47 protein-coding genes and 3 pseudogenes (1 of these 50 running past the window's edge) are annotated in these 57671 nt (G+C 72.0%); 36 read left to right on the top strand and 14 right to left on the bottom strand.

What is annotated here, in order from left to right; genetic code table 11:
• Positions 1 to 1122, top strand: the 3' portion of a protein-coding gene (locus tag IG78_RS0108375; protein WP_030560758.1) for a 3-hydroxyacyl-CoA dehydrogenase NAD-binding domain-containing protein. Its footprint begins 1074 nt before the window's first position; the window shows 1122 of its 2196 coding nt (coding positions 1075-2196); its start codon lies off the left edge, out of view; the stop codon is at positions 1120 to 1122.
• Positions 1123 to 1203: 81 nt separating this feature from the next.
• Here IG78_RS0108375 and IG78_RS0108370 read toward each other — a convergent pair whose 3' ends face one another.
• Positions 1204 to 2112, bottom strand: a complete 909-nt coding sequence (locus IG78_RS0108370; RefSeq protein WP_225881917.1) for a MerR family transcriptional regulator — start codon at positions 2110 to 2112, stop codon at positions 1204 to 1206.
• 133 nt (positions 2113 to 2245) lie between these two features.
• On the opposite strand from IG78_RS0108370, the gene IG78_RS0108365 reads away from it, so the two are divergent.
• On the top strand, positions 2246 to 4006 hold the full coding sequence (locus tag IG78_RS0108365) for an AMP-dependent synthetase/ligase (protein ID WP_030560756.1): 1761 nt from the start codon (positions 2246 to 2248) through the stop codon (positions 4004 to 4006).
• Positions 4007 to 4188: 182 nt separating this feature from the next.
• Positions 4189 to 5640 carry an amino acid permease gene (locus IG78_RS0108360; RefSeq protein WP_030560755.1) on the top strand — a complete coding sequence of 484 codons (1452 nt, stop codon included), beginning with the start codon at positions 4189 to 4191 and terminating at the stop codon, positions 5638 to 5640.
• A gap of 70 nt (positions 5641 to 5710) precedes the next feature.
• On the opposite strand, the gene IG78_RS0108355 is transcribed toward IG78_RS0108360, so the two are convergent.
• The gene (locus IG78_RS0108355; protein WP_030560754.1) at positions 5711 to 7249 is read right to left on the bottom strand and encodes a M1 family metallopeptidase; all 1539 of its coding nucleotides are present in this window, start codon (positions 7247 to 7249) and stop codon (positions 5711 to 5713) included.
• Positions 7250 to 7516: 267 nt separating this feature from the next.
• Here IG78_RS0108355 and IG78_RS0108350 point away from each other — a divergent pair, with 267 nt between their 5' ends.
• The 3 genes from IG78_RS0108350 to IG78_RS0108340 all read left to right on the top strand — a co-directional run bounded on the left by IG78_RS0108350 (position 7517) and on the right by IG78_RS0108340 (position 12688).
• Complete coding sequence (locus IG78_RS0108350) at positions 7517 to 9592, top strand: Xaa-Pro dipeptidyl-peptidase (RefSeq protein ID WP_078964719.1); 2076 nt, start codon at positions 7517 to 7519, stop codon at positions 9590 to 9592.
• Entirely contained in the window at positions 9589 to 10869 is a 1281-nt protein-coding gene (locus IG78_RS0108345) for a M14 family metallopeptidase (protein ID WP_030560752.1), read from the top strand. The genes IG78_RS0108350 and IG78_RS0108345 overlap by 4 nt, the downstream gene beginning before the upstream one ends.
• Positions 10870 to 10951: 82 nt before the next feature.
• A complete protein-coding gene (locus IG78_RS0108340; RefSeq protein ID WP_430738991.1) occupies positions 10952 to 12688 on the top strand; it encodes a BCCT family transporter in 1737 nt (578 codons plus the stop codon).
• Positions 12689 to 12894: 206 nt separating this feature from the next.
• Here the strand turns inward: IG78_RS0108340 and IG78_RS0108335 are convergent, their stop codons facing one another.
• Complete coding sequence (locus IG78_RS0108335; protein ID WP_030560750.1) at positions 12895 to 13863, bottom strand: FAD-dependent oxidoreductase; 969 nt, start codon at positions 13861 to 13863, stop codon at positions 12895 to 12897.
• A gap of 66 nt (positions 13864 to 13929) precedes the next feature.
• Here IG78_RS0108335 and IG78_RS41800 point away from each other — a divergent pair.
• Together IG78_RS41800 and IG78_RS0108325 are read left to right on the top strand one after the other, a co-directional pair.
• Positions 13930 to 14951 (top strand): annotated as a pseudogene (locus IG78_RS41800) (oxidoreductase).
• 97 nt (positions 14952 to 15048) lie between these two features.
• Positions 15049 to 16692, top strand: coding sequence for an ABC-F family ATP-binding cassette domain-containing protein (locus tag IG78_RS0108325; protein WP_030560749.1), 1644 nt, complete (start codon positions 15049 to 15051; stop codon positions 16690 to 16692).
• A 166-nt stretch (positions 16693 to 16858) separates the two neighbouring features.
• On the opposite strand, the gene IG78_RS0108320 is transcribed toward IG78_RS0108325, so the two are convergent.
• The 3 genes from IG78_RS0108320 to IG78_RS0108310 form a co-directional block, all read right to left on the bottom strand.
• Positions 16859 to 19321, bottom strand: a complete 2463-nt coding sequence (locus IG78_RS0108320) for a Tex family protein (protein WP_030560748.1) — start codon at positions 19319 to 19321, stop codon at positions 16859 to 16861.
• A 67-nt stretch (positions 19322 to 19388) separates the two neighbouring features.
• The gene (locus IG78_RS50065) at positions 19389 to 19532 is read right to left on the bottom strand and encodes an LPFR motif small protein (protein ID WP_169749679.1); all 144 of its coding nucleotides are present in this window, start codon (positions 19530 to 19532) and stop codon (positions 19389 to 19391) included.
• A gap of 104 nt (positions 19533 to 19636) precedes the next feature.
• The gene (locus IG78_RS0108310) at positions 19637 to 20530 is read right to left on the bottom strand and encodes an SCO6745 family protein (RefSeq protein WP_030560747.1); all 894 of its coding nucleotides are present in this window, start codon (positions 20528 to 20530) and stop codon (positions 19637 to 19639) included.
• A 245-nt stretch (positions 20531 to 20775) separates the two neighbouring features.
• Between IG78_RS0108310 and IG78_RS0108305 the strand changes: the two genes are divergently transcribed.
• Positions 20776 to 21753, top strand: a complete 978-nt coding sequence (locus IG78_RS0108305; protein ID WP_030560746.1) for a GlxA family transcriptional regulator — start codon at positions 20776 to 20778, stop codon at positions 21751 to 21753.
• A 60-nt stretch (positions 21754 to 21813) separates the two neighbouring features.
• Positions 21814 to 22446, top strand: coding sequence for a DJ-1/PfpI family protein (locus IG78_RS0108300; RefSeq protein ID WP_030560745.1), 633 nt, complete (start codon positions 21814 to 21816; stop codon positions 22444 to 22446).
• A gap of 26 nt (positions 22447 to 22472) precedes the next feature.
• On the opposite strand, the gene IG78_RS0108295 is transcribed toward IG78_RS0108300, so the two are convergent.
• Positions 22473 to 23261, bottom strand: a complete 789-nt coding sequence (locus tag IG78_RS0108295) for an enoyl-CoA hydratase/isomerase family protein (protein ID WP_030560744.1) — start codon at positions 23259 to 23261, stop codon at positions 22473 to 22475.
• A 78-nt stretch (positions 23262 to 23339) separates the two neighbouring features.
• Here IG78_RS0108295 and IG78_RS0108290 point away from each other — a divergent pair, with 78 nt between their 5' ends.
• A complete protein-coding gene (locus tag IG78_RS0108290) occupies positions 23340 to 23996 on the top strand; it encodes an HdeD family acid-resistance protein (RefSeq protein WP_051852461.1) in 657 nt (218 codons plus the stop codon).
• A gap of 129 nt (positions 23997 to 24125) precedes the next feature.
• Entirely contained in the window at positions 24126 to 24611 is a 486-nt protein-coding gene (locus tag IG78_RS0108285; RefSeq protein WP_051852439.1) for an ATP-binding protein, read from the top strand.
• A gap of 23 nt (positions 24612 to 24634) precedes the next feature.
• Here the strand turns inward: IG78_RS0108285 and idi are convergent, their stop codons facing one another.
• From idi to galE, 4 genes are all read right to left on the bottom strand, one after another.
• Entirely contained in the window at positions 24635 to 25228 is a 594-nt protein-coding gene (gene idi, locus IG78_RS0108280; RefSeq protein ID WP_030560741.1) for an isopentenyl-diphosphate Delta-isomerase, read from the bottom strand.
• A 125-nt stretch (positions 25229 to 25353) separates the two neighbouring features.
• Positions 25354 to 26661, bottom strand: coding sequence for a bifunctional class I SAM-dependent methyltransferase/N-acetyltransferase (locus tag IG78_RS0108275; RefSeq protein WP_030560740.1), 1308 nt, complete (start codon positions 26659 to 26661; stop codon positions 25354 to 25356).
• A gap of 239 nt (positions 26662 to 26900) precedes the next feature.
• Positions 26901 to 27839, bottom strand: coding sequence for a cation diffusion facilitator family transporter (locus IG78_RS0108270; RefSeq protein WP_030560739.1), 939 nt, complete (start codon positions 27837 to 27839; stop codon positions 26901 to 26903).
• Between the two features lie 168 nt (positions 27840 to 28007).
• Positions 28008 to 28988, bottom strand: coding sequence for a UDP-glucose 4-epimerase GalE (gene galE, locus IG78_RS0108265; protein ID WP_030560738.1), 981 nt, complete (start codon positions 28986 to 28988; stop codon positions 28008 to 28010).
• A 254-nt stretch (positions 28989 to 29242) separates the two neighbouring features.
• Here galE and IG78_RS0108260 point away from each other — a divergent pair, with 254 nt between their 5' ends.
• The 18 genes from IG78_RS0108260 (at position 29243) to IG78_RS41795 (ending at position 49685) form a co-directional block, all read left to right on the top strand.
• Positions 29243 to 31072: a DUF5941 domain-containing protein gene (locus tag IG78_RS0108260; RefSeq protein WP_030560737.1), complete on the top strand. Its 1830-nt coding sequence runs from the start codon at positions 29243 to 29245 to the stop codon at positions 31070 to 31072.
• On the top strand, positions 31069 to 31806 hold the full coding sequence (locus IG78_RS0108255) for a phosphocholine cytidylyltransferase family protein (protein ID WP_030560736.1): 738 nt from the start codon (positions 31069 to 31071) through the stop codon (positions 31804 to 31806). Before IG78_RS0108260 ends, IG78_RS0108255 begins: the two co-directional genes overlap by 4 nt.
• A complete protein-coding gene (locus IG78_RS0108250; protein ID WP_030560735.1) occupies positions 31794 to 32858 on the top strand; it encodes an iron-containing alcohol dehydrogenase family protein in 1065 nt (354 codons plus the stop codon). Before IG78_RS0108255 ends, IG78_RS0108250 begins: the two co-directional genes overlap by 13 nt.
• A complete protein-coding gene (locus IG78_RS0108245) occupies positions 32836 to 33624 on the top strand; it encodes a CDP-alcohol phosphatidyltransferase family protein (protein WP_078964717.1) in 789 nt (262 codons plus the stop codon). Before IG78_RS0108250 ends, IG78_RS0108245 begins: the two co-directional genes overlap by 23 nt.
• A gap of 71 nt (positions 33625 to 33695) precedes the next feature.
• Positions 33696 to 34550 (top strand): glycosyltransferase family 2 protein, encoded by an 855-nt coding sequence (locus tag IG78_RS0108240; RefSeq protein ID WP_051852460.1) that lies wholly within the window; start codon positions 33696 to 33698, stop codon positions 34548 to 34550.
• 95 nt (positions 34551 to 34645) lie between these two features.
• A complete protein-coding gene (locus tag IG78_RS0108235; protein ID WP_030560732.1) occupies positions 34646 to 35575 on the top strand; it encodes an ABC transporter permease in 930 nt (309 codons plus the stop codon).
• A complete protein-coding gene (locus IG78_RS0108230; RefSeq protein WP_030560731.1) occupies positions 35568 to 36362 on the top strand; it encodes an ABC transporter ATP-binding protein in 795 nt (264 codons plus the stop codon). The genes IG78_RS0108235 and IG78_RS0108230 overlap by 8 nt, the downstream gene beginning before the upstream one ends.
• A gap of 389 nt (positions 36363 to 36751) precedes the next feature.
• The gene (hpnC, locus tag IG78_RS0108225) at positions 36752 to 37654 is read left to right on the top strand and encodes a squalene synthase HpnC (RefSeq protein WP_030560730.1); all 903 of its coding nucleotides are present in this window, start codon (positions 36752 to 36754) and stop codon (positions 37652 to 37654) included.
• Positions 37651 to 38601, top strand: a complete 951-nt coding sequence (hpnD, locus tag IG78_RS0108220) for a presqualene diphosphate synthase HpnD (RefSeq protein ID WP_030560729.1) — start codon at positions 37651 to 37653, stop codon at positions 38599 to 38601. Before hpnC ends, hpnD begins: the two co-directional genes overlap by 4 nt.
• A gap of 34 nt (positions 38602 to 38635) precedes the next feature.
• Entirely contained in the window at positions 38636 to 40117 is a 1482-nt protein-coding gene (gene hpnE / locus IG78_RS0108215) for a hydroxysqualene dehydroxylase HpnE (protein ID WP_078964716.1), read from the top strand.
• A complete protein-coding gene (locus IG78_RS0108210; RefSeq protein WP_030560727.1) occupies positions 40114 to 41238 on the top strand; it encodes a polyprenyl synthetase family protein in 1125 nt (374 codons plus the stop codon). The genes hpnE and IG78_RS0108210 overlap by 4 nt, the downstream gene beginning before the upstream one ends.
• Before the next feature lie 106 nt (positions 41239 to 41344).
• Positions 41345 to 43357: a squalene--hopene cyclase gene (gene shc / locus IG78_RS0108205; RefSeq protein WP_030560726.1), complete on the top strand. Its 2013-nt coding sequence runs from the start codon at positions 41345 to 41347 to the stop codon at positions 43355 to 43357.
• Positions 43357 to 44007 (top strand): phosphorylase family protein, encoded by a 651-nt coding sequence (locus IG78_RS0108200; protein WP_030560725.1) that lies wholly within the window; start codon positions 43357 to 43359, stop codon positions 44005 to 44007. The genes shc and IG78_RS0108200 overlap by 1 nt, the downstream gene beginning before the upstream one ends.
• 5 nt (positions 44008 to 44012) lie before the next feature.
• A complete protein-coding gene (gene hpnH / locus IG78_RS0108195; protein ID WP_030560724.1) occupies positions 44013 to 45035 on the top strand; it encodes an adenosyl-hopene transferase HpnH in 1023 nt (340 codons plus the stop codon).
• Between the two features lie 84 nt (positions 45036 to 45119).
• The gene (dxs, locus tag IG78_RS0108190) at positions 45120 to 47192 is read left to right on the top strand and encodes a 1-deoxy-D-xylulose-5-phosphate synthase (RefSeq protein WP_030560723.1); all 2073 of its coding nucleotides are present in this window, start codon (positions 45120 to 45122) and stop codon (positions 47190 to 47192) included.
• Positions 47193 to 47364: 172 nt separating this feature from the next.
• Positions 47365 to 48759, top strand: coding sequence for an aspartate aminotransferase family protein (locus tag IG78_RS0108185; protein WP_030560722.1), 1395 nt, complete (start codon positions 47365 to 47367; stop codon positions 48757 to 48759).
• A 115-nt stretch (positions 48760 to 48874) separates the two neighbouring features.
• Positions 48875 to 49540 (top strand): helix-turn-helix domain-containing protein, encoded by a 666-nt coding sequence (locus IG78_RS0108180; protein ID WP_051852438.1) that lies wholly within the window; start codon positions 48875 to 48877, stop codon positions 49538 to 49540.
• Positions 49541 to 49562: 22 nt separating this feature from the next.
• Positions 49563 to 49685 (top strand): DUF6126 family protein, encoded by a 123-nt coding sequence (locus IG78_RS41795; RefSeq protein WP_037684831.1) that lies wholly within the window; start codon positions 49563 to 49565, stop codon positions 49683 to 49685.
• 24 nt (positions 49686 to 49709) lie between these two features.
• On the opposite strand, the gene IG78_RS0108170 is transcribed toward IG78_RS41795, so the two are convergent.
• A complete protein-coding gene (locus IG78_RS0108170) occupies positions 49710 to 50507 on the bottom strand; it encodes a tyrosine-protein phosphatase (RefSeq protein ID WP_030560720.1) in 798 nt (265 codons plus the stop codon).
• A 447-nt stretch (positions 50508 to 50954) separates the two neighbouring features.
• Between IG78_RS0108170 and IG78_RS52615 the strand changes: the two are divergent.
• Positions 50955 to 51488 (top strand): annotated as a pseudogene (locus IG78_RS52615) (alpha-galactosidase); the annotation flags it as partial.
• Here IG78_RS52615 and IG78_RS52610 read toward each other — a convergent pair.
• Positions 51488 to 51580 (bottom strand): annotated as a pseudogene (locus tag IG78_RS52610) (alpha-galactosidase); the annotation flags it as partial. The pseudogenes IG78_RS52615 and IG78_RS52610 overlap by 1 nt on opposite strands.
• 28 nt (positions 51581 to 51608) lie before the next feature.
• On the opposite strand from IG78_RS52610, the gene IG78_RS52605 reads away from it, so the two are divergent.
• From IG78_RS52605 to IG78_RS0108155, 3 genes are all read left to right on the top strand, one after another.
• Entirely contained in the window at positions 51609 to 51854 is a 246-nt protein-coding gene (locus IG78_RS52605) for a GH36 C-terminal domain-containing protein (protein WP_225881933.1), read from the top strand.
• Between the two features lie 110 nt (positions 51855 to 51964).
• Complete coding sequence (locus IG78_RS0108160) at positions 51965 to 52771, top strand: SGNH/GDSL hydrolase family protein (RefSeq protein WP_030560718.1); 807 nt, start codon at positions 51965 to 51967, stop codon at positions 52769 to 52771.
• Positions 52772 to 52979: 208 nt separating this feature from the next.
• Positions 52980 to 53849 carry an SIMPL domain-containing protein gene (locus IG78_RS0108155; RefSeq protein ID WP_225881916.1) on the top strand — a complete coding sequence of 290 codons (870 nt, stop codon included), beginning with the start codon at positions 52980 to 52982 and terminating at the stop codon, positions 53847 to 53849.
• A gap of 90 nt (positions 53850 to 53939) precedes the next feature.
• Here IG78_RS0108155 and IG78_RS0108150 read toward each other — a convergent pair whose 3' ends face one another.
• The gene (locus tag IG78_RS0108150; RefSeq protein WP_030560716.1) at positions 53940 to 54551 is read right to left on the bottom strand and encodes a TetR/AcrR family transcriptional regulator; all 612 of its coding nucleotides are present in this window, start codon (positions 54549 to 54551) and stop codon (positions 53940 to 53942) included.
• A gap of 152 nt (positions 54552 to 54703) precedes the next feature.
• Between IG78_RS0108150 and IG78_RS0108145 the strand changes: the two genes are divergently transcribed.
• Entirely contained in the window at positions 54704 to 55990 is a 1287-nt protein-coding gene (locus tag IG78_RS0108145; RefSeq protein ID WP_078964715.1) for an MBL fold metallo-hydrolase, read from the top strand.
• A 314-nt stretch (positions 55991 to 56304) separates the two neighbouring features.
• A partial coding sequence (locus IG78_RS0108140; RefSeq protein WP_030560714.1) for an ATP-binding protein occupies positions 56305 to 57671 on the top strand: 1367 nt, incomplete at its 3' end.

The raw sequence follows: 57671 nt of genomic DNA, 5'->3' as shown, positions 1-57671 counted from the left end.
GCCGCGGCCAAGGGCAAGGGCTACTCGGAGAAGCTGTGCGCCAAGGCCGTCTCCCGGGGCCGCACCACCCAGGAGAAGGCCGACGCGCTGCTCGCCCGCATCACGCCGACCGCCGACCCGCAGCAGCTCGCGGGCTGTGACGCGGTGATCGAGGCGGTCTTCGAGGACACGGCGCTCAAGCACAAGGTGTTCCAGGAGATCCAGGACGTCGTCGCGCCGGACGCGCTGCTGTGCTCCAACACCTCGACGCTGCCCATCTCCCTGCTCGCCGACGGCGTCGCCCGTCCCGTCGACTTCATCGGCCTGCACTTCTTCTCGCCCGTCGACAAGATGCCGCTCGTGGAGATCATCAAGGGCGAGCGCACCGGCGACGAGGCACTCGCCCGCGCCTTCGACCTCGTACGCCGGATCAACAAGACGCCCATCGTCGTCAACGACTCGCGTGGCTTCTTCACCTCGCGCGTCATCGGGCACTTCATCAACGAGGGCGTCGCCATGATCGGCGAGGGCATCGAGCCCGCTTCGATCGAGCAGGCCGCCGCCCAGGCGGGCTACCCGGCGAAGGTCCTGTCCCTGATGGACGAGCTGACGCTCACCCTCCCCCGCAAGATCCGCAACGAGTCCAAGCGGGCGATCGAGGAAGCGGGCGGCACCTGGGACACGCACCCCGCCGAGGCCGTCATCGACCGCCTGGTCGACGAGTTCGGCCGCACCGGGCGCAGCGGCGGCAAGGGCTTCTACGACTACGGCGACGACGGCAGGCGCGCGGGCCTCTGGCCGGGCCTGCGCGAGCACTTCACCCGGCCCGGGCACAGCATCCCGTTCGACGACATGAAGGAGCGGATGCTCTTCTCGGAGGCCCTCGACACCGTGCGCCTCCTCGAAGAGGGCGTCCTGACGTCGGTGGCCGACGCCAACATCGGCTCCATCTTCGGCATCGGCTTCCCCGGCTGGACGGGCGGCGTCCTGCAGTACATCAACGGCTACGGGGACGGCGCCGGGCTGCCCGCGTTCGTGGCCCGCGCGCGGGAGCTCGCCGAGCGCTACGGCGAGCGGTTCACGCCGCCCGCGCTGCTCGTCGAGAAGGCGGAGCGGGGCGAGCGGTTCAGCGACGCCGCCTGACCGGCGCCGCACGCGGGGGGAGTGGCTGCCGGGTTCGGGGGAGTGGCTCGGGTCTCGTCGAGCCACTCCCTCAGGGTGCCCTCAGCTCTCCTTGAGCCACTCCCTCAGCTCCTCCTTCAGCGACCGCTGGAACGCCGTGACCAGTGCCTGCACCACCATCGGCTGCATGTGTGCCGAGAGGGACCGCATCGCCGCGACGTGCTCGGGGTCGGACTCGCGCTCCCGGCAGTCCGACACCTCGTCGCGGAACAGCCGCGACAGCTCGTGCGCCGCCGAGCGCGCGTGCTCCATGAGCACGGTCCGCGAGGCCAGGATCGTCTCGTGGGCGATGGGCACGCCGAGCAACTGCACGCCCAGGCGGAGGAGGCCGGTGTCCACCCGCAGTTGGTCGGCGTCCCCGTCGCGGGCGGCGGCCACCCCCATCGCCGCGAGCCGCTCCAGGTCCTCGTCCGAGAGCGCCCGGCCCGCCCGGCGCTCCAGTTGCGCACGGGACATGTCCTCCGGCGCGTCCGGCGCCCACGACGCCACCACCGCACGGTGGATGGCGAGGTCGTGCGCGCTCAGGCCGGGCGGCAACTGCTCCAGATAGCGCTCGATCGCGGCGAGCGTCATCCCCTGGTGCTGCAACTCCTCGATGAGGGCGAGACGCGAGAGGTGCCCGGGGCCGTAGTGGCCCACGCGGCGCGGGCCGATCACCGGCGGGGGCAGCAGCCCCTTCGTGCTGTAGAAGCGGATCGTGCGGACCGTGACGCCCGCCCGCGCGGCCAGCTCGTCGACCGTGTACGTCGACTCCTCCACGCCCGCCACTTCCTCCGCGCCCGCCACTTCCTCCGCGCCCGCCACTTCCTCCGCGCCCGCCACTTCCTCCGCGCCCGCCACTTCCTCTGCGTACGCCGATTCCTCCGCGTACGCGGCATCCTTCGCGTACGCCGCCGCCTCCGCCCGCGTCGGCTGCCCCGTGCCCGTCGGCTCGTCCGTGCCCGTCGTCATGGCGGCGCGCCACCTCCCCTGCCGTGCATCAATGCGGTGCAACAGTATTGCTGTGCCACCACTGTTGTGAAAGCCTCCGGGCCAGTCACGCCACGTAGTCGAAGGCCAACCGACGGTGTCAGGAGGCGGTTCCATGACCTCGATCCCGCGACTTCCCGGGGACCCGGCCGACATCACCTTCCCCGCCCTGCTGCTCCGCAACGCCGAGGACCATCCGGACCTGCCCGCGCTCTCCTGGCGCGAGGACGCCGCCTGGACGACGCTCACCTGGAGCGAGGTGCGCCGCGAGGTCGCGGCGCTCGCCACCGGGTACGCGGCGCTCGGCGTCCGGCGCGGCGAGCACGTCCTGATGATGATGGCCAACCGCCCCGAGCACTGGCTGAGCGATGTCGCCCTGGTCCACCTGGGCGCCGTCCCCGTCACCGTGTACAACACGTCGGCGCCCGGCCAGATCGCGCACATCGTCCGGCACAGCCGGGCCCGGTTCGCGATCGTGGAGGGCGCACGGGAGCTGCCGCGCTGGGAGCCCCTCGTCGAGGACGCGACGGCGCCCCTCGAGCAGTTGGTCGTCGTCGACGCGGCCGCCGCGGGACCGCACCGCACCTACGCGTCCGTGCTCGCCGCCGGTACGCGGCTCCTGGACCCGGAGGCCTTCGACAAGGGCTGGCAGGAGTGCGCGGCCACGGACCCGCTGACCGTCGTCTACACCTCGGGCACCACCGGCGACCCCAAGGGCGTGCGCATGACGCACCGCAACGTCATCGGCAACGGCCTCGCCCTGGACGCCGCGATCGAGTTCCAGGGGCAGGCGGGCCACATCTGCTATCTGCCGTTCGCGCACATCGCCGAGCGCATGCTCGGGATCTATCTGCCGCTGCTGCGCGCGTCCGAGGTCCACATGTGCCCGGACCCGGCCCGAGTGGGAGCCATGGCACGGGAGTTGCGTCCGCAGGAGTTCTTCGGTGTGCCCCGGGTGTGGGAGAAGCTCGCCGCGGCCGTGCGGGCCGCGCTCGCCGGGCTGCCCGAGGAGCGCCGCCGGGTGATCGAGGACGCGGGCGGGACGGCACGCGCGTACGTGGACTGCCGTGAGCGCGGCCAGGAACCTCCGGCGGACCTGGCTGCGGCCTACCGCGAGGCCAAGGAGCGGGTGCTCGACCCGCTGCTCGCCCTCGCCGGGTTCGACAGGCTGCGGTGGACGGCGAGCGCGGCGGCGCCGATGCCGGTGGACGTGGCCCGGTTCTGGGCCGGGTTCGGCCTGGTGGTCATGGACGCCTGGGGGCTGACCGAGACGACGGGCGTGGTCACCACCAACGGGCCCGGCGCCTTCCGGCTCGGCTCGGTGGGAAAGCCCCTCGACGGCATGGAGGTACGCGTCGCCGACGACGGCGAGATCATGGTGCGCGGCCCCTTCGTCTGCGACGGCTTCCTGTGGATCACCGACCGCAAGAAAGAGATCATCGTGACGTCCACGGGCAAGAACGTGGCGCCCGCCCTGGTCGAGAACACCCTCAAGGAGCACCCGCTCATCGGCCAGGCCCTGGTCCACGGCGACGGCCGCTCCTATCTGGTGGCGCTGCTCGTCCTGGACCCGGAGATGACCGAGGCGTGGGCCGCGGCCCACGGCATCGAGGTCCCGGGCGGCCCCACAGGCGCCGGAACCGATCAAGGCGCCGGAACCGCCCTGGTGGACCACCCCGCCGTACGGCAGGAGATCGCCCGCGCCGTCGAGGCGGCCAACGCGCGCCTCAACCGCACCGAGCAGATCAAGCGGTATCGGCTCCTCGCGCAGGAGTGGGGCCCGGAGACCGGTGAGCTGACGCCGTCCCTGAAGCTGCGCCGCAGGGTCATCAGGGACAGGTACCGGGACGCCATCGAGGACCTTTACACCGCCTGACGCGCGGCTGTACAGAGGGCGATCACCATGTGAGAAGTGCCGCTATGTGATCTGTGCCACCGCATCCGGAGGGGGCTGTGGGGGAAGGTGTCGCGTTGGTTCGCCCACGTCAGGGGTGTGGCGGCCCGCAGCACATCCGGACCCCGGAACCTCTTCCGGGCACCACAGAGTGGATCTTCCACGTGAGCAACGACGCCGTAGACACGGCCACGGACGCCCGCAACGCGTCCCAGGCCGCCCCCGCGGACGCGGGCGACGCCGGTTACAGCAAGGACCTCAAGGCCCGCCACGTCAACATGATCGCGATCGGTGGCGCGATCGGCACCGGCCTGTTCCTCGGGGCGGGTGGCCGCCTCCACTCGGCGGGGCCCGCCCTCGCCGTCGCGTACCTCGTGTGCGGCATCGTCGCGTTCTTCGTGGTCCGCGCCCTCGGCGAGATGGTCCTCTACCGGCCCTCGTCCGGCTCCTTCGTGAGTTACGCCCGTGAGTTCCTGGGCGAGAAGGGTGCCTACGTCGCCGGCTGGATGTACTTCCTCAACTGGTCGACCACCTGCATCGCCGACATCACGGCCATCGCGCTCTACACGCACTACTGGAGCTTCTTCACCGACATCCCGCAGTGGGCGCTCGCCCTCGCCGCGCTCGCCGTGGTCCTCGCCGTGAACCTGATCTCCGTGAAGTGGTTCGGCGAGATGGAGTTCTGGTTCTCGATCATCAAGGTCGCGGCGCTCGTGGCCTTCATGTTCGTCGGCATCTTCCTGGTCTCCACGCAGCACGACGTGGGCGGCGAGAAGCCCGGCCTGAACATGATCACCGACCACGGCGGCTTCCTGCCGAACGGCTTGATGCCGGTCGTGATCGTGCTCCAGGGTGTCGTCTTCGCGTACGCGTCCCTGGAGCTGGTCGGTGTCGCCGCGGGTGAGACCAAGGACCCGCAGAAGGTCGTCCCGCGCGCGGTGAACTCGATCATGTGGCGTGTCGGTGTCTTCTACGTCGGCTCGGTCGTGCTGCTCGCGCTGCTGCTCCCCGGCACGATGTACTCCGCCGACGAGAGCCCCTTCGTCACCGTGCTCTCCAAGATCGGTGTCTCAGGTGCCGGCGACGTCATGAACTTCGTCGTCCTCACGGCGGCCATGTCCTCGCTGAACTCCGGCCTGTACTCCACCGGACGCATCCTGCGCTCCATGGCCATGGCGGGCTCGGCGCCGAAGTTCACGGCCAGGATGAACCGCAACCAGGTGCCCTACGGCGGCATCCTGCTCACCGCCTCGGTGGGTGTCCTCGGCGTCGCACTCAACCGCGTCGTGCCGGACAAGGCCTTCGAGATCGTCCTGAACGTGGCCTCGCTCGGCATCATCGGCACCTGGATCAGCATCATGGTGTGCCACCTGGCCTTCGTCCGCAGGGCCAAGGAGGGCCACCTGACCAGGCCGGACTTCCGGCTTCCGGGCAGCGGTGTCACGCAGTACGTCACGATCGCCTTCCTGCTCGCCGTGCTCGGCCTGATGTGGAAGGACGCCGAGGTGGGCCGCAAGACGCTCTTCCTCATCCCGATCGTGGCGGCGGGCCTCACCGTCGGCTGGTACGCGATCCGCCGCAAGCAGGACCGCGAAGCGGCCGACCTGACCAAGTAACCCCCTGCCGGTGGGGCGGTACCCCGGGGTACCGCCCCACCGGCGTGTCCACAGGCCGCGCAGGCAACCGTCAGCGGTGGTCGTGGCCCGCGCCGTGCTCCCCGGCGTGCTCATGGTCGTGCACCGTGTTCGTCGCAGCGATCTTCTTCCACGACTTCGGCTTCGCCGGCGCGGCCTTCCCCGCGGCCCGGGCCACCCCGGCGTCACGAGCGGCGGGCGCCCCCGGCTTGCCCACCTGGTACAGCCAGGTGTCGAAGAGCCCGGAGAGCGGCTTGCCGCTGACCTTCTCGGCGTACGACACGAAGTCGCGCACCGAGGCGTTGCCGTACGCCCGCTCCTTCGGCCAGCCCTTCAGGATCCGGAAGAAGGCCTCGTCCCCGATCTCGTTGCGCAGCGCCTGCAGGGCGAGGGCACCGCGGTCGTACACGGCTATGTGGAACTGGTTGTCCGGACCCGGGTCACCCGGCTTGACCTGCCAGAAGGGCGAGTCCGCGGCGTTCTGGGCGTACACGTGGTCGGCGAGTTCCTGGGCCGTGCCCTCGCCCTCCTTCTCGGACCACAGCCACTGGCTGTAGCGGGCGAAGCCCTCGTTGACCCAGATGTCCTTCCAGTTCTCGACGGAGACGCTGTCGCCGTACCACTGGTGGGCGAGCTCGTGCACGACGATGGAGACGTTCGAGCCGTTGGCGAAGGCCCGCGGGCCGTAGAACGGCCGCGTCTGGGTCTCCAGGGCATAGCTGGCGGGGACGTTCGGGACATAACCGCCGAGCGCGTTGAAGGGGTACTTGCCGAACACCTCCTCCAGCCACTCGGCGACCTCGGTGGTCCGCTCGATGCTCGCGCGCGCCGCGCCCGCGTTGTCGCCGAGGTCCTTGCTGTAGGCGTTGAGGACGGGAAGCCCGTTCTCCGTCTTGTCCGTGGTGATGTCGAACCTGCCGACGGCGAGCGTCGCGAGATACGTGGCCTGCGGCTTGTTGGAACGCCAGTTGTAGCGGGTCCAGCCCAGCTTGGAGGACTGCGACTGGAGCACCCCGTTGGAGATGGCCTGCGTACCGTCGGGCACGGACACCGACACGTCGTACGTGGCCTTGTCCCGCGGATGGTCGTTGCCGGGGAACCACCAGGCCGACGACTCCGGCTCCTGCGCCGCCACGCCGCCGTCGGGCGTGCGCTGCCACGCGGTGAAGCCGTGGATCTTCACCTCGGACGGCTTGCCCGCGTACTTCACGACGACCGAGAGGGAACTGCCCTTGGTCAGGCCCGCCTTCGGGGTCACCTCCAGCTCCTGCTCACCGGTCTTGGCGAACGCGGCCTTCTTGCCGTTCACCCGGACCTCGCTGACCTTCAGGCCGAAGTCCAGGTTGAAGCGGGACAGGTTCTGCGTGGCGGTGGCCTGGAGCGTGGCCGTGCCCTCCAACAGGTCCGTCCTCGGCTGGTACTTCAGACGCAGGTCGTAGTGCGAGACGTCGTAGCCGCCGTTGCCCGCGTCCGGGTAGTAGGGGTCGCCGGCGCCCGGAGCCCCGGGGGAGAAGTCGGCGGCCGATGCCGGGATCGCCAGCAGGGCGAGCGAGGCCGCGAGCGCGCCCGGGGCGATGAGTCTGCGGTGCACGGATATCTCCAAGTCATCATGAAATGCGGTCGATTGCGCCAGGACGCGGCACGGCGGCCCCCGGGGTGCGGAGCCGCCGTCCCTGCCCGACGCGGTACGTCACGATGTCGTCGACCCTATTGAGCACCGTCACCCCTGGCCATGTCCATGGCCGCATATGTCACACGATCGCCATTCAGCCGACATGTGCGTTCTTGCCCCACGCACCTTTCACCGGCACGTACGGCCCTCTTTCCGCCAGGAGTTGACGCGTGTACCTTCCGCGCCATGCCGATACGCGCGCGACGCACGCGCCCGAAGACCCCGCTGAGCCCGGCGATGTGGAGAACGCTCCTGACGGCGGCGCTCGCCGCCCTGCTCGCCACCCTCCTGTCCCCGGGCGGCGCCGCCCACTCCGCGCCGCGCACTCCCGACGCCCGGGAACTGGCAGGCCGGGCCAAGGAGAGCAAGCCCATCTACTCCTACGCGGACGCGATACGTGAGTCCGTGTGGGTCGACATCCGGCTCGACGGCGACGCGGACGGCCGCACCGACCGCGTCGCCGTCGACATTGTCAGGCCCCGCGAACCCGCGGCCAAGGGCCGGAAAATACCCGTGATCATGGACGCCAGTCCGTACTACTCCTGCTGCGGACGCGGCAACGAGAGCCAGAAGAAGACGTACGACGCGAACGGCGACCCCGTCCGGTTCCCGCTGTACTACGACAACTACTTCGTGCCCCGCGGCTACGCCTACGTCGCCGTCGACCTCGCGGGCACCAACCGCTCCGACGGCTGCGTCGACGTCGGCGGCCGCTCCGACGTGCGGTCCGCGAAGGCCGTCGTCGACTGGCTGAACGGCCGCGCCCGCGGCTACACCACCCGCACCGGCGACCGCCGTGCCGACGCGGGCTGGACCGACGGCCGCACCGGAATGATCGGCAAGAGCTACGACGGCACCGTCGCCAACGGCGTCGCCGCCACCGGCGTCAAGGGCCTGAGGACCATCGTGCCGATCGGCGCCATCTCCTCCTGGTACGACTACTACTTCGCCAAGGGCGCCCCGCTGTACAACAGCGGCCCCGACGGACTCGCGCGCGGCATCGAGAGCCCCGACGCCGCCACCCGCTGCGGCCACGTCAAGCAGCAACTCGTCGCCGGGGCGCCCCGCAGCGGCGACTGGACCCCGCTGTGGACCGAACGCGACCACGTGCCCGACGTCCGCAAGGTGCGGGCCAGCGTCTTCCTCGTACACGGCCTGCAGGACCTGAACGTGCGGACCAAGCACTTCGGGCAGTGGTGGGACGCCCTCGCCGACGCCGGCGTACAGCGGAAGATCTGGCTGAGCCAGGCCGGGCACGTCGACCCCTTCGACTTCCGGCGCGCCGACTGGGTGCGCACCCTGCACCGCTGGTTCGACCATGAACTCCTCGGCTACCGCAACGGCATCGACCGCGAGCCGATGGCCGACATCGAGCGCGCCCCCGACCGCTGGACCACCGACCGCGTCTGGCCGCCCCGCGGAACCTCCACCACCGCGCTGCGCCCCGCCAAGGGCACCGCGCCCGGCGTCGGCACCCTGGGCAAGCGCCCCGGCAAGGGCACCGAGACCTTCACCGACGACCGGCGGCTCGGCGAGGCCGACTGGGCCTCGGCGATCGACACGGCCACGCCCGCGAAGAACGGCTTCACCACCCGCCCCCTCGCCCGTGATCTGCGGGTCTCCGGCTCCTCGCAGGTGCGGGTCACCGTCACACCGTCGACGCGCACAGCCCATCTGACGGCCGTCCTCGCCGACATCGGCCCCGGCACCATCCGTGACTACACCCACGACGACGAAGGCATCGACACGCTGCCCGACCGCTCCTGCTGGGGCCGGAGCACACCCGGCGACAGCTCCTGCTTCAAGAACACCCGGGCCAGGACCGCCGACGTCGACTACACCATCTTCAGCCGCGGTTGGGCCGACCTCGGCAACCACGCGTCCGACCAGCACGGCGGGCCGCTGACGCCAGGCAAGCCGTACACCATCACCCTGGACCTGGCCGCGAGCGACCACGTCGTACGCAAGGGCCACCGGCTCGCACTGATCGTCGGCGGCACCGACAGGAACCTCATCGTGCCCCCCGCCGACACCCCGACGCTCACCGTCGACCTCGCCCGCACCGTCGCCCGCGTACCGCTCGTCGGCGGCGCCAAGGCACTCGCCACGGTCCCGCGCCCGGCCGCACCGCACTCCACCGCACCGCGCGGGTCCCGGCTCGACGGTGTCGCACCACCGCGCCGGATCGACCCCGTACCCGGCATATCCGGAACACCCGGCATATCCGGGATATCCGAAGTACCTGGAGGCCGCACTTCATGACGCCCCGAATACGCGCCCTGGCTCTGACCGGAGCCTGCGCGGTCCTCGCCGCGCCGCTGCTCACGGCCCCCGCACAGGCGTCCCCGGCACCGCCGCGCACCGGCTTCGAAGAGAGCGACGGGGCGCGCTGGACCAGTCAGCCCGAGGAGCAGCAGCTCCTGAGGACCGTCGACAAGGCCACCGACCGCGTCTCGGTGTCCCGCATCGGCACCACGAAGCAGGACCGGCCGGTGCAGCTCGTGCGCGTCGGGGAGCGCCGCACCGCGAGCACCGTGCTGCTTGTGTGCAGCCAGCACGGTGACGAACCGTCCGGGCGCGAGGCCTGTCTGACCACCATCCGCGATCTGGCCTACGCCAAGGACAAGGAGACCCGGCGGTTCCTGTCCCGCACCACCCTCCTCGTCGTGCCCACCGCCAACCCCGACGGCCGGGCCGCCGACACCCGCGGCAACTCCGACGGCGTCGACATCAACCGTGACCACATCGCCCTCAAGACCGCCGAGGGCCGCGCCATGGCCGCCGTCATCCGTGACCACAAGCCCGACGCCATCTACGACCTGCACGAGTACGGCGCCACACCCAAGTACTACGACAAGGACCTGTTCGACCTCTGGCCGCGCAACCTCAACACCCACGGCGCGCTGCACCGCGAGGCGAAGGCCCTCTCGCGCGACTACGTCCGCCCCGCCGCCGAGTCCGACGGCTACACCACCGGCACCTACGGCATCTGGACCGACCCGGTCACCGGAGCGCCGATCAAACAAGTCGCGGGCGACGGCCAGGAACGCATCCTGCGCAACGCCTCCGGTCTGAAACACGCGGCGGGACTCCTCATAGAGAGCCGCGTCGACCCCGTCACCGAAGCCGAGAAAAGGGACGAGTCCCTCAACAACCGGCGCCGGGTGCGCTCTCAACTGTCGGCACTCGACGGCCTCTTCTCCTACGCCGAAAGCCACCGGTGGCGCCTGGAGGCGGCGAGCACGGCGTCCCGGCTCGCGGGGCTGCGCGACCGGGGTCCGGTGTACCTCGGCGGCGCCGACAACGACCCGGCCGAACCCGGCGAGACCATCGAGGACCCGGCGTGCGGCTACCGCCTCACACCGGAACAGTTCGCCGACGTCAAGGATGAACTCGGCCTCCACGGCGTTACCGTGAAGCGGGACGGCGCGGGCGCGCTCGTGCCGCTGCGGCAGCCCGCACGCGCGCTCGTCCCGCTGCTCCTGGACGAACGCGCGTCCTATCACCTCGTCATCGGGCAGCCCGACACCGACTGTTGAGGCATCGGAGCGCACGTCACTTGTGGTAGGGGGTAGCGGAGAAGAACACCGCACGATCAACAACTCCGCGAAAGGTGCACTTGTGACCCAGGAATCACAGAAAGCGGATCCCGGAGGAGGTCCACCGCTGTCGGTGGGCCGCGGGGGGCGAGCACGGACCGACCGGGTGGTCTTCGGCGTCACCGCCGGGCTCACCCTGGCCTTCGTGGTCTGGGGCGCCCTTGCCACGGACACCCTCGAAGACATCACCTCCGACATGCTCGAAGGCCTCATCCACAACGGTGGCTGGGCCTTCATGCTGGCGGCGTCCGGCTTCGTGGTCTTCGCCCTGTGGCTCGCCATGAGCCGTTACGGCAAGATCACGCTCGGCAAGGAGGGCGAGGAGCCCGAGTTCCGCACCGTGTCGTGGGTCGCGATGATGTTCAGCGCCGGCATGGGCATCGGCCTGATGTTCTACGGAGTGAGTGAACCCCTCGCCCACTTCACGACGCCGCCGCCCGGCACCGACCCCGCGGACAAGGCGGCCGCCATGGAGACCTCCATGGCGACCACCCTGTTCCACTGGACCCTGCACCCCTGGGCCATCTACGCGGTCGTCGGCCTCGCCATCGCCTACAGCACCTTCCGGCGCAACCGGCGGCAGACCATCAGCTCCGTCTTCGTGCCGCTCATCGGCGAGAAGCACGCCCACGGGGCGTGGGGGCGGGTCATCGACATCATCGCCATCTTCGCCACGCTCTTCGGCTCCGCCGCCTCGCTCGGTCTCGGCGCGCTGCAGATCGGCAGTGGCTTCGAGGAACTCGACTGGATGGAGAAGGCGGGCACCGGCCTGCTCGTCACCATCATCGCCGTACTGACCGTGGCCTTCGTGGCGTCCGCGGTCTCCGGCGTGGAGAAGGGCATCCAGTGGCTTTCGAACATCAACATGGTGCTCGCGCTGCTGCTTGTCGTCTTCGTGTTCATCGCGGGCCCGACCGTGATCGTGCTCGACATGCTGCCGACCTCGATCGGCGCCTACCTCAACGATCTGCCGCAGTTGATCGGCCGCACGGAGGCGTCCAGCGGTGAGGGCGTCTCGGACTGGCTCGGCGGCTGGACGGTCTTCTACTGGGCGTGGTGGATCTCCTGGACGCCCTTCGTCGGCATGTTCATCGCGCGCATCAGCCGCGGGCGTACGATCCGTCAGTTCGTCGGCGGCGTCATCCTGGTCCCCAGCTCCGTCAGCCTGGTCTGGTTCGCCGTCTTCGGCGGCAGCGCCATGAAGGTCAAGGAGCGGGGCGGCCTGGAGGGCGAGACCACCCCCGAGGCGCAGCTCTTCGGTCTGCTGCACGAGTACCCGATCGCGACAGCCACCAGCCTGCTTGTGATGATCCTCGTCGGCATCTTCTTCGTGTCCGGCGCGGACGCCGCGTCGATCGTCATGGGCACGCTCTCCCAGAAGGGTTCGCTCGAACCCGGCCGACTCGTCGTGGTCTTCTGGGGCGTGGTCACCGGAGCGGTCGCCGCGATCATGCTGCTGATCGGTGACGGGAACGACAACGCGCTCAAGGGCCTGCAGAATCTGACGATCCTCGTGGCGGCGCCCTTCACCCTGGTGATGATCGGCATGTGCGTGGCGCTGATGCGCGATCTGCGCCACGACCCGCTGATCGTGCGCGGCGAACACGGCACCGAGGCCGTCGAGAAGGCCGTCATCGCCGGTCACGAGCAGTACGGCGTCGGCGAGTTCGAGATTCGGATCGGACCGTCCGACACCGGGGAGGGTGGCGAGCCCGGGTCGGGTTCGCCTGTGGAGAAGCGGCCCGATCCGGCCCGCTGAGCTTTCCCCCTCCACGGGGTGTGGGGTGGCCCTCGGTCCCGGTTCTGTGCCGGGGGCGGGGGTCGTTCCCGTTCGGGCGTGCCCCTGGATCGGGCGGGGTTGGTTCGGCACCGCCGGGGGGCGTTGATCGGGTTGCTCGCCGTCGCGGCGGAAAGATACACCCGGCTTCGCCGGTTGGGAGCCACAGCTTCCTTGGGCCTGTTGTGTCAGGAGGGGCGTGGGGGCTCCAGGAGGTGGGCCGCTGTTCGGGCGCAGCCCCAGGCCACCGTTACTCCTGCGCCGCCGTGGCCGTAGTTGTGGACCAGGGTGCGGCCCGCGCCCCGGGGCTCGCGTTCCAGGCGGACCGACGGGCGGGCGGGGCGCAGGCCCACGCGGTGGCCGAGCACGCGGGCCGACGCGATCTCGGGGCGGATCCGGGCGCACCGCTCGACGATGGCCCTCGCCACCGCCGGGTCCGGCTCCAGGGACCAGTCGCCGTCGTCGGCGGTGCCGCCGAGCACCAGGCGCCCGGGCTGCGGCAGGAAGTACGTCGTGGCCGACGACGCCGGATCCGCGGCCGTGAACCACGTACGCAGTCCCGGGTTCTCCACGAGCACCAACTGGCCCCGCACCGGACGCACCGTGTCGTCGGGCACCAGGCCGCGGGCGCCGAGACCGGAGCAGTTGACGACACCCGGCGCCTCCCCGAGCGCCTCGTCGAGGCTGTGCGCGGTCCGCTGCTCGACCGCGCCCCCCGCCGCACGCAACCGCCCCCGCAGCCACGCCAGATGCGCGGGCATGTCGATGAGCGGCAGCCGCGCCCACAGGCCGGGCCCCTGGCACTCCGCGGCGGTCGCCGCCCGCAGCCCCGACACCCGCGCCGCCCAGGGCCCGAGCCCGTCCAGGCTGGTCTCCGCGTGTACGCCGTCGACCATGCGTACGCCAGTGCGTTCCGGGTCCGCCGCCAGCTTCTCGTACACCGCGAGTGACTGCAGCGACCAGTCGCCCACCTGGACCTCGGGCTCGATCCGGTACGGCCACCACAGGCCGCCCGCAACGGCCGAGGTGGTGTGCTCGGCGGCCTCCCGCGCCCAGACCCGGACGCGGCGGCCGCGCTCCGCGAGCTCCACGGCGGTGGTGAGCCCGATGACCCCACCGCCCACGACGATCACATCCGTACTGCCGGTCCCACCCATCCCGAAAACGTAGCGGAATGTGTGCGCACGTGCGCAGTCCCCCCGTCGGGTGGGGATACTCACAGCATGTCTGCCGTGTACGCGTCCTTCGGCCTGGCACCGGCGATGCGCGCCGGTGGAGTACTCGCCAACGGGGACTACCAAGTCCACCGTGACTTCGTCGACTTCATCGTGAACGGCCGCCCCCTCCTCTTCCAGCTCGCCGACCTGGACGCCGTGTCCCCGCTCGCCTCCGACATCCCGCCCGCGATCTTCACCACGCATGTGCGCCGACTGCTCCTGGAAGCCGACGCCCCCCTGCTCGACGGGCGGTACGTGATCTACGGCTGCCCCGAGTGCGAGGGCCTGGAGTGCGGCGCCGTCACGGCCGTGATCGAGCGGAGCGGCGAGGACGGCGACGACTATGTGTGGCGTGACTTCGCCTGGCAGACCTCCGCCCACGCCGACCTGGGCCTGAACGGCTATCACGGCATGGGCCCGTTCCGCTTCCGCGGCGCCGAGTACCGCTCACAGCTCGGGCGGCTCCTGAACGGGGAGCGGCCCGGGGCGCCCGGCGGCGTGTGCTGCTCATCGGGGCGCGGGTGGCGCTGCTCGCCAGGCTCGCCGCCGCCCTGCGGACGATCGGCATCGGGGCGGAGATCGCGGCGGACGCCGCCGGTGTGCCGGCCGAGGAGCTGCGGACGTACGGGGCGGTCGTCTTCGGGCGCGCGGTGCCGGAGGGGACGCGGGACGGGGTGCGGGCGGCCTTCGAGGGCGCGGGGGTCGACATCGCGTACGTCGACGGCGTCGTGCCCGTCGTCCCGCTGCTCGTCGCCCGGATCGAGGGCGCCCTCGACCGCAGTCCCGCGGGGCAGCGACGCCTCGCGCGGGTCGAGGTGACCGGGGACGCGGTGGTCGCCGAGGTCACCTCCGCCTGCCGGGTCCGGCTGACCGCCTACCGGCTCGACCGGCTCCAGCGCACCCGCGTCCACGAAGTCCTCGACGAGGTCCTTGAGCCGGGGGAGCACCGGTTCCCGCTGCCGGGGAAGGCCCGCCATGTGGTGGCGCGGACCCCGGACAGCGTGACGGTCGCGGTGCCGCGGCCCTGAGCGGGCGGGCGGTCAGGCGCGGCCCGGGGCCGTGGCCCGGCCGGGCCACGGCCGCTCGCCGTGGCCGTCTGCCGGTGCGGCTAGGCTCATGGGCCTGATGAACGCCACACTTGTCGCGAAGCACCTCGCCGCCGGCCACGGCGACCGCACCCTCTTCGAAGGCCTGGACCTCGTCGTCGCCCCCGGCGACGTCATCGGCCTCGTGGGTGCCAACGGGGCCGGAAAGTCCACCCTGCTCCGCCTCCTCGCGGGCCTGGACACCCCGGAGTCCGGCCAGTTGAGCCTGTCGCCCCCGTCGGCCTCGGTCGGTCATCTGCCCCAGGAGCCCGACCGCAGGCCGGGGGAGACGATCCACGGCTTCCTGGCCCGCCGCACCGGCGTCGCCGCCGCGCAGGCCGCCATGGACGACGCCACCGAACGCCTCGTCGTCGGCGCCCCCGGTGCCGACGACGCGTACTCCCACAGCCTGGAGCGCTGGCTCGCCCTCGGCGGCGCCGACCTGGACGAGCGCGCCGAGGAGGTCGCAGGATCGCTCGGCCTCGACGTGGGGCTCGACCACCCGATGACGGCGCTCTCCGGCGGCCAGGCGGCCCGCGCGGGCCTCGCCTCGCTGCTGCTGTCCCGCTACGACGTGTTCCTGCTCGACGAGCCCACCAACGACCTGGACCTCGCGGGCCTGGAGCGTCTTGAGTCGTTCGTACGCGGGCTGCGCGCGGGCACCGTCGTCGTGAGCCACGACCGCGAGTTCCTGGCCCGCACGGTCACCAAGGTCCTCGAACTCGACCTATCGCAGCAGCAGATCAACCTCTACGGCGGTGGCTACGAGGCGTACCTGGAGGAGCGTGATGTCGCCCGCAGGCACGCCCGTGACGAGTTCGAGGAGTACGCCGACAAGCGCGCGGCCCTCCAGGACCGGGCGCAGATGCAGCGGACCTGGATGGACAAGGGCGTCAAGAACGCCCGCCGCAAGGCCACCGACAGCGACAAGCTCGGCCGCAAGTTCCGCAGCGAGGCCAGCGAGAAGCAGGCCGCGAAGGCGCGCCAGACCCAGCGCATGATCGAGCGTCTCGACGTCGTGGAGGAGCCCCGCAAGGAGTGGGAGCTGCGGATGGAGATCGCCGCGGCGCCGCGCTCCGGCGCCGTCGTGGCGACCCTGCGCGAGGCCGTCGTACGCCGCGGCGCGTTCACGCTCGGACCGGTGGGTCTGCAGATCGACTGGGCGGACCGGGTCGCCATCACCGGCGCCAATGGCTCCGGCAAGTCGACCCTGCTTGCCGCCCTGCTCGGCCGTGTCCCCGTGGACGAGGGGTACGCGGCGCTCGGCTCGGGCGTCGTCGTGGGCGAGGTCGACCAGGCGCGCGCCCTGTTCCACGGCGCGGAGTCGCTGCTCGACGCGTTCCGCGCGGCCGTGCCCGACACCGATCCGGCGGAGGTCCGCACGCTCCTCGCCAAGTTCGGGCTCAAGGCCGAGCATGTGCTGCGGCCCGCGGGGACCCTGTCGCCCGGCGAGCGCACCCGCGCCGCGCTCGCCCTGCTCCAGGGCCGCGGCGTGAACCTGCTGGTCCTCGACGAGCCCACCAACCACCTCGACCTGCCCGCCATCGAGCAACTGGAGTCGGCCCTCGACTCCTACGCGGGCACGCTGCTCCTCGTCACCCACGACCGCCGCATGCTCGACGCCGTCCATGTGACCCGCCGCCTGGAGGTAACGGCAGGCAAAGTGACAGAACCTTCCCCCTGACACCACCCTCCCAGGCACCCGCCCCGCTCGGGGCAGCCGACCTCATGGCTGCGCCGGGCGTCCGCCCCGAACACCGCCCGCGACCGTCCCGCCGCAGGCATGCACGGCCCGACCGCCCAGGTCACCCCGGGTCACCCCCGGCGGCGACCCGGACGGGGCGCCCCGGTCAGCGGTGCTTGGGGTCGACCAGGCCCGCGCGGCGCAGTGCCTCGGCCATCGCGTCGTTCGCGGGCGGTGGGCCCTGGCGCTGGGGCCTGCCGCCGCCCCGGGGCTGCTCCTTGCCGCCGCCGCTCCGGCCGCCCTGGGCGCGGCCGCCGCCGCCCTGCTGCGGCGGACGGCCGCCGCCACCCTGCTCCCGGCCGCCGCCGCGGCCCCCGCGCTGCTGCGGCGGGCGGCCGCCGCGCTCCTTACGGCCACCATCCCCGCCCGCGGAGTCCTGCGCGGCCTCGTCGTCGAGGCGCAGCGTCAGGGAGACGCGCTTGCGCGGGACGTCGACGTCAAGGACCTTCACCTTGACGATGTCACCCGGCTTCACCACGTCGCGCGGGTCCTTGACGAAGGTCTTGGACATCGCCGACACGTGCACCAGGCCGTCCTGGTGGACGCCGACGTCCACGAAGGCACCGAACGCCGCGACGTTCGTGACGACGCCTTCGAGGACCATGCCCGGCGTGAGGTCGGAGATCTTCTCGACGCCGTCCTTGAAGGTCGCCGTCTTGAAGGCGGGCCGCGGGTCGCGCCCGGGCTTCTCCAGCTCCTTGAGGATGTCCGTGACCGTGGGCAGACCGAAGAGGTCGTCCACGAAGTCGACGGCCTTCAGCGACCGCAGCGTCGCCGTGTCACCGATCAGCGCCCCGACGTCACCGCCCGCGGTCCCCGCCATCCGCCGCACCACCGGATAGGCCTCCGGGTGCACGCTGGAGGCGTCGAGCGGATCGTCGCCGCCGCGGATGCGCAGGAAGCCCGCGCACTGCTCGTACGCCTTCGGGCCGAGCCGGGGCACGTCCTTGAGGCCCTTGCGGTTCTTGAAGGGGCCGTTGGCGTCGCGGTGGGCCACGATGTTCTCGGCGAGGCCGGAGCCGATGCCGGACACCCGGGCGAGCAGCGGCGCGGAGGCCGTGTTCACGTCCACGCCCACGCCGTTCACACAGTCCTCGACGACCGCGTCGAGGGATCGGGACAGCTTCACCTCCGACAGGTCGTGCTGATACTGACCCACGCCGATGGACTTCGGGTCGATCTTCACCAGCTCGGCGAGCGGGTCCTGGAGCCGCCGCGCGATGGACACGGCGCCGCGCAGCGACACATCGAGTTCCGGCAGCTCCTGCGAGGCGAACGCGGACGCCGAATACACCGAGGCGCCGGCCTCGGAGACCATCACCTTCGTGAGCTTCAACTCCGGGTGCCTGGTGATGAGGTCGGCGGCGAGTTTGTCGGTCTCGCGGGACGCGGTGCCGTTGCCGATCGCGATCAGGTCGACGTGGTGCTGCTCGGCGAGGCGGGCGAGGGTGGCGATGGCCTTGTCCCACTTGTTCGCGGGGACGTGCGGGTGGATGGTGTCCGTCGCCACGACCTTGCCGGTGGCGTCCACCACGGCGACCTTCACGCCCGTGCGGAAGCCGGGGTCGAGGCCCAGCGTGGCGCGCGTGCCCGCGGGGGCGGCGAGCAGCAGGTCGCGCAGGTTCGCCGCGAACACCCGCACCGCCTCGTCCTCCGCGGCCGTCCGCAGCCGCAGCCGCAGGTCGATGCCGAGGTGCACCAGGATCCGGGTCCGCCAGGCCCAGCGCACCGTGTCACCGAGCCACTTGTCGGCGGGCCTGCCGCGGTCGGCGACACCGAAGCGCCGGGCGATGGAGTCCTCGTACGACGAAGGACCCACCCGCTCCTCGCTCGGCTCCTCCGGCTCCAGGACCAGGTCGAGCACGTCCTCCTTCTCGCCGCGAAGCAGGGCGAGAACGCGGTGCGAGGGCAGCTCCGTGAAGGGCTCGGTGAAGTCGAAGTAGTCGGCGAACTTGGCGCCCGCCTCCTCCTTGCCCTCGCGGACCTTGGCGGCAAGACGCCCCCGCACCCACATGCGCTCACGGAGCTCGCCGATGAGGTCGGCGTCCTCCGAGAACCGCTCGGTGAGGATGGCGCGGGCCCCGTCCAGGGCGGCCTGCGGGTCGGCGACGCCCTTGCCGGCGTCGACGAACGCGGCGGCGGCCGCCACCGGCTCCACCGCCGGGTCGCCGAGCAGCCCGTCGGCGAGCGGTTCGAGACCTGCCTCGCGGGCGATCTGCGCCTTGGTCCGCCGCTTGGGCTTGAACGGCAGATAGATGTCCTCGAGGCGGGCCTTCGTGTCGGCCTCGCGGATGCGGGCCTCCAGCTCGTCGGTGAGCTTTCCCTGCTCACGCACCGATTCGAGGACGGCGCTGCGCCGCTCCTCCAGTTCCCGCAGATAGCGCAGCCGCTCCTCGAGCGTGCGCAACTGCGCGTCGTCGAGCATCTCGGTCGCTTCCTTGCGGTAGCGAGCGATGAAGGGCACCGTCGACCCGCCGTCGAGCAGGTCCACGGCGGCCTTCACCTGCCGCTCCCGTACGCCGAGCTCGTCGGCGATCCTGCTTTCGATGGAGGCTGGAGTGGTCGTCACGTTCCGGTACCGCCTTCTCACTGAGGTTGCCGCCCAATTGTGGCAGGCGGCACCGACAGCGAGGCAGTCAGACCCGGCGCGTCCGCCCCGACCTGCCACCGGAACGCGAAGCTCCGCCGAACAGCCGGGCCAGCGCCCGGAAAGGCAGCGTGACGACGGTGGCGATGGCACCAGCGATCTGTCGCAGTACGTCCGCGATCGCACGGAACACGAGGTTCTCCCTTCGTCTCCCCGACCTCTTCCACGGAACTTCTTCCACGGAGAGCTGTTCGAAGTCGCGGGGACATCCGGGTACCCCGCGGACGGGGGAGCATGTCAGGCCTTGCCGAGCAGGTCCCCGGGGAACGCGCCCGCCCGCACGACCGCACCGGCGAACGCGGAGCCGAGTTCGGTGAGGCGCTCCACACCGGCCGCGCCGAGGTGTTCGTAGGGAGCGCGGTCAAGGCGGTCGGTGCGCTCCTCGATCTGCTGCCGCAGCGCGACACCCGCCTGCGTCAACTCGCCCGCCGCGTCGAGGATTCCGCGCCCGCGCAGTTGCTCGACGGCCGCGTCCCAGTCCTCCGGCGACCAGCCGCGCGTGGCCAGGTTCCACTTGGGCGTCATGCTCTTGCCCGTCGCGGTGTGGCTCGCCAGCGCCTCCACGCCGTCGAGTTCCGCGTCCAGGAGCGCCATCAGGTGGCCGTCGCCCCGGTGTTCGCGCAGCAGCGTGGCCGCGTGCCAGTAGGCGAGGTGGGGCTCCTCGGGGACGGGCAGGGCGGCGTGCGCGGCATACAGCGGGCGGCCGCCCGGCGAGCAGGCCTCGGCGGCCCGCAGGGCGAGCCCGGCCGCCTCGGTCATCTCGGGCGAGGACAGCACGTCGTCGCCCAGGAGGCGGCGCAGCGTGGAGTCGACGGCGCGCAGCCGGGCGGCGAGCACGTCCTCGGGTGTCGCGGTGCGCCACACGTCGGGCACGAACCGCGCCACGACCTCCGGTTTGTAGTTGTAGAACGCGGCAGTGATCACGCCCGCGCCCACGGCCCCCATCGCCGCTCCCCGGATCGCGAAGTTGACGGCCTTGGGGTGCGTGATGCCGAGCGCGGCCAGCTCACGGCCCGCGTCGGGGGCGAAGTAGTGCGTCGTGTGCACGGTGTTGAGCACGCCGTGGCAGCGCCGTCCCGCGCGCGGGGGCAGGGCCGCGCCGACGGGTGCGGAAGTCGTCGAAGAGGTCATGCCCTTACGTTACCGACTGGTCGGTATGACGTGAAGTCCCGTCCGGTCCAGGACCGCCGACCACGTCACCGTCCAGCTCCGTCACCGCCCGGCTCCGTCACCGTCCAGCTCCGTCACCGCCCGGCTCCGTCACCGTCCAGCTCCGTCACCGCCCGGCTCCGTCGCGGGGCGAGGCCCGCCACCATGGCAGGAAAGGTGGGGCACTCGTCATTGCAGCCGTCGGCGCCCGCCCCAAGAATCGGGGCATGGAGCAGCGAACCGTCCTGGTCGTCCTCTTCGGCGGCGTCCAGAGCCTCGATGTCACGGGCCCTCTGGAGGTCTTCACCGGAGCGAGCCACTGTCATCAGGACACCGAGCCCTACCGCGTCGTCACGGCGTCCCTCGACGGCGCCCCGCTCAGGACGTCGAGCGGGCTCACACTGGTCCCCGACATCTCCCTGGCGGAGGCGGCGTCGCGGACCTGGCACACCCTGCTGGTCCCCGGCGGCGCGGGCACCCGGGAGGAGGACGCCGACCTGGTGGGCTGGCTCAGGGTCCACGCCCCGCGCGCCCGCCGCCTGGTGTCCGTCTGCACGGGCGCGGTCCTCCTGGCCCGCGCCGGGCTCCTCGACGGCCGCCGCGCGACGACGCACTGGGCGTACTGCGACACGCTCGCCCGCGACCACCCCGAGGTCGAGGTGGACCCGGACCCCATCTACGTACGCGACGGCCATGTCGCCACCTCCGCCGGTGTGACGGCGGGCATCGACCTGGCGCTCGCCCTCGTCGAGGAGGACCTGGGCCGCGACACCGCCCTGACCGTGGCGCGCTATCTGGTGGTGTTCCTGCGCCGCCCAGGGAACCAGGCGCAGTTCAGCGCGCAGCTCTCGGCCCAGACGGCGAAGAGCGAGCCGTTGCGCGAGGTCCAGCGGTGGATCAGCGAGAACCCCGGGGGCGACCTCAGTGTGGAGTCGCTCGCGGGACGCGCCCGGCTCTCGCCCCGGCACTTCGCCCGCTCCTTCCAGGCGGAGACCGGCACGACACCGGGCAAGTACGTCGACAGGGTCCGCGTCGAGCAGGCGCGGCGGCTCCTGGAGGACACGTCCGACGGTGTCGAGGAGGTCTCGCGCGCCTGCGGCTACGGCACCCCGGAGGCGATGCGCCGCGCCTTCGTGAAGGCGCTCGGCACACCACCGGCCGAGTACCGCCGCCGCTTCCACAGCCCCCTGACCGCACCGCACTGAAAAACACGCACAGCGCCGACGACTGACGCACGCCACCGATCGCACATCCGAGGAGCACCCATGCAGATCGCCATCGCCCTGTACGAGCGTTTCACCGCGCTCGACGCCGTCGGCCCCTACCAGACACTCGGCGGCATCCCGGACGCCGAGGTGGTGTTCGTGGCCGAGCGGACAGGGCCCGTGAGCGACGACAGCGGGCAGCTCGCGCTCGTCGCGACCAAGACCTTCGACGAGGTGCAGCGCCCGGACATCGTGGTGGTCCCCGGCGGCCCCGGCCAGGCCGACCAGAGGGAGAACGCGCCGCTGCTCAACTGGCTGCGTGCCGTCGACGCGACCACCACGTGGACGACGTCGGTGTGCACGGGCTCCCTTGCGCTCGCCGCCGCCGGACTCCTGGAGGGCCGCGAGGCGACCTCGCACTGGCTGGCCCTGGAAACCCTCGACGAGCTCGGCGCGCGCTCCACGGGGCAGCGCGTGGTCTTCGACGGCAAGTACGTCACGGCCGCGGGCGTGTCCGCCGGTATCGACATGGGCCTCACCCTCGTCGGCAGGATCGCGGGTGACGAGCGCGCCCAGACCGTCCAGCTCCTCATCGAGTACGACCCCCAGCCGCCCTACGACGCCGGGTCACCGGAGAAGGCCCCGGCCCACCTCGTGGACATGTGGCGGCGAAAGGCAGGCGCGACCGCGTAGCCACACGGTGCCCCCACCGGACGCCCCTAGCGCGGCGGCGTCCAGGTGAACCGCGGCTGCCTGCGCTCCAGGAAGGCGGCGACACCCTCGGCGGTGTCGCCGCTGTCGCGCATCTGTCCCGCCCAGTACGCCTCCCGCGCGGCGCCGAAGTCCCCGGTTCCGGAACCGGCCCCGCCGGTGGCAACGTCCGACGCGAACTCCTTCGCCGCCGCCTGGGTGAGCAGCGAGCGGGAGGCGAGGACCCGGGTGAACTCCTTGACCCGGGCGTCCAGTTCACCGGCGGCGAGCACCTCGTCCACGAGCCCGCCGCGCAGCGCACGTGCCGCGTCGATCGGCTCGCCGGAGAACAGCAGGTACTTGGCGGTGGCGGGGCCCACCAGGGCCACCAGGCGCCGCGTGGTCGACGCCGCGTAGACGATGCCGAGCTTCGCCGGGGTGATGGCGAAGGTGGCGTCCTCGTCGGCGAACCGCAGGTCGCAGGCGGCGGCGAGCTGACAGCCCCCGCCCACGCAGTACCCCCGCACGGCCGCGAGCGTCGGCTTGGGGAACACCGCGAGGGCCTCCTCCGCCCGCCCCGCGAGCTCCTGGGCGCGACCGGGCTCCGTACGCAGTGAGGAGATGTCCGCGCCCGCGCAGAAGGTGTCCCCGGCGCCGGTGAGGACCAGGGCCCGGACGGCGGGGTCGGCGGCGAGGGCCCCGAGCAGCGGTGGCAGCGCGCGCCACATGTCGGACGTCATGGCGTTGCGCTTGGCCGGATGGTCGATGACGACGGTGGCGACGCCGTCCGCGACGGCGTGCCTGAGCTGCGGCTCCATGCGCCGGATGCTATCCGCACCCCTCGAACGTACGATCAAGAAGGGGGCGGCTTCGCACGGACGGAGACGCATATGGTCATGGGCCGTACACACAAGCGAGCCGGTGCCGAAGGGCCCGGCGGCACGGACCGGGGCTCACAGCTTCGGCGCAGCTTCGGCCTGCTCACGGTGCTCGGCGCGATCCTCGCCGTCGGCGGGCTCGTCGGGCTCGTGTACGCGGGTGTCGCGACGCTCACCTCGATGCTGCTGTTCGGATGGCTGCTCCTGGTGGGCGGCGTCGTGGCGCTGCTGCACGCGGTGCAGTCCCGCGGTTCGAACTTCTTCTGGCTCGGCGTGGTGGTGGCCGCGCTGAACCTCGCGGCGGGCGTCGTCGTCATCCGCAGACCCGACGTGGCCGCGGAGGCGCTGACGATGTTCGCGGCGCTGCTCTTCCTCACCGGCGGGGTGTTCCGGCTCGTCGGCAGCCTGGTGGTGCGGGGGCCCCAGATGGCCGTGACGCTGTTGCAGGGCGCGTTCGGGGTGCTGCTCGGCGTGCTCGTGCTCGGCGGCTGGCCGAGCAGCAGCCAGTACGTCATCGGTACCTTCTTCTCCCTCGCGCTGCTCTTCGACGGCCTCGGCCTCATCGCCACGGGCATCGGCGGCCGACGGCTCATCAGCATGGTCGGCCGTGAAGCCGTACAACCTGAAGAACCCTGGAAGGCGGCAGAAGAGGGGCAGGAGCAGTCGCGCAACTGACGGCGTCATGCGGGCGCGATCAAATCACGTCGATAGTGGCTGACTTCTGGTCAGTAGCGGGGCGCGGACCAGTGCGTTCCCAACACTCGACGTGTGGTGACAATCGAGCGCGAGGGCGGGGACCGGGCAATGGGGAACGACGGGAGAGGGCCGGACCCGCTCCCAAGGGGCGACGGACGCGTGCCGTACGAGGGTGTGTGGCGGTTCACCGCCCCCGCCGTCGACGCGTCGGTGCCCCAGGCACGGCACGCGGTGCGCGATCTGCTCGCGCGCCAGGGCGTGCCGGCGCCGGACGAGCTCGTCCAGGGACTGCTCCTGATCGTCTCCGAGCTCGTCACCAACGCGGTGCGGCACGCGGCGCTGCTCTCACCGACGCTCGCCGTGGAGGTCGCGGTGGGCGCGGAGTGGGTGCGGGTGTCCGTGGAGGACAACCACCCCTACCGGCCCACGGCGCTGTTCGCCGACTACGGCCAGACCGGCGGCCGCGGGCTGCTCCTGGTCCGTGAGATCGCCCTGGAGGCGGGCGGCACCTGCGACGCCGAGCACACGGCCGACGGGGGCAAGGTCATCTGGGCGGCCCTGCCCCTGAAACCGAACGGGGCCCGAGCGACCTGAGCGCGGGCCCCCCGGGCACGGCGCTACCAGCCCGCGCCAGGACCCGTCAGCTCCTTGACCGCGGGCCGTGCCGCGTCCAGGACCGTCATGAACCACGCGGAGAACGTGCCCCGCGCATGCCGCTCCGCCAGCTCCGCGGCCGTGACGAACGCCGTGTCGCCCACCTCGGCGGGGTCCGGGCGCAGCTCCGCCTGCACCATCCCGACGAACAGGTGGTTGAACTCCTGCTCCACGAGGCCCGAATCCGGGTCCGGGTGGTTGTAGCGCACCGTGCCCGCCTCGGCGAGCAGCGACGGCGAGACGCCGAGCTCCTCGAAGGTGCGCCGAGCGGCGGCCGCGAACGGCGCCTCACCCGGATACGGATGGCCGCAGCAGGTGTTGGACCAGACGCCGGGGGAGTGGTACTTGCCGAGCGCCCGCTGCTGGAGAAGGAGCCGGCCCTGCTCGTCGAAGAGGAAGACGGAGAACGCGCGGTGCAACTGCCCGGGCGCCTGATGGGCGGCGAGCTTCTCCGCCGTACCGATCGTCCTGCCGTCCTCGTCGACGAGTTCCAGCAGGATTGTCTCTCCGGTGCCGTTCGGCGAGCTGTTCGCCGCGGTGGCAGGTGTGATCGGCATACCCATCCTTCGCTTCGGTCTCGGATCCTCAAGTCTGCCGTACGACACCGGCACTCCCCGCACTCCGGGAGCCCCGCATGTCCCGTCCCCGACGCCGGGGACGGGACACGCGGACGCCGTGGGGATCAGACCCCGAAGGCCGCCGGATAGGTGATCGTGCCCCGCGGCACCGGTGCGGAACCGCCCGTTCCAGGCGCTCCTTCCAGGACGAGGGCCATCATGGCCTCGTCAGGCACCTCGAAACTTGGCCGGATCCCGTAACCCGAGGCCGGGCTGAAACCGAACCGCGGATAGTAGTCCGGGTGGCCGAGCACCAGGACCAGTTGCTCGCCACGGGAGCGCGCGGCGTGCAGCACGGCGCGCACGACGGCCGAACCGGCGCCCGTTCCCTGATGCGCCGGGTGCACGGCCACCGGCGCCAGGCAGAGCGCCGGGGCGCCGTCCACATGACAGCGGGTGAGCAGGGCGTGCGCCACGACCTCCCCGCCGGTGTCGCCGACGCCACCGGGCTCGCCGGGAGCCTCGGCGACGTACGACAGACCGTCCAGCCAGGCGCCCGGGTCCTCGCGGAGCGCGTCGACCAGGTCGGCCTCCGCGACGGTCGGGAACGCGGCGGCGTGCACGGCGTGCACGCCCGCCCGGTCGGCGCCGGACCCCGCCTCGGGCCGGGTGCGCCAGGTGCCGCCCGCGGGGCGCAGGACATAGCCGGTGTACCCGTACTCCGTGCCGTGGTCGCGCCGCACGGCGAGCTCGGCGCGGGTGGCGGCGAGGGCCTCGGCCATGCCGGGCGCCCCGGGGTCGGCCGCGTCGGCGCGGGCGCCGAGCGGGCCGTAGTACTCGTCCCAGTCGGACTCCGGCTGCGGCACGGTGCCGAGCACCGCGTACCCGGCGGCGAGCGCCGCGCGGGTGTTGCGCTCCGCGGTGCGCAGCGGGTAGTGCGCGTCCCAGAAGGCGCGCGCCGCGGCGGACGGGTCGGCGACCGTCCACTCGCACTCGGTGAGGACGAGCGTCCCGCCGGGTGCGAGCAGCCGCCGCCAGGAGTCGAGTGCGGTGTCGAAGCCGATGCTGTACGCGGAGCTCTCCGCCCAGACGAGGTCGAACGACCCGTCCGGGTACGGCAGGTCGCCCATGTCCGCGCGGACGGTGCGCACCGAATTCGCGAGGCCGCGGGCCCGGGCGGCGGCGCGCAGTTCGGCGAGGAACGGCTCGTGCAGGTCGACGGCCGTCACGTCGGCACCGGCCTCGGCGGCGAGCAGCAGCGCGGCACGGCCGGGGCCGCAGCCGAGGTCGAGCACGCGCGGACGGGCGGGCAGCTCGCCGGCCAGGGCGAGCAGCGCCCGCGTCGTGGCGTCGGAGCCGGGGCCCTGCCGCGGCAGGCCGTGGTGCAGGGCGAAGAAGGCGTCGGTGATCGCGTTCTCGGAATGCTGAGTCAACGGAGGAAACCCTTTGAGTGAGAGGGCCCGGCCGCGACGCATGCGTCAGAAGACGCAGGCGTACGGAAAGTCAGCCGTGGGCCCGGGATGTGGGGATGCCCGTGTCGCTACGCGTGGCAGCGTCAGCCGCGACAGTCATCAACCCACCTCCCGTAAACGTGTCCTCAAAGACCGCCGATCAGTCTACCTCAGCGGCAGAGCTGTCTCAGCGGCAGAGCTGCCTCAGTGACAGAGCTGTCTCAGTGACAAAGCCGCGGTTCGTGCTCCGCGTGGCCGCTCGGTTCCAGTTGGAACGTGCAGTGCTCGACGTCGAAGTGGTCGCCGAGGCAGTTCTGCAGTTCGTGCAGCATCTTCTCGTGGCCGATGGCGGTCAGCGTCTCGGAGCTCACGACGACGTGCGCGGAGAGCACCGGCATCCCCGAGGTGATCGTCCAGGCGTGCAGGTCGTGTACGTCCCGCACCCCGGGCAGGGCCAGCATGTGGGCGCGCACCTCGGCCATGTCGACGCCCCTGGGCGCGGCCTCAAGGAGCACGTTCAGGGTCTCCCGCAGCAGCTTCCACGTACGCGGGACGATCATGAGGCCGATGACGATGGAGGCGATGGGGTCCGCCGTCTGCCAGCCCGTCGCGAGGATGACGGCCGCCGACACCAGGACCGCGACCGAACCGAGCGCGTCCGCGAGGACCTCCAGGAACGCGCCGCGCACGTTCAGGCTGTCCTTCTGGCCGCGCATCAGGAGCGTGAGCGAGACCAGGTTCGCGGCCAGGCCGATGAGGCCGAAGACGATGGTCAGGCCGCCCTCGGTCTCGGCCGGGGTGACGAAGCGCTGGATCGCCTCGTACAGGACGTACCCGCCGACGCCGAACAGCAGCAGACAGTTGGCGAGCGCGGCCAGGATCTCGGCGCGCGCGTAGCCGTAGGTGCGGTTCTCGCTCGGTGGCCGGTTCGCGAAGTGGATGGCGAGCAGCGCCATGCCGAGGCCGAGGGCGTCCGTCGCCATGTGCGTCGCATCCGCGATCAGCGCGAGGGAGTCGGCGACGATACCGCCGACGATCTCCACCACCATGACGGTGAGCGTGATGGCGAGGGCGATCCGCAACCGGCCCTTGTAGGCGGCCGTGGCCGTGCCCTTGAGGGGCGGTGCGTGACTGTGGTCGTGGCCGTTCCGTGCCCCCATGAGGCGGTCCTCCGTGGTCGTCGGGCGGCGTCCGGGTCCCGGTCGCGATCACCAGTGAACTACGGGTGGGGGGTATGTGCAACACGCTCCTGAGAACCGTTGTCATATGCTCTGACCTGCGCAAACGAGGTGCAGGTCAGAGCGTTGCGGAGCGTCGCGGCCGGGTGGTCAGCCGCGCGTCGCCTCCGGGTGGCGCAGGCACCAGCCCGCCCACGCGGACGCCACCATCTCCTCGACGCCGCGCCGCGCGGTGAAGCCGAGCTCCTTCGCGGCCAGGCCCGCGTCCGCCACCGCGCGCGGCGCGTCCCCCGCGCGGCGCGGCTCGACGACCGGCGCGCGCCGGTCCCCGGTGACCTCCGCGATCACGGCGAGCAGTTCGCGTACGGAAACTCCCGTGCCGCGGCCGATGTTCACCGTCAGGTCGGTGCCGGGCTCGGCGGCCCTGCGGGCGGCCGCGAGATGGGCCTCGGCGAGATCGCTGACGTGGATGTAGTCGCGTACGCAGGTGCCGTCGGGCGTGGGGTGGTCGGTGCCGAAGACGCGCGGGGCCTCGTCGCGGGTGAGGCGGTCGAAGACCATCGGGATCACGTTGAAGACGCCGGTGTCCGCGAGTTCGGGCCGCTCGGCGCCCGCCACGTTGAAGTACCGCAGGCAGGTGGTGGTGATCCCGTGCGCCCGCCCGGCCGCCCGGACCAGCCACTCGCCCGCCAGCTTCGTCTCGCCGTAGGGGCTGACCGGTGCGCAGGGCGTGTCCTCGGTCACCAGGTCGGCGTCGGGGGGATTGCCGTACACGGCCGCCGACGAGGAGAAGACGAACCGTCCGACCCCCGCGTCCACCACTTCCTGGAGCAGGGTCGCGAGACCCCCGACGTTCTCCCGGTAGTAGCGCAGGGGCTGCTCCACCGACTCACCGACCTGCTTGCGGGCCGCGAGGTGCACCACACCCGTCACCCTGTGCTCGGCGAGCACCCGCCGCACCAGGTCCCCGTCGAGCGAAGTGCCCCGTACCAGAGGGATGTCCGCGGGCAGCCGGTCGGGCACCCCGGACGAGACGTCGTCGAGAACGACCACGCGCTCCCCGGCGCCGGCCATGACCCGCGCCACATGCGCCCCGATATATCCCGCTCCACCTGTGATCAGCCATGTCATGGGCGTCCACCTTAGGCGTGCTTGGGAGGGTGTGTGCCCCGCGGTTTGTGGCCGCGGGCTGCTTTCGACCATGATGATCGCGGTGGCCCGGACCCCGCAGACCCTGCTGATCGGGGCGTGAACGGGCGGTGAACGCCCGCTTCCATTCATCCGATAGCCTCTGCCGACATGCCGCCCGGCCGCCTCGTGGCCGGGGCGCCCCCGTCACGCACGTGCCCGCGCGAGCCGCGCCGGGAATCAAGGAGTGAGTTCGTCTGTCGACCGCCATCCTCACCGGCCTGCCGGTGCCCGGTTCGCCGCTCGAAGGCGATCTGCGGTCCCTGGGCTTCGACGTACGGACCGCCCCTGGAACGGCGTCCGCCGAGGACCTCGAGGCCCTGCTGCGCGACCTGCCCGCGGGTGAGCGCGTCGCCGTCGTCGACCACCGTTTCGTCGGCCACGTCCACGCCCTGCGCCTCGGCCTGACCGACCCGCGCTTCCCCGTCGCCGCCGTACCCGGAGCGGTGACGGCTCAAGCCGGGGCGCGCGGGGAACTGACGCGCGCCCTGCGCACGGCAGCCGCCGGGGCCCCCGCCGCCGGGGCACCCCGCGACTTCGACACGGCTGAGCCCTCCGCTCCCGACCGCCTCGCCGCCGTCCTGGAGAGCACCGGCACCGACGTACACAGGCCCGAGCTGGGCACGCTCGTCGCGACCGTGGCCTACGACCCGCAGGCCCGCAACGCCGCGCGCCAGGCCGTCGCCGCCGTCGACGACGAGGCCGTGCGCCTGCGCGGTGCGGTGAAGGCCCGCGACGGCTTCTTCACGACGTACTGCGTCAGCCCGTACTCGCGCTACCTCGCCCGCTGGAGCGCACGCCGCGGCCTCACCCCGAACCAGGTCACCACGGCCTCGCTGCTCACCGCCCTGATCGCGGCGGGCTGCGCGGCCACCGGCACCCGCGGCGGCTTCGTCGCCGCCGGTCTTCTGCTCCTGTTCTCCTTCGTCCTCGACTGCACGGACGGCCAGCTCGCCCGCTACTCCCTCCAGTACTCCACCCTCGGTGCCTGGCTGGACGCGACCTTCGACCGCGCCAAGGAGTACGCGTACTACGCGGGCCTCGCGCTCGGTGCCGCCCGCGGCGGCGACGACGTGTGGGCGCTCGCGCTCGGCGCGATGGTCCTCCAGACCTGCCGACATGTCGTGGACTTCTCCTTCAACGAGGCCAATCACGACGCGACCGGCAACACCAGCCCCACCGCCGCCCTCTCCGACAAGCTCGACAGCGTCGGCTGGACGGTCTGGCTGCGCCGCATGATCGTGCTGCCCATCGGCGAGCGCTGGGCCCTGATCGCCGTGCTCACCGCCCTGACCACGCCCCGCGTCACCCTGGTCGTCCTCCTGGTCGGCTGCGCCCTCGCCGCCTGCTACACCACCGCGGGACGCGTCCTGCGCTCCCTGACCCGCAAGGCCACCCGCACCGACCGCGCCGCGCGGGCGCTCGACGACCTCGCCGACAACGGCCCGCTCGGCTCCGCCTTCGCCGCCCTGCGGCCCGGCATCGCGCTGCCCGCGCCCGCCCTCGCCCTCGCCGGCGGCGCCGCGGTGCTCTGCGCCGCGCTCCTCAGCTCCTACGGCAGCCCGTGGGTGGTCGTCGGCGCCGTGGTGTACGTCATCTTTTCGGGTCTTGCTCTCGCCCGCCCCCTCAAGGGCGCCCTGGACTGGCTGGTTCCGCCGTTCTTCCGTGTGGCCGAATACAGCACCGTTCTCGTACTGGCGGCCAAAGCCGATGTGAACGGCTGCCTTCCGGCGGCTTTCGGACTGGTGGCCGCGGTCGCCTACCATCACTACGACACGGTGTACCGCATCAAGGGCGGCACCGGCGCGCCCCCGCGCTGGCTGGTGCGGACGATCGGCGGCCAAGAAGGCAGGACCCTGGCGGTCGCGCTGGCCGCCGTCGTACTGCACGACACAGATTTCACCGTCGCGCTCACGGCCCTCGCCGTGGCCGTGGCACTGGTGGTGCTCGTCGAGAGCATCCGCTTCTGGGTGACCGCTCACAAGCGTGGCGCACCCGCCGTACACGATGAAGGAGAACCCGCATGATCGGCCTCGTCCTTGCGGCAGGCGCCGGACGGCGTCTGCGTCCGTACACGGACACCCTGCCCAAGGCCCTGGTGCCCGTCGACGGCGACACCACCATCCTCGACCTGACGCTCGGCAACTTCGCCGAGATCGGTCTCACCGAGGTCGCGATCATCGTCGGGTACAAGAAGGAGGCCGTCTACGAGCGCAAGGCGGCCCTGGAGGCGAAGTACGGCCTCAAGCTGACCCTCATCGACAACGACAAGGCCGAGGAGTGGAACAACGCCTACTCCCTGTGGTGCGGGCGTGACGCCATCAAGCACGACGTGATCCTCGCCAACGGCGACACCGTGCACCCGGTCTCCGTCGAGAAGACGCTGCTCGCCGCCCGCGGCAACGGCCAGAAGATCATCCTCGCCCTCGACACGGTGAAGCAGCTCGCCGACGAGGAGATGAAGGTCATCGTCGACGCCGAGCAGGGCGTCCAGAAGATCACCAAGCTGATGGACCCCGCCGAGGCCACCGGTGAGTACATCGGCGTCACCCTCATCGAGGGCTCCGCCGCCGACGAGCTCGCCGACGCACTGAAGACCACCTTCGAGCGCGACCCCGACCTCTACTACGAGGACGGCTACCAGGAGCTCGTCAACCGCGGCTTCAAGGTCGACGTGGCCCCCATCGGCGACGTCAAGTGGGTCGAGATCGACAACCACGACGACCTGGCCAAGGGGCGGGAGATCGCGTGCCTGTACTGACGAGGCTCATCCCCTCGCCGGTCGTCGTGGACATCCGGCCGGGGGCGTTGAACGACCTGGCCGGGGTCCTCGCCGACCAGCGGATCTGCTCGTCGGCCGGCAAGCTCGCGATCGCCATCAGCGGCGGCTCCGGCGCGGTCCTGCGCGAGCGGCTCTCGCCCTCGCTGTCCGGCGCCGAGTGGTTCGAGGTGGGCGGCGGCACGCTCGACGACGCCATCAAGCTCGCCGACGCCATGAAGAAGGGCCGCTACGACGCGGTCGTGGGCCTCGGCGGCGGCAAGATCATCGACTGTGCCAAGTACGCCGCGGCGCGCGTCGGCCTGCCGCTCGTCGCCGTCGCCACGAACCTCTCGCACGACGGCCTGTGCTCGCCGGTCGCCACCCTCGACAACGACGCGGGCCGCGGCTCGTACGGCGTGCCGAACCCGATCGCGGTCGTCATCGACCTCGACGTCATCCGTGAGGCCCCGGTCCGCTTCGTACGCTCCGGCATCGGCGACGCGCTTTCCAACATCTCCGCGATCCGCGACTGGGAGCTCGCCGCCCGCGAGCGCGGCGAGGACATCGACGGACTCGCCGCCGCGATGGCGCGCCAGGCCGGCGAGGCGGTCCTGCGCCACCCCGGCGGCGTCGGCGACGACGCCTTCCTCCAAGTGCTCGCCGAGGGCCTGGTCCTCACCGGCATCGCGATGTCCATCTCGGGCGACTCCCGCCCGGCGTCGGGCGCCTGCCACGAGATCAACCACGCCTTCGACCTGCTCTTCCCCAAGCGCGCGGCCAGCCACGGCGAGCAGTGCGGCCTCGGTGCCGCCTTCGCCATGCACCTGCGCGGCGCCCGCGAGGAGTCGGCGTACATGGCCGAGGTCCTGCGCCGCCACGGCCTGCCCGTGCTCCCGGAGGAGATCGGCTTCACCGTGGACGAGTTCGTCCAGGTCGTCGCGTACGCCCCGCAGACCCGGCCGGGCCGCTACACGATCCTCGAGCACCTCAATCTGAACACCGACCAGATCAAGGACGCATACGCCGACTATGCCAAGGCCATCGGTAGCTGAACTCCGCCCCGTCGTCCACCCCGCGGGAGTGAAGGACCGGCGCAGCGGTGAGCACTGGGCGGGACGCCTGTACATGCGCGAGATCTCGCTGCGCTGCGACCGCTACCTGGTGAACACCAGGATCACGCCCAATCAGCTCACCTACCTGATGACCGTCGCGGGCGTCCTCGCGGCCCCGGCCCTCCTGGTGCCGGGCATCTGGGGCGCCGTCCTCGGCGTCGTCGCGGTCCAGCTCTATCTGCTGCTCGACTGCGTCGACGGCGAGATCGCCCGCTGGCGTCAGCAGTTCTCGCTCGGCGGCGTCTACCTGGACCGGGTCGGCGCCTATCTGTGCGACGCCGCGGTCCTCGTCGGCTTCGGTCTGCGCGCCGCCGATCTGTGGGGCTCGGGCCGCGCAGAAGGCCCGGAGTGGCTGTGGGCCTTCCTCGGCACCCTCGCCGCCCTCGGCGCCATCCTGATCAAGGCCGAGACCGACCTGGTCGGCGTCGCCCGCCACCAGCAGGGCCTGGCCCCCGTCAAGGAGTCGGCGTCCGAGCCGCGCGCCGCCGGCATGGCGCTCGCCCGCAAGGCCGCCGCCGCGCTGAAGTTCCACCGCCTCATCCTCGGCATCGAGGCGTCGCTGCTCATCCTGGTCCTCGCGATCGTGGACTCGGCCAGGGGCGACCTGTTCTTCTCCCGGCTCGGGGTCGCCGTCCTCGCGGGCATCGCGCTCCTTCAGACCCTGCTCCACCTCGTGTCCATCCTCGTGTCGAGCAGGCTGAAGTGAGTACGCCGAGTCCGTCCGGCACACCGGAGAGGGCGGCCGCGCCGCTGAAGATCGGCGCGGTCGTCATCACCATGGGCAACCGCCCGCAGGAGCTGCGCGCCCTCCTCGACTCGGTCGCCAAGCAGGAAGGCGACCGGATCGAGGTGGTCGTCGTCGGCAACGGCGCCCCCGTGCCCGACGTCCCCGAGGGCGTGCGCACCATAGAGCTGCCCGAGAACCTGGGCATCCCCGGTGGCCGCAACGCGGGCATCGAGGCCTTCGTACCCGGCGCCGCCGACGGCACCGGCGTGGACATCCTGCTCTTCCTCGACGACGACGGGCTGCTCGCCCACACGGACACCGCGCAACGGTGCCGCGAGGCCTTCGCGGCGGACCCGGAGCTCGGGATCATCTCCTTCCGCATCGCCGACCCCGACACCGGCGTCACCCAGCGCCGCCACGTCCCGCGCCTGCGCGCCTCCGACCCGATGCGGTCCTCACGCGTGACGACCTTCCTCGGCGGCGCCAACGCCGTCCGCGCCAAGGTCATCGAGGAGGTCGGCGGCCTGCCCGACGCCTTCTTCTACGCGCACGAGGAGACCGACCTCGCCTGGCGCGCCCTGGACGCGGGCTGGATGATCGACTACCGCGCCGACATGGTGCTCTTCCACCCCACCACGGCCCCCTCGCGGCACGCCGTCTACCACCGCATGGTGGCCCGCAACCGCGTCTGGCTGGCCCGCCGCAACCTGCCCGCCGCCCTGATGCCGGTCTACCTCGGCGTATGGCTCCTGCTCACCCTCGCCCGGCGCCCCTCGCGGCCCGCGCTCAAGGCCTGGTTCGGCGGCTTCAAGGAGGGTTGGACCAGCCCGTGCGGACCCCGCCGTCCCATGAAGTGGCGTACGGTGTGGCGCCTGACACGACTGGGCCGACCTCCTGTCATCTGACAAGCTCGGGTCTGAGAACATTCGGGCCGTATCCCGGTCCCTGGCCCTCGCCTACGCCCGACCGGCCGCGCATCTGAAGACGAAAGTTTCCCCTCGTGAGTGAGACAACGCAGGACGGTGGAGTCGCGGTGACCGCGCCACCGTCGCCCGACGACGGGCTGCCCCCCGCGGAGCTCGCGGCCAAGTACGGCCTGTCCGTCAGCGGCGCCCGTCCCGGTCTTTTCGAGTACGTCAGCCAGCTCTGGGGCCGGCGCCACTTCATCCTCGCCTTCTCCCAGGCCAAGCTCACCGCCCAGTACAGCCAGGCCAAGCTCGGCCAGCTCTGGCAGGTGGCGACGCCGCTGCTCAACGCGCTCGTCTACTTCCTCATCTTCGGCCTGATCCTCAAGGCCGACCGGGGCATGTCCCGTGAGGTCTACATCCCGTTCCTGGTCACCGGTGTCTTCGTCTTCACCTTCACCCAGAGCTCGGTGATGGCGGGTGTGCGGGCCATCTCGGGCAACCTCGGCCTGGTGCGCGCGCTGCACTTCCCGCGCGCCTCGCTGCCCGTCTCCTTCTCGCTCCAGCAGCTCCAGCAGTTGCTCTTCTCGATGATCGTGCTGTTCGTGGTGGCGGTCGGCTTCGGCAGCTACCCGCGCCTGTCGTGGCTCCTCATCCCGCCGGTGCTCGCCCTGCAGTTCCTCTTCAACACCGGCCTCGCGCTCGTCATGGCGCGGCTCGGCAGCAAGACCCCGGACCTCGCCCAGCTCATGCCGTTCGTGATGCGCACCTGGATGTACGCGTCCGGCGTGATGTTCTCCATCCCGGTGATGCTCAAGGACCACCCGGCGTGGATCGGGGACATCCTGCAGTGGAACCCGGCCGCCATCTACATGGACCTGATGCGCTTCGCGCTCATCGACGGCTACGGCTCCGAGAACCTGCCGCCGCACGTCTGGGCGGTCGCGGCGGGCTGGGCCCTGCTCGTGGCGGCGGGCGGTTTCGTGTACTTCTGGAAGGCGGAGGAGAGGTACGGCCGTGGCTGACGACAAGAACGCGGGGACCGGCGACCGGACGCACGTCCCCACGGTCATCGCGGACGAGCTGCACATCGTCTACCGCGTGAACGGCGCGAAGACGGGCAAGGGCAGCGCCACCTCCGCCCTGAGCCGCATCCTGCGGGGCGGCGAGGAGCGCGGCGTCCGCAAGGTGCACGCGGTGCGCGGGGTCAGCTTCACGTCCTACCGCGGCGAGGCGATCGGCCTGATCGGTTCGAACGGCTCCGGCAAGTCCACGCTCCTGCGGGCCATCGCGGGCCTGCTCCCCGCCGAGCGGGGCAAGGTCTACACCGACGGCCAGCCCTCGCTGCTCGGTGTCAACGCGGCCCTGATGAACGACCTGACCGGTGAGCGCAACGTGATCCTCGGCGGGCTCGCCATGGGCATGAGCCGGGAGCAGATCAGGGCCCGCTACCAGGACATCGTCGACTTCTCCGGGATCAACGAGAAGGGTGACTTCATCACCCTGCCGATGCGCACCTACTCCTCCGGCATGGCCGCCCGCCTGCGGTTCTCCATCGCGGCCGCCAAGGACCACGATGTGCTGATGATCGACGAGGCGCTCGCCACCGGCGACCGCAAGTTCCAGAAGCGTTCCGAGGCCCGCATCCGTGAGCTGCGCAAGGAGGCCGGCACGGTCTTCCTGGTCAGCCACAACAACAAGTCGATCCGTGACACCTGCGACCGTGTGCTCTGGCTGGAGCGCGGCGAGCTGCGGATGGACGGGCCGACCGACGAGGTCATCAAGGAGTACGAGAAGTTCACCGGTAGGTAGCCGTTCAGCGGTAGGGAGCCGTTCACCGGTAAGCAGCCGTTCACCGGTAGGCAGCCGGATGGCGGTACGCCCGCCACGGCCGGACGGAGCAGGGCCCCGCCGGGACGCCCCGGCGGGGCCCTGCTCCGTTTCCGGACATCAAAAGCCCCACACGTCACGGGAGTTCGGGGAAGATTGAAGCCAATCGGTGCGTTGTTGTGATGCGCGAAACACCCCGACGACTCGGCGCGCGTTGTACAACGTAAGCTGTACCGGTGCTGAATAGCGGCAAGTGGGGCGATTTCGCGCGGCACCGGGGCACAGGGCATCGTCCGCCGGGCGGGGGCAGGGCGGCGTGTCCGAAATAGGATGTTTTAGGTCGGCAGTGTAGAACGGGAGATGTGACGGCAATGGCTACGGACGATCTCCGGCTCCGCGATGCGTCCGCCGTCCTCGACAAAGCCGCGGACGAGAACTTTCCCGTGGCCCCGTTCTTCCTCCCGCGCGCCTGGCGCGAGGACCTCATGGCCGTGTACGGCTACGCCCGTCTGGTCGACGACATCGGCGACGGCGACCTGGACCGCAGCGCCGCACACGCCCGCTACCTCGGCGCCGACCCGGCCGCCGCCGGTGACCCGCTCACCCTCCTCGACGCCTTCGAGGCCGATCTGCGGAAGGTCTTCACCGCGGGTCAGGACCCCGGCCACCCGCTCCTTCAGGCCCTGGTGCCCACCGTGCGCCGACGCGCTCTGACGCCCGAGCCCTTCCTCGGCCTGATCGCCGCCAACCGCCAGGACCAGCTCGTCAAGCGGTACGAGACCTTCGACGACCTGGTGGCCTACTGCGAGCTGTCCGCGAACCCCGTGGGCCGCCTGGTCCTCGCCATCACCGGCACCGCGACCCCCGAGCGCGTCCGCCTGTCGGACTCGGTGTGCACCGCGCTGCAGATCGTGGAGCACCTCCAGGACGTGCGCGAGGACCTGGCACGCGACCGCGTCTATCTCCCGGCCGAGGACATGCGGCGGTTCCACGTTCAGGAACGGGACCTGGCCGTACCCACAGCAGGCGCATCGGTGCGCGCACTGGTTGCATATGAAGCGGAACGCGCCCACCGCCTCCTGAATGAAGGCACCCCCCTCGTGGGTAGCGTCCACGGCAGGCTGAAGCTGCTGCTCGCCGGGTTCGTGGCAGGGGGAAGGGCGACCGTCGCGGCGATCGCCGCCGCCGGGTACGACGTAATTTTGAGGCCGCCGAAACCCACGAAGCCCCGTTTGCTGCGCGAGGTGGGAGCGGTTCTGCGAGGAGAGGGGTGAGCCGGACCGTGGAGTCAGAACCTCGCGTGTCCGCGCCGGTACTCGCCGCATACAGCTATTGCGAGACCGTCACGGGGCAGCAGGCACGCAATTTCGCGTACGGCATCAGGCTGCTGCCGACGCCCAAGCGGCGGGCGATGTCCGCGCTCTACGCGTTCTCCCGGCGCGTGGACGACATCGGCGACGGCACCCTCGCGCCGGAGGTGAAGCAGGCGCGGCTCGATGACACCCGGGCCCTGCTGACCCGGGTGCGCGACGGCGGCGTGGCGGAGGACGACACCGACCCCGTCGCGGTGGCGCTCAGCCATGCGGCCGGGCACTTCCCCATCCCGCTCGGCGGCCTCGACGAGCTGATCGACGGCGTCCTGATGGACGTGCGCGGCGAGACGTACGAGACCTGGGAGGACCTGAAGGGTTACTGCCGCTGTGTGGCCGGTGCCATCGGGCGGCTCTCCCTCGGCGTCTTCGGCACCGCACCGGGCGCGCCGAACGCGGAGCGCGCCCCGGAGTACGCGGACACGCTCGGGCTCGCGCTGCAACTCACCAACATCCTCCGTGACGTTCGCGAGGACGCCCTGGAGGGCCGTACCTACCTCCCCGCCGACGACCTCGCCAAGTTCGGCTGCGCCGACGGGTTCTCCAGGCCGGAGCCACCGGCCGGATCGGACTTCGCGGGGCTTGTGCACTTCGAAGTCCGCCGCGCGCGGGCCCTGTTCGCCGAGGGCTACCGCCTCCTGCCGATGCTCGACCGGCGCAGCGGCGCCTGTGTGGCGGCGATGGCGGGCATCTACCGCCGGCTGCTCGACCGCATCGAGAGAGAACCGGAGGCGGTCCTGCGGGGCCGCGTCTCACTGCCGGGACGCGAGAAGGCGTACGTCGCCGTGCGCGGTCTGTCCGGGCTCGACGCGCGCAGCGTCTCCCGGGGGACCGCCAGGAGGCGTACGTGATGCGCTTTCCCGGTGCAGCCGCAGCGGGGACGGCGTGTCGTCCCGGGCGGCGGGCAACCCTCCGCGTGACCTCGGCGTCCCAGACTGCAACCGCCGAAAGGGAGGACGCATGAGGCAGGACGACAGCCGCTCGGCGAAGGAGGCCGACAGCGCCGGTGGACGCGCGTCCGCCGTCGTCGTGGGCGGCGGCCTGGCCGGTGTCACCTCCGCCCTCGCGCTCGCCGACGCGGGCGTGGAGGTCACCCTGCTCGAAGGGCGCCCGCGCCTGGGCGGGCTGGCCTTCTCCTTCCAGCGCGGCGAGCTGACCGTCGACAACGGCCAGCACGTCTACCTGCGCTGCTGCACGGCCTACCGGTGGTTCCTCGACCGCGTCGACGGCGCCCATCTCGCGCCGCTGCAGGAACGTCTCGACGTACCCGTGCTCGACGCCCGCCGGCATCGCCTCGGACGGCTGCGCCGCACCGCGCTGCCCGTGCCGCTGCACCTGGCCGCGAGCCTCGCCACCTATCCGCATCTGTCGATCGCCGAACGCGCCGCCGTCGGCCGCGCGGCGCTCGCCCTCAAGGGACTCGACCCGGCCGACCCGGCGCTCGACAACCAGGACTTCGGGAGCTGGCTGGCCGCCCGCGGTCAGTCCGAGCGCGCCATCGAGGCGCTGTGGGACCTCGTCGGGGTCGCCACCCTCAACGCCGTCGCGGGCGACGCCTCGCTCGGGCTCGCCGCGATGGTGTTCAAGACCGGACTGCTCTCCGAGCCGGGCGCCGCCGACATCGGCTGGGCGCGGGTGCCCCTCGGTGACCTGCACGACGGGCTCGCCCGCAAGGCGCTCGACTCGGCGGGTGTGCGTACCGAACTGCGAACACGCGTCACCTCACTCTCCCGTCAAGGGAACGGAAGTTGGCGCGTGGAGGTTCCCGGCGAGGTCCTCGACGCGGACTCCGTGGTGCTCGCCGTGCCCCAGGCGGAGGCGCACGACCTGCTCCCCGACGGCGCCATCGACGACCCCGACCGGCTCCTCGCCATCGACAGCGCGCCGATCCTCAACGTCCACGTCGTGTACGACAGGAAGGTGCTCAAGCGGCCCTTCTTCGCCGCGCTCGGCACGCCCGTGCAGTGGGTCTTCGACCGGACTGAGGCCTCGGGGCTGCGCACCGGCCAGTACCTCGCGCTGTCCCAGTCCGCGGCCCACGGAGAGATCGACGCACCCGTGGCGGCGCTCAGGGAGCGCTATCTGCCGGAGCTCGAGCGCCTGCTGCCCGCCGCGCACGGCGCACGGGTGCTCGACTTCTTCGTGACCCGGGAGCGTACCGCCACTTTCGCGCCGACACCGGGCGTCGGGCGCCTGCGACCGAGCGCGCACACCCACGCGCCAGGCCTCTATCTGGCAGGCGCGTGGACCGCCACCGGCTGGCCCGCGACGATGGAAGGCGCTGTACGCAGCGGAATCACCGCGGCGCGGGCCGCCCTCACCGCCCTCGACCGCCCTCATGACCATCTCTTCGAGGAGGCGGCGTGACGCTCGACCTGCTGGGGCCCCCGCCCCACGGACCCCGCACCGGAATCAGAGGAGAGACCGTGCCGACTGTGCCCTCGGCCGAACCGGCCGCCGTGGACGTGACTGCGCTCCTTGAGCGCGGCCGGACACTGGCCACCCCGGTGCTGCGGTCCGCGGTGGACCGCCTCGCGCCGCCCATGGACACCGTCGCCGCCTACCACTTCGGCTGGATCGACGCCGACGGCAACCCCGCCGTCGGTGACGGGGGCAAGGCCGTGCGCCCGGCGCTCGCCCTGCTGTCCGCGGAGGCCGCGGGCGCCACCCCGGAGACCGGTGTGCCCGGCGCGGTCGCCGTCGAGCTCGTGCACAACTTCTCGCTCCTGCACGACGACCTGATGGACGGCGACGAGCAGCGCCGCCACCGCGACACCGTCTGGAAGGTGCACGGCCCCGCACAGGCGATCCTCGTCGGCGACGCCCTGTTCGCCCTCGCCAACGAGGTGCTCCTCGAACTCGGCACCGTCGAGGCGGGCCGTGCCACGCGGCGGCTGACCACCGCGACACGCGCCCTCATCGACGGCCAGGCGCAGGACATCTCCTACGAGCACCGCGAGCGGGTCACCGTCGAGGAGTGCCTGGAGATGGAGGGCAACAAGACCGGCGCCCTGCTCGCCTGCGCGGTCTCCATCGGCGCGGTGCTCGGCGGCGCCGACGACGCCACCGCAGACACCCTGGAGCGGTACGGCTACCACCTCGGACTCGCCTTCCAGGCCGTCGACGACCTGCTCGGCATCTGGGGCGACCCGGAGGCCACCGGCAAGCAGACGTGGAGCGATCTGCGCCAGCGCAAGAAGTCCCTGCCCGTGGTCGCCGCCCTCGCCGCGGGCGGCCCGGCCTCCGAGCGGCTCGGCGAGCTGCTCGCCGCCGACGCCAAGAGCAACGACTTCGACAGCTTCTCCGAGGCGGAGTTCGCCGTGCGTGCCGCCCTGATCGAGGAGGCGGGCGGCCGCGAGTGGACCGCCGACGAGGCGCGGCGGCAGCACGCCGTCGCCATCGAGGCGCTGGACGAGGTCCAGATGCCGGACCCGGTGCGGGCGCAGCTCAGCGCGCTCGCCGACTTCGTCGTCGTACGAAAGAGATGATCCCTATCGGCCCCAACTGAATCGCAGTCGCCGGCCGGTGTCCCTCCAGGGCCCCGGCCGACGGCGGACCCGGCAGACAAGAAGCACCTGCGGAGAAGGGGAAGCCATGACAGCGACGACCGACGGAAGCACCGGAGCGGTGACGCCCCGGGCAGCCTCGGCCACCGACACGACCGACACCACCCCCGCGGCGATCGGGACACTCGACGCCGCGGCCCGCGCCATACGACGGTCCACCGATTTCCTGTTGTCACGCCAGGACGCCCAGGGATGGTGGAAGGGCGATCTGGCCACCAATGTGACCATGGACGCCGAGGACCTGTTGCTCCGTCAGTTCCTGGGTGTACAGGACGAGGCGACGAACCGCGCCGCCGGGCTCTTCATCCGCGGCGAGCAGCGCGCGGACGGTACCTGGGCCAGTTTCTACGGCGGGCCCGGCGAGCTCTCCGTCACCATCGAGGCGTATGTCGCGCTGCGGCTCGCGGGGGACGCTCCCGACGAGCCGCACATGGCCAGGGCGTCCGCCTGGATCAGGGAGCAGGGCGGCATCGCGTCCGCCCGTGTCTTCACCCGCATCTGGCTGGCCCTCTTCGGCTGGTGGAAGTGGGACGACCTGCCCGAACTGCCGCCCGAGCTCCTTTATTTCCCCAAGTGGTTCCCGCTCAACATCTATGACTTCGGGTGCTGGGCGCGGCAGACGATAGTGCCGCTGACCATTGTCTCCGCCAAGCGCCCCGTGCGTCCCGCGCCCTTCCCGCTGGACGAGCTGCACACCGACCCCCGGCTTCCCAACCCGGTCAGACCGCTCGCCCCCGTGGCGAGTTGGGACGGCGTCTTCCAGCGCCTCGACAAGGCGCTGCACCTCTATCACAAGATCGCGCCGCGCGGAGTGCGCAGGGCGGCCATGAACAGCGCGGCCCGCTGGATCATCGAGCGGCAGGAGAACGACGGCTGCTGGGGCGGCATCCAGCCGCCCGCCGTGTACTCCGTCATCGCCCTGCACCTGCTCGGGTACGACCTGGACCACCCGGTCCTCAAAGCAGGCCTTGAGTCCCTCGACCGGTTCGCGGTGTGGCGCGAGGACGGCGCGCGCATGATCGAGGCCTGCCAGTCGCCGGTGTGGGACACCTGCCTCGCGACGATCGCGCTCGCCGACGCCGGGGTGCCCGCCGACCATCCGCAGTTGGTGAAGGCCGCGGACTGGATGCTGGGCGAGCAGATCGTGCGGCCCGGCGACTGGTCGGTGCGCAGGCCGGGCCTCACCCCCGGCGGCTGGGCCTTCGAGTTCCACAATGACAACTACCCCGACATCGACGACACCGCCGAGGTCGTCCTCGCGCTGCGCCGGGTCGAGCACCCGGACCGGGCCCGCATGGAGCACGCCATCGCACGCGGAGTGCGCTGGAACCTCGGCATGCAGTCGAAGAACGGCGCCTGGGCCGCCTTCGACGTCGACAACACCAGCTCCTTCCCCAACCGCCTGCCGTTCTGCGACTTCGGCGAGGTCATCGACCCGCCCTCCGCCGACGTCACCGCGCACGTGGTGGAGATGGCCGCCTACGAGGGTCTGGCCGACGACCCCCGCACCCGGCGCGGCGTCGAGTGGCTGCTCGCCGAACAGGAGGCGTTCGGCGGCTGGTTCGGGCGCTGGGGCGTCAACTACGTCTACGGCACGGGATCGGTCCTGCCCGCCCTCACCGCCGTCGGGATGCCCGGCTCGCACCCGGCGATCCGGCGCGCGGTCGCCTGGCTGGAATCCGTGCAGAACGACGACGGCGGCTGGGGCGAGGACCTGCGCTCCTACCGCGAGGAGCAGTGGATCGGGCACGGTGCCTCCACCGCATCGCAGACCGCCTGGGCGCTGATCGGGCTGCTCGCGGCCGGGGAGCGGGACTCCAGGGCGGTGGAGCGCGGCGTGGAGTGGCTCGCCCGGACGCAGCGGGACGACGGCTCCTGGGACGAGCCGTACTTCACCGGCACCGGCTTCCCCTGGGACTTCTCCATCAACTACCACCTCTACCGGCAGGTCTTCCCGCTGACGGCGCTCGGCCGGTACGTCAACGGCGAGCCGTTCGCCGGTGTCGCCGGTGTCTCCCGTGCCTCCGGCAAGGGAAGCTGATGACCCGGACCCCGGCCCGGCCGGACCCCGCACCCCTCCTCGTCGCCTGTGCGCTCGGCATCGAGCACCTCGCCCTGCGCACCGGCGACCGGGGCGGCGCGGGCGGGGCCATGACCGTGCTGCGGACGGGCATGGGCCCCAAGGCCGCCGAGCGCGCCGTCACCAAGGCGCTCGGCACGCCCGCCCTGCACGACGCCGCCGTCGTGGCCACGGGCTTCTGTGCCGGTCTCGCACCCGGCATGCACCCCGGCGACCTGGTCGTCGCCGAGGAGACCCGGCACGACGGCGGCCGCACCCCCTGCGTAGGCACCCGGACCCTGGTGCGGGAGCTGGGGCGGGCGCTGCCCCGGCGCACCGTGCACACCGGGCCGCTCACCGGTTCCGACCACGTCGTCCGCGGCCATGAGCGCGCCGCCCTTTTCGCCACCGGCGCCATCGCGGTGGACATGGAGTCCGCCGTCACGCTGCACAGCGCCGTGACGGCGGGAACCCGGCCGGTTGCGGCCGTCCGGGTGGTCGTGGACGCCCCACAGCACGAACTCGTACGGATCGGCACGGTGCGCGGAGGAATATCGGCCTTCCGCGTTCTCCGTGCCGTGCTTCCCGCTTTCTTCGAATGGCACCGTTCTTCGCTGCTCCCCCGGAGGTGAGCCAGATGGCCATGCCGCTGCGCCAGTCAATCAAGGTCGCGACGTACCTGATGGAACAGAAACTGCGCAAGCGGGACAAGTTCCCGCTGATCGTCGAGTTGGAACCGCTTTTCGCGTGCAATTTGAAGTGTGAGGGCTGCGGCAAGATCCAGCACCCGGCCGGTGTGCTCAAGCAGCGCATGCCGGTGGCGCAGGCCGTGGGCGCCGTTCTGGAGTCGGGCGCGCCGATGGTGTCGATCGCCGGTGGCGAGCCGTTGATGCACCCGCAGATCGATGAGATCGTGCGGCAGTTGGTCGCCAAGAAGAAGTACGTTTTCCTTTGCACCAATGCCATGCTGCTGCGCAAGAAGATGGAAAAGTTCAAGCCCTCGCCCTATTTCGCGTTCGCCGTGCACATCGACGGAATGCGGGAGCGGCACGACGAGTCGGTGGCGAAGGAGGGGGTGTTCGACGAGGCGGTCGAGGCCATCAAGGAGGCCAAGCGGCGCGGCTTCCGGGTGACCACCAACTCGACCTTCTTCAATACCGACACCCCGCAGACGATCATCGAGGTCCTGAACTTCCTCAATGACGAACTGCAGGTCGACGAGATGATGCTGTCGCCCGCCTACGCCTATGAGAAGGCACCCGACCAGGACCACTTCCTGGGTGTCGAGCAGACCCGTGAACTGTTCAAGAAGACCTTCGCCGGCGGCAACCGGCGGCGCTGGCGGCTGAACCACTCGCCGCTGTTCCTCGACTTCCTCGAGGGCAAGGTCGACTTCCCGTGCACGGCGTGGGCGATCCCCAACTACTCACTCTTCGGCTGGCAGCGCCCCTGCTATCTGATGAGTGACGGCTACGTCCCGACGTACCGGGAGCTGATCGAGAAGACCGACTGGTCCAAGTACGGCCGCGGCAAGGACGAGCGGTGCGCCAACTGCATGGCGCACTGCGGCTACGAGCCGACGGCCGTGCTCGCCACCATGGGCTCCCTCAAGGAGTCCCTGCGCGCCATGCGCGAGACCGTCGCCGGCAACCGCGGGTGAGGGCCGTGCCCGCAACGCCGGTACGAGAGCGAGTCGCACGACCAGTAAGACGGTGAGTGGAGCAACCAGTAAGGGGGCCCGAGCATGACCATCCTGGAGACGATCAGGGGGCCGCGCGACCTGAAGGCGCTGTCCGAGCCGGTTCTGGGCGAACTGGCGGCGGAGATCCGGGAGTTCCTGGTGCACGCGGTCGCCAGGACCGGCGGCCATCTCGGGCCCAATCTGGGGGTGGTGGAGCTCACCATCGCCCTGCACCGGGTCTTCGAGTCGCCGGTCGACCGCATCGTGTGGGACACCGGCCACCAGAGTTACGTACACAAGTTGCTGACCGGGCGTCAGGACTTCTCGAAGCTGCGCGGCAAGGGCGGCCTTTCCGGCTATCCCTCGCGCGCGGAGTCCGTGCACGACATCGTCGAGAACAGCCACGCCTCGACCGCCCTCGGCTGGGCGGACGGCCTCGCCAAGGCCCACCAGGTGCTCGGTGAGCGCGGACACGTCGTGGCCGTCATCGGTGACGGCGCGCTCACCGGCGGCATGGCCTGGGAGGCGCTGAACAACATCGCGGCGGCGAAGGACCGGCCGCTGATCATCGTTGTGAACGACAACGAGCGGTCCTACGCCCCCACCATCGGCGGCCTCGCCGACCACCTGGCCACCCTGCGCACCACCGACAGCTATGAACAGGTCCTCGCCTGGGGCAAGGACGTCCTGGAGCGCACGCCCCTGATCGGGCGCACCCTGTACGAGTCGCTGCACGGCGCCAAGAAGGGCTTCAAGGACGCCTTCGCGCCGCAGGGCATGTTCGAGGACCTGGGCCTGAAGTACGTCGGGCCGATCGACGGCCACGACACCCGGGCCGTCGAGTCGGCGCTGCGGCGCGCGAAACGGTTCCACGGGCCGGTCATCGTGCACTGCCTGACCGAGAAGGGCCGTGGCTACGAGCCCGCGCTCGCCGACGAGGCGGACCGCTTCCACACCGTCGGCGTCATGGACCCGCTCACCTGCGAGCCGCTCGCCCCGTCCGGCGGACCCTCCTGGACCTCGGTGTTCGGCGAGGAGATCGTACGGATCGGTGCCGAGCGCGAGGACGTCGTGGCGATCACGGCGGCCATGCTGCACCCGGTGGGGCTCACCGGATTCGCCGCGGCCTATCCGGACCGGGTGTGGGACGTGGGTATCGCCGAACAGCACGCCGCCGTGGCCGCCGCCGGACTCGCCACGGGTGGGCTGCACCCCGTCGTCGCCGTCTACGCCACCTTCCTCAACCGCGCGTTCGACCAGCTCTTGATGGATGTCGCGCTGCACCGGTGCGGGGTCACGTTCGTGCTCGACCGGGCGGGGATCACCGGGGTCGACGGCGCCTCCCACAACGGCGTGTGGGACCTGTCCTTCCTCCAGGTCGTCCCCGGCCTCAGAATCGCCGCGCCCCGCGACGCCGACCAGTTGCGGGCCCAGTTGCGCGAGGCCGTCGCCGTCGACGACGCGCCGACGCTGCTGCGGTTCCCGAAGGAGTCGGTGGGTCCGGCGATTCCCGCCGTGGACCGGATCGGGGGGATGGATGTGCTGCGCCGGGGCCGCGCTTCCGGGGCCGGAACCGGGGCCGAAGCCGGGGCCGAAGCCGGGGCCGGGGCCGCCGAGGCCGTGGGAGGCGATGCCGCCGACGTGCTGCTCGTCGCCGTCGGCGTGATGGCGCCCGTGTGCCTACAGGCCGCCGACCTCCTCGCGGAGCGCGGCATCGGTTGCACGGTGGTCGACCCGCGCTGGGTGAAGCCCGTCGACCCGGAGCTGCCCCCGCTGGCGGCGCGCCACCGGCTCGTCGCGGTCGTCGAGGACAACAGCAAGGCGGCCGGGGTCGGCTCGGCGGTCGCGCTGGCCCTGGGCGAGGCCGAAGTGGACGTACCCGTACGGCGCTTCGGCGTGCCCGACCAGTTCCTGGCGCACGCCAAGCGCGGGGAGGTGCTCGCGGACCTGGGACTCACCCCCGTGGAGATCGCCGGAAGCATCGGTGCGACGCTCGCGCGCAAGGACGCGACCGGGGTCGCGGGCGTACGGGGGCAGGCGGGGCCGCCCGCCCGGGAGAAGACCGCCCCCGGTGGCCGGAGGAAGGCCGCCGCGCCCCGCCGCAAGAAGTCCGACGCGCCCGGCGAGGGGGACTGAGCGTGGGGCGTACGAGCCGAGGAGGACCGGGCGCGGCCTGCGCCGAGGGCACGGCCCGCGTTGACCGGGGAGGACCGGGCACGGTGCGTGCGGGCCGAGGAGAGCTGCGGATGGGGCGGGCGGGCCGAGCCGGACTGCGGAGGCAGCGCGTGCGAGTCGAGGGGAGTTGGGGATGACCAGCATGAACAAGGAGTTCGACCTCGGCAGGCTGCTCGCCGAGCGCAGCGGCGAGCGGTACGAGCTGCACACGCGCTACCTCAACCACCAACTGCCGCGCATGCTGCACACCATCGGCTTCGACAAGGTCTACGAGCGGGCCGAGGGCGCGTACTTCTGGGACGCCGACGGCAACGACTACCTGGACATGCTCGCCGGGTTCGGCGTCATGGGCCTCGGTCGGCACCACCCCGTCGTCCGCAAGGCCCTGCACGACGTCCTCGACGCCTCGCTGGCCGATCTCACCCGCTTCGACTGCCAGCCGCTCCCGGGCCTGCTCGCCGAGCAACTGCTGACCCACAGCCCGCATCTGGACCGGGTCTTCTTCGGCAACAGCGGCACCGAGGCCGTGGAGACGGCCCTGAAGTTCGCCCGGTACGCGACCGGCAGACCCCGCGTCCTGTACTGCGCGCACGCCTTCCACGGCCTGACCACAGGATCGCTCTCGGTCAACGGCGAGACGGGCTTCCGGGACGGCTTCGCCCCGCTCCTGCCCGACACGGCGGTACCGCTCGGCGACCTCGACGCGCTGCGCGGGGAGCTGGCGCGGGGCGACGTCGCCGCGCTGATCGTCGAGCCCGTCCAGGGCAAGGGCGTGCACGAGCCGCCGCCCGGCTATCTGCGCGCCGCCCAGGAACTGCTGCACCGGCACAAGGCGCTGCTGATCGCCGACGAGGTGCAGACGGGCCTCGGCAGGACCGGCGCCTTCTACGCCTACCAGCACGAGGAGGGCGTCGAGCCCGACCTGGTGTGCGTGGCCAAGGCGCTGTCCGGCGGCTATGTGCCGGTCGGCGCGACCATCGGCAAGGACTGGATCTTCAAGAAGGTCTACTCGTCGATGGACCGCGTCCTCGTGCACTCGGCGAGCTTCGGGTCCAACGCGCAGGCCATGGCGGCGGGGCTCGCCGTCCTCGCGGTCATGCGGGACGAGAAGGTCGTCGAGAACGCGCGGGTGACGGGGGAGCTCCTGAAGTCCCGGCTCGCCGCCCTCGTCGACCGCTATGAGCTGCTGAGCGAGGTGCGCGGCCGTGGCCTCATGGTCGGCATCGAGTTCGGCAGGCCGCGGTCGCTGAAGCTGCGCAGCCGCTGGACGATGCTCCAGGCGGCGCGCAAGGGCCTGTTCGCGCAGATGGTGGTCGTGCCGCTGCTGCAGAAGCACCGGATCCTCACCCAGGTCTCCGGCGACCACCTGGAGGTCATCAAGCTGATCCCGCCGCTCACGGTGGGGGAGCGGGAGGTCGACCGGTTCGTCGAGGCCTTCACCGCCGTGATGGACGACGCGCACGGCGGCGGCGGGCTGATGTGGGACTTCGGCAAGACACTGGTGAAGCAGGCGGTGGCCAACAAGTAGCGGTGGCCGACGGCCAGGTCTTCCACGCGGTGGCCGACAGCCAGGTCGTCAGGAGGGATTTTGCCCCAGGGGCAAGAAAGTTGCCCCTGGGGCAACACTCTGGCTGAATCGACACATGAACCCCGCCGACGCCGACGCCGACGCCGACCCCGCCCCCGAAGCCGCCGACCCGGCACCACCGGTCGACGCCCTGCCGGCCGTCGCCCCCCAGCTCCGGGAGCTGCGCCGCCGCGCCGCCCTCACCCTGGAGGCGGCGGCCCGCGCGGCCGGTCTCTCACCGGCACACCTCTCCCGCCTGGAGACCGGGCAGCGCCAGCCGTCGCTGCCCATGCTCCTGGCGCTGGCCCGTACCTACGGTACGACGGTCTCCGAGCTGCTCGGCGAGACGCCCGCCGACCGGGACGCCGTCGTCCGCGCCCCGGACATGGAGCCCACCGCGGCCGGCGGCTGGACGTACTGGCAGGCGGGCGCGCCCGGCCGGGGCATGCAGGCGCTGCGCGTGCACGTCCCGCACGGCGCCCAGGGTGACATCGTGCGGGTGCACGCGGGCGAGGAGTGGCTGTACGTCCTCAAGGGGCGGCTGCGGCTCCGGCTCGGCGACACCGCGTACACGCTCGCGCCCGGGGACAGCGCGCACTTCGACTCGCTGACCCCGCACCGGATCGCCGCCGCGGATCCCGGCGGGGCCGACTTCCTCTTCGTCCACACCTTGCTGCAGAGCCCCGCCACCGCGCTGTGTCTCGGCGGCACCACCCAGGGAGGCAGACATGACGGAATCTGAACCGCAGGAGCCCCGACGCCGGATGGTCCTTGAGGAGAAGTTCCCCCGCGCCCTGTGGGTCCGGCTGATCATCTACGTCGCCGTGGGGCACGTGTTCGCGTTCTTCGTCTATCTGCTGTTCGTGCTCGGCGGCCGGAACCAGTGAGCCGGGAGCGGCCGTCGCCCGCCGTCAGTCCAGGAGCCGCTCGCGCAGCCGCTCCCGGGTCCGCGGCGTGAGACCGAGGCCGCGCGCCAGGTAGGTCTCGGTGTCGCCCCAGTTCTGCTCGATGGTCTCGAAGGCCGCCGCCAGATACTCGGCGCGGGCGTCGAACAGCGGGCTCAGGAGCTCAAGGACCTCGGGGGACGTCGCGTCCGCCGACGAACTGCTGCGGCGCACCTTGTAGCGGCGGTGCGCGGCGTTCGACTTCAGGTAGTCCGCCAGGATCGCGTCGCGCTCCACGCCGACCGCGAGGAGCGTCACCGCTATCGAGAGACCCGCCCGGTCCTTGCCCGCCGCACAGTGCATGAGCGCGGGGACGCTGTCCTCGGCGAGCGCGCGGAGCACCTGGCCGTGCTCGGCCGTGCGCTCCTTGATGATCATGCGGTACGAGGAGGACATCCGGCCCGCCGCCCGCCCGTCGGACAGCGCCGCGCGCAGTTGGTCGAGGTCGCCGTCGCGGACCATCCTCCAGAACTCGGCGCCGTCCGCCGGGTCCGACAGCGGCAGGTTCACGTTCCGCACACCCGGCAGCTCCACGTCCGGGCCCTCAAGACGCTGGTCGGCGGCGTTGCGGAAGTCGAAGACCGTGTGCAGACCGAGGGAGGTGAGGAACGCCGCGTCGGCCGCCGTGGCGTGCGCGAGATGGCCGCTGCGGAACAGCACACCGTGCCGCACCCGGCGACCGTCCACCGTCGGAAGCCCGCCCACGTCACGGAAGTTGCGCACGCCTGCCAGCTCGGGCTCGGTCGACGGGACCTGCTGCGTCACGGGGTCTCCTCCTGCTCGGGGCGGCACGCGTCGATGGTTGCGCCTTCGACGAATGGTTGCGCCTTCGACGATACGACATGGGTTCCTGAGGCAATCAGTCGTGCCACCGGGGTGCCCAGAGGCCCTCGCGGGGCGTGCGGGGACCGCGCACGCGGGGGTGCGCAGGCGTTGCCCGGCGGGCGCCGGGGCTCAAAGATGTGCGTACCCGTGCGTACCCGTGCGTGCCTGTGGGGGATCCGCCCCGGCGGCTGTGGAGGTGTGATGACCGAGGTCGGCGCGGACGCCCGTACCTGGCTCCTTACGGGCCCCACCAGCAGCTACGCCCCGCGCCTCACGGACCGTGACGAGCTGCTGCATCCGCACTGGGGCCCGCGGATCGCGCTCGCGGACGCCGGGGCCCTGGCCGCCGCGCCGCTGCCGCCCGAGCGGCCCTTCGAGTCCCGGCTCGCGGGACTGTGGAGCGACGGCGGCTTCGGCGGGGCGAGCCGGGCCTGGCACGCGTACCAGCGCACCCATGTCATCCCGGACGCGGACGAGGTGCGGCCCGTGCTCTACAACTCCTGGGAGGCCTCCGGCTTCGACATCTGCGAGGAGCAGCAGCGGGCGCTCGCCGTGCGGGCCGCGGCCCTCGGTGTGGAGCTGTTCGTCGTCGACGACGCCTGGTTCGGCGAGCGCGTCTGCGACCGGGCGGGGCTCGGCGACTGGACGCCCAACCCCGACCGCTTCCCCCGCGGTCTCAAACCGCTCGCCGACGAGGTGCGCGCCCTCGGCATGCGGTTCGGCGTCTGGGTCGAACCCGAGATGGTCAACCCCTACAGCGACCTGTACCGCGCGCACCCGGACCGGGTGCAGCACCACCCCGGCCGCACCCGCACCGAGTACCGCAACCAGCTCGTCCTCAACCTGGCCCGCGACGACGTCAGGGCCCACCTGCGGGAACGCCTCGACGCCCTCCTGTCGTCCGCCCCGATCGACTATGTGGACGTCCAGACCTGGTCGGTGCGGGAGAGGACACCGAGGTCGACGCGGCCGCCGCCGCCCGAGCAGGACTCGAAGGCGACACCTGTACCGGCGCGCGCCCCCGACGGCGGGCCGAGCGCCGTGCAGTACGTCCTCGGGGACGAGGCCGTGGTGCTCGCCGTGCTCCCCGCGCAGGCGTACGGGCAGGAGCCGCCGCCGGTCAGGCTGCGGGGTCTCGACCCGGCCGCCGCGTACGAGTGCCGGGAGACGGGCGAGGTGCACCGGGGTGCGGTCCTGCTCCACCACGGGCTGCGCACCGGCCTGCGGGGCGACCTCGACGCGGCCGTCCTCCAACTGCGGCGGGTCACGGCGGCCGCCGGTGCCTGATCCGTGCGTATTCCGGGTTGGTGCAATCTTGACCGGTGGCTTATCTCACCCCTCGTCAACCCCTTATTACGGTGGCGTAGGTCACTTGGCGGAAGGAAAGATGTGACGACGTGACAGCAGAGTCGACAACCTTCAGCAAACACGCCATCCCGGACACCTTCACCTCCTACGCAGCGGTCGGCGACAGCTTCACCGAAGGCGTGGGGGACCCCGGCCCCGACGGCACCTTCGTCGGCTGGGCAGACCGGCTCGCCGTCCTGCTCGACGACCGCGTGCCCGAGCACTCCTTCCGGTACGCGAACCTCGCCGTGCGCGGCAAACTCCTCGACCAGATCGTCGCGGACCAGGTCCCGCGGGCCAAGGAGCTCGGCCCCGACGTGGTCACGTTCGCCGCGGGCGGCAACGACATCATCCGTCCGGGGACCGACCCGGACGAGGTCGCCGAGCGCTTCGAGAGAGCCGTCGCGGACCTCGCGTCCGCCGTCGGCACCGTCGTCGTCACCACGGGCTTCGACACCCGGCGCGTGCCGCTCCTCAAGCACCTGCGCGGCAAGATAGCCACGTACAACGGCCATGTCCGCGCGGTCGCCGACCGCTACGGCTGCCCGGTGCTCGACCTGTGGTCGCTGAAGTCCGTGCAGGACCGGCGCGCCTGGGACACCGACCGGCTGCACCTGTCGCCCGAGGGGCACACCCGCGTGGCCATGCGGGCCGGACAGGTGCTCGGCATCGAGGTGCCCGCCGATCCGGAGCAGCCCTGGCCGCCGCTGCCGCCGCGCGGTCCCCTGGAGGGGCGGCGCGACGACATCCAGTGGGCGCGCGAACACCTGGTGCCGTGGATCGGCCGGAGGCTGCGGGGCGAGTCGTCCGGGGACCATGTGGCGGCGAAGCGCCCCGATCTCATGCCGCTGCTCTGATACGGCTCGGCTGCCTCGGCTCGGTCGCCCCCGTACGGCTGCCCCGGTGCCGCAGGCGGAATGCCGCCGTCTCGATGGGACCACTGATGCGACCGGTGAGGTGACAGGGCGGGAGTGGCGGAGCCGTGCGCGGGCGCGCGGGTGCTGGGATGTCGGCCAGCCGTCCCCGTGGGGGCGGAAGACCGCCACAGCGGAAGGACTCCCGCCCATGCCCGCAGCCCCGCGCCCGCCCACCCGCGCCCCTCGTGCTCCCGCTGCCGCCGCCGTCCCGCACCCGGACCCGCGGGCCCGGCGTGCCGTACGCCTGCTCCCGCCCGTGCGCGTGCTCACCGCCGCCCTCGTCGCGCTCGCCGCCCTCGGACTGCCCGCGGCCCTCGCCGGGCCCGCCGCCGCCGAAGGGGCGCCCGCCGTGTCCGCCCCGGCCGGGGCCCCCGCGGCCACCAGCCCCGAGCCCGCCCCGGCCACGGTGACCGTCACCGGTACGGGCTCCGCGAGCGCCGCGCCCGATCTCGCCGTGGTCGGCGTGGCCGTCGAGGTCACCGCGCCGACGGCGGAGAAGGCCCTCGCCGCCCAGCACGCCGCCGCCGACGCGCTGCTCGGCGCGCTGCGCAGGCTCCGCGTCGCCGACCGGGACATCCGCACGGACAGCCTGGAGCTCTCGGCCGTGTACGAGGACCGCGGCGGGGTGTCCAAGCTGAGCGGGTACCGGGCCGCGCAGAGCTTCAGCGTCAAGGTCCGCGTGCTGCGCCGCACCGGCCGGGTCATCAAGGCGGCGGCGGGCTCCGCGGGGGACGCCGTGCGCATCAACGGGGTGTCCTTCGACCTCGCCGACGCCCGCCCGCTGCGCGCGCGGTCCCGCCAGGCCGCGCACGAGGACGCCCGCGCCAAGGCCGAGCACTACGCGCGGCTGACCGGCCGCCACCTCGGCCGCCTCGTCTCCCTCAACGAGGCCGAGTCGAGCGCGCCGCGCCCCCTCGCGGTGTCCCCGGCGGCCTTCGCCAAGCAGGACGGGGTGCCCCTCGCGCCGGGGGAGATCGAGGACACGGTGTCGGTGGTGGCGGTGTACGAGTTGCGGTGAGGCAGTTGGGAGCGGGGTCCCGGCGGCAGCGGTGGCGACGGCCCCGGCCCCGGCCGGGGGGCGGGTTCGGAGCCGCGGTCGGCGGGCGGGTCAGGGTCGGAAGTCCGCCGGGGCCAGGCCGAGTTCGCGGGCCAGTGCCTCGTCCGCCCAGGAGCGGGTCCGGGCCCGGGACACCGCGCCCGGGTAGGCCGTCATCTGGACGGCGAGGCCGTCGAGGAAGGCGGTCAGACGCAGGGCCGCGGCCGCGGGATCGGGGCAGCGGAACTCACCCGCGGCCACGCCCTCCGCGATGACCTCGGCGAGCGCCGCCTTCCACCGGCGGTCGAGATCACGGGTGACCGACCGCAGCGCGGGCTCACGCAGTGCCGACGCCCACCCCTCGATCCACAGCCGCCACCCCTTGGCCGGGCCCGTCGGCGCGTACCAGCGCACGGCCGCACGCAGTCGGCGAACCGCGGAGGTGCGCCGGCCGAGGAGCCTGTGCAGATGGGAGAGGTCGCTCTCGGCGGCGTGCGCGAACGCGGCGGCGACAAGTTCGTCCTTGGTGGAGAAGTGGTACAGGACCAGGGCGTTGCTCACGCCGAGCGCGGCCGCGACGTCCGCGATGCGCACGGCGGCCACACCGCGCACCTCGATCTGCTCGACGGTGGCGGCCAGCAGCTCAGCCCGCCGCTCCGCCACGCTCAACCGCACTCTTGTCACGCCGTGCACCCTACCTACGCGGCTACGCGCGTCACGCCGGGCGGCTACCGGGTCGCCGCCGCCGTCCCCGTGGCGAGTACGGGCCCGACGAGCGTCCGCGGAGGGGGAGCACATAATGGGGGAGCCTGAGCAATCCTGTTTCTGGAGGTGCCGTGTCCCGGTTCTCGAGCTCCCGGCTGCGTTCGCTGCGGTCCGCCGCGTTCGGTGCGGATCCCGCGGGCGCGCGCCTCGCGCGCATCCGCCGCTCGCCGAACTTCGCCGACGGCTCGTTCCAGAACCCGGTGGGTGCCCGGACCAGGCCGTCCGGGTCCGCCCTGGAATTCGCGAAGATCTACTTCCGCAAGGAGCAGCGGGCCCGCCGCGCGCCGGCCCACCCGGTGCCGGTGCACGCGACGACCCTCGCCGATCTCGCCAGGACCCCGGCGAGCGGGCTCCGGCTCACCTGGATGGGGCACTCCACCGTCCTCGCCGAGATCGACGGTCACCGGGTGCTCTTCGACCCCGTGTGGGGTGAGCGCTGCTCGCCGTTCCCCTTCGCGGGGCCGAAGCGGCTGCATCCGGTGCCGGTGCCCCTGGCGGCGCTCGGCCCGGTCGACGTGGTCGTCATCTCGCACGACCACTACGACCACCTGGACATGCCCAGCATCAAGGCCCTGGCCGGCACGGACACGGTCTTCGCGGTGCCACTCGGCGTCGGCGCGCACCTGGAGCACTGGGGTGTGCCCGCCGGCCGGTTGCGCGAGCTGGACTGGCACGAGTCCACCGAGGTCGGCGGCCTGACCCTCACGGCGACACCCGCACGGCACTTCTGCGGCCGCGGCCTGCGCAACCAGCAGCACACGCTGTGGGCGTCCTGGTGCGTGCGCGGCCCCGAGCACCGCGTCTTCCACAGCGGTGACACCGGCTACTTCCCCGGCTTCAAGGACATCGGTGCCGAGCACGGCCCGTTCGACGCCACGATGATCCAGATCGGCGCCTACTCGGACTTCTGGCCCGACATCCACATGCGTCCCGAAGAGGGCATGCGCACCCACCTCGACCTCCAGGGCGGCCGGGCGCACGGTGTGTTCCTGCCCATCCACTGGGGCACGTTCAACCTCGCCCCGCACCCCTGGGCCGAGCCGGGCGAGGGCACGCTCGCCGCGGCCCGCGCCGAGGGAGCCACGGTCGCCCTGCCGATCCCCGGCGAGCCCTTCGAACCGGCGTCCGGCCCGGTGCCCGACCTGCCGTGGTGGCGGTCCTGCGCGGGGGAAGCGGCAGCGGCCCACGAGGCCGAAGCCGCCCCTGAGCCCCCGGCCGCCCCTGAGCCCCCGGCCGCCCCGGAGGCCACGGGTACCCCGGGGAGCGTCGCGGAGGGCGCCACCGACGGCGGCCCGGGCGCTCACCGGCGCAAGCCGAGGCCGAACACTCCCGGGCCCGAGGTCGCCGGAGTGGGCTGACCCGTAGCCCCGACCCGCCGGTACGAAGCGGCGGACAGCACCGGCCGACGACGTGGGGGACTGACGTACGACCCCCACGTCGCTCGGACGTGCGAGTGTTTTCGGGCAACCGTGCGAGGCGTCATACCAGAGCGGGACGCTGCCTGCCGGAGTTCGTCAACTGCCCACCGCACATCCCGCGTCGACGACTACCGTGAGTGGCCGTCGGGCGACGCAGGGATCACATCAGGGCCTGCCGGCCGGCATCGCGATGCCATCGACGACGCGCCGCAGCGGTTCGCCGCGGCGTCCGTCGCAACGTACCGAGGACGCTGATGTCTCACCTTCGCGCACCGGCTCCACGCGCAGACCGCCGTGAGGGCGGCCGGCACGGCAGATCCGGGAGCCGCGCCGCCCCGCCGCTGCCCGAGACCCGCATACGGCCCCAGCTCCTGCGCATCGCCGTGCTGCCCGCCGTCGCCGTGGGACTGTGCGGCACGGCCGCCGTGCTCTCCCTGCTCCGGTCGGCCGGAACCCGCCCGGAGCCGCCGCTCCTCGCCGCGCTCGCCGCCGCCGCGGTCCTGGGACTCGTCTGCGTCGTGATCGCCGCCGTCGCCGCCGACCGGGCCGCCAGGTCGCTGCGCGACCGCGTCGTCGCGCTGCGCCGCGCCACCGCGCGCGGCCAGGAGGACCTGCGCGAACTCGTCGAACGGCTCCGCCGCGGCGACGCACCGCCCGCGCGGGGGCAGCAGCCCGCCCGGCACGCGGGCCCGGGCGGGGGCGCCGGGGACGAGCTCGGGCTGCTCGCCGAGGAGATGTCCCTGGCGCACGACGGCGCCGTCACCGCCGTCGTGCAGGCCGCGCAACTCTCCAGCCAGACGGGCAGCGAGCAGAAGGTGGAGGTCTTCGTCAATCTCGCCCGGCGCCTTCAGTCCCTCGTGCACCGCGAGATCTCGCTCCTCGACGACCTGGAGAACACCGTCGAGGACCCCGAACTGCTCAAGGGCCTCTTCCACATCGACCACCTCGCCACCCGCATCCGGCGGCACGCGGAGAACCTCGCCGTGCTCGGCGGCGCCATGTCCAGGCGCCAGTGGAGCAGGCCGGTGACCATGACGGAGGTCCTGCGGTCCTCGATCGCGGAGGTGGAGCAGTACTCACGGGTCAAGCTGGTGCCGCCGATCGAGGGCACCCTGCGCGGGCACGCCGTCGCCGACGTCATCCATCTGCTCGCCGAACTCGTCGAGAACGCCACCGTGTTCTCCGCCCCGCACACCCAGGTCCTGCTGCGCGCCAACCTCGTGACCGCCGGGCTCGCCGTCGAGGTCGAGGACCGCGGCCTCGGCATGCCCCTCGCCGAGCAGAGCCGGATGAACCGCCTGCTCGCCGACCCCGACCAGGTCAACGTCGCGAGCCTGCTCCAGGACGGGCGCATCGGGCTCTTCGTCGTCTCCGCGCTCGCCCGCAGGCACGGCATCGCGGTGCGCCTCCAGACCAACATCTACGGCGGGGTGCAGGCCGTCCTGATCGTGCCCCAGGGCCTCCTCGGCGCCGAGCCGGACGACACCCAGGTCACGGCCCGCGGCAGCGCCGGGGCCACGGCCGTGGGGCCGAGCGCCCCGAGCGGCCTCGTACCGGGCCCCCGCCAGGAACCCGCCCTGCCCGCCACCCCGCCCCCCTCCCCGTACGCGGTCCCCGACAC

Origin of the sequence: Streptomyces aureocirculatus, from assembly GCF_000720475.1 — a bacterium.
Lineage (GTDB): Bacteria > Actinomycetota > Actinomycetes > Streptomycetales > Streptomycetaceae > Streptomyces > Streptomyces aureocirculatus.
This window is presented reverse-complemented; position numbering and strand designations above follow the sequence as displayed.

Bases quoted from the DNA above. Each gene is read 5' to 3' on its own strand.
- IG78_RS0108345 (WP_030560752.1), top strand. From the start codon at position 9,589: ATGACGCCCCGAATACGCGCCCTGGCTCTGACCGGAGCCTGCGCGGTC.
- IG78_RS0108255 (WP_030560736.1), top strand. From the start codon at position 31,069: ATGATCGGCCTCGTCCTTGCGGCAGGCGCCGGACGGCGTCTGCGTCCG.
- dxs (WP_030560723.1), top strand. From the start codon at position 45,120: ATGACCATCCTGGAGACGATCAGGGGGCCGCGCGACCTGAAGGCGCTG.
- IG78_RS0108180 (WP_051852438.1), top strand. From the start codon at position 48,875: ATGAACCCCGCCGACGCCGACGCCGACGCCGACCCCGCCCCCGAAGCC.
- IG78_RS0108305 (WP_030560746.1), top strand. From the start codon at position 20,776: ATGGAGCAGCGAACCGTCCTGGTCGTCCTCTTCGGCGGCGTCCAGAGC.
- IG78_RS0108300 (WP_030560745.1), top strand. From the start codon at position 21,814: ATGCAGATCGCCATCGCCCTGTACGAGCGTTTCACCGCGCTCGACGCC.
- IG78_RS0108285 (WP_051852439.1), top strand. From the start codon at position 24,126: ATGGGGAACGACGGGAGAGGGCCGGACCCGCTCCCAAGGGGCGACGGA.
- IG78_RS0108370 (WP_225881917.1), bottom strand. From the start codon at position 2,112: ATGACGACGGGCACGGACGAGCCGACGGGCACGGGGCAGCCGACGCGG.
- IG78_RS0108185 (WP_030560722.1), top strand. From the start codon at position 47,365: ATGACCAGCATGAACAAGGAGTTCGACCTCGGCAGGCTGCTCGCCGAG.
- hpnC (WP_030560730.1), top strand. From the start codon at position 36,752: ATGGCTACGGACGATCTCCGGCTCCGCGATGCGTCCGCCGTCCTCGAC.
- hpnH (WP_030560724.1), top strand. From the start codon at position 44,013: ATGGCCATGCCGCTGCGCCAGTCAATCAAGGTCGCGACGTACCTGATG.
- IG78_RS0108335 (WP_030560750.1), bottom strand. From the start codon at position 13,863: ATGGGTGGGACCGGCAGTACGGATGTGATCGTCGTGGGCGGTGGGGTC.
- galE (WP_030560738.1), bottom strand. From the start codon at position 28,988: ATGACATGGCTGATCACAGGTGGAGCGGGATATATCGGGGCGCATGTG.
- IG78_RS0108350 (WP_078964719.1), top strand. From the start codon at position 7,517: ATGCCGATACGCGCGCGACGCACGCGCCCGAAGACCCCGCTGAGCCCG.
- IG78_RS0108270 (WP_030560739.1), bottom strand. From the start codon at position 27,839: ATGGGGGCACGGAACGGCCACGACCACAGTCACGCACCGCCCCTCAAG.
- IG78_RS0108155 (WP_225881916.1), top strand. From the start codon at position 52,980: ATGCCCGCAGCCCCGCGCCCGCCCACCCGCGCCCCTCGTGCTCCCGCT.
- shc (WP_030560726.1), top strand. From the start codon at position 41,345: ATGACAGCGACGACCGACGGAAGCACCGGAGCGGTGACGCCCCGGGCA.
- IG78_RS0108200 (WP_030560725.1), top strand. From the start codon at position 43,357: ATGACCCGGACCCCGGCCCGGCCGGACCCCGCACCCCTCCTCGTCGCC.
- IG78_RS0108310 (WP_030560747.1), bottom strand. From the start codon at position 20,530: ATGACCTCTTCGACGACTTCCGCACCCGTCGGCGCGGCCCTGCCCCCG.
- IG78_RS0108240 (WP_051852460.1), top strand. From the start codon at position 33,696: ATGGGCAACCGCCCGCAGGAGCTGCGCGCCCTCCTCGACTCGGTCGCC.
- idi (WP_030560741.1), bottom strand. From the start codon at position 25,228: ATGCCGATCACACCTGCCACCGCGGCGAACAGCTCGCCGAACGGCACC.
- IG78_RS0108365 (WP_030560756.1), top strand. From the start codon at position 2,246: ATGACCTCGATCCCGCGACTTCCCGGGGACCCGGCCGACATCACCTTC.
- IG78_RS0108325 (WP_030560749.1), top strand. From the start codon at position 15,049: ATGAACGCCACACTTGTCGCGAAGCACCTCGCCGCCGGCCACGGCGAC.
- IG78_RS41795 (WP_037684831.1), top strand. From the start codon at position 49,563: ATGGTCCTTGAGGAGAAGTTCCCCCGCGCCCTGTGGGTCCGGCTGATC.
- IG78_RS0108245 (WP_078964717.1), top strand. From the start codon at position 32,836: ATGCCAAGGCCATCGGTAGCTGAACTCCGCCCCGTCGTCCACCCCGCG.
- IG78_RS0108290 (WP_051852461.1), top strand. From the start codon at position 23,340: ATGGGCCGTACACACAAGCGAGCCGGTGCCGAAGGGCCCGGCGGCACG.
- IG78_RS0108295 (WP_030560744.1), bottom strand. From the start codon at position 23,261: ATGGAGCCGCAGCTCAGGCACGCCGTCGCGGACGGCGTCGCCACCGTC.